The sequence below is a fragment of the Paenibacillus sp. Soil522 genome, assembly GCF_001428245.1.
Lineage (GTDB): Bacteria > Bacillota > Bacilli > Paenibacillales > Paenibacillaceae > Pristimantibacillus.
The window spans coordinates 115,343-170,973 of record NZ_LMRV01000024.1 but is presented as its reverse complement, the minus strand read 5'-3'; the positions used below and the strand labels follow the sequence as shown (position 1 = coordinate 170,973).

General features: G+C 49.8%; 63 protein-coding genes and 2 riboswitches (1 of these 65 cut by a window edge). Of the genes, 15 read left to right on the top strand and 48 right to left on the bottom strand.

Annotation, left to right across the window (positions count from 1 at the left end; translation table 11 throughout):
* The 3 genes from ASG81_RS04675 to ASG81_RS04665 all read right to left on the bottom strand — a co-directional run.
* Positions 1-514, bottom strand: partial view of a helix-turn-helix transcriptional regulator gene (locus ASG81_RS04675; protein ID WP_235548732.1) — the 5' portion only. 143 nt of this gene lie to the left of the window's left edge; the window shows 514 of its 657 coding nt (coding positions 1-514); the start codon lies at positions 512-514; its stop codon lies beyond the left edge, outside the window.
* A gap of 135 nt (positions 515-649) precedes the next feature.
* Positions 650-1,069: a DUF86 domain-containing protein gene (locus ASG81_RS04670; RefSeq protein WP_056629705.1), complete on the bottom strand. Its 420-nt coding sequence runs from the start codon at positions 1,067-1,069 to the stop codon at positions 650-652.
* Between the two features lie 152 nt (positions 1,070-1,221).
* Positions 1,222-1,509, bottom strand: a complete 288-nt coding sequence (locus ASG81_RS04665) for a Dabb family protein (protein WP_056629703.1) — start codon at positions 1,507-1,509, stop codon at positions 1,222-1,224.
* Between the two features lie 107 nt (positions 1,510-1,616).
* Here ASG81_RS04665 and ASG81_RS04660 point away from each other — a divergent pair, with 107 nt between their 5' ends.
* Positions 1,617-1,883, top strand: a complete 267-nt coding sequence (locus ASG81_RS04660; protein ID WP_056629701.1) for a hypothetical protein — start codon at positions 1,617-1,619, stop codon at positions 1,881-1,883.
* Positions 1,884-1,953: 70 nt separating this feature from the next.
* On the opposite strand, the gene ASG81_RS04655 is transcribed toward ASG81_RS04660, so the two are convergent.
* From ASG81_RS04655 to ASG81_RS04645, 3 genes are all read right to left on the bottom strand, one after another.
* Positions 1,954-2,343, bottom strand: a complete 390-nt coding sequence (locus ASG81_RS04655) for a cytochrome c oxidase subunit II (protein ID WP_056629699.1) — start codon at positions 2,341-2,343, stop codon at positions 1,954-1,956.
* A gap of 135 nt (positions 2,344-2,478) precedes the next feature.
* Positions 2,479-2,880 (bottom strand): hypothetical protein, encoded by a 402-nt coding sequence (locus ASG81_RS04650; RefSeq protein ID WP_056629697.1) that lies wholly within the window; start codon positions 2,878-2,880, stop codon positions 2,479-2,481.
* Between the two features lie 85 nt (positions 2,881-2,965).
* Positions 2,966-3,358 (bottom strand): phage holin family protein, encoded by a 393-nt coding sequence (locus ASG81_RS04645; protein WP_056629695.1) that lies wholly within the window; start codon positions 3,356-3,358, stop codon positions 2,966-2,968.
* A 191-nt stretch (positions 3,359-3,549) separates the two neighbouring features.
* Here ASG81_RS04645 and ASG81_RS04640 point away from each other — a divergent pair, with 191 nt between their 5' ends.
* The 5 genes from ASG81_RS04640 (at position 3,550) to ASG81_RS04620 (ending at position 7,231) form a co-directional block, all read left to right on the top strand.
* A complete protein-coding gene (locus ASG81_RS04640; RefSeq protein ID WP_056629693.1) occupies positions 3,550-4,569 on the top strand; it encodes a potassium channel protein in 1,020 nt (339 codons plus the stop codon).
* A gap of 5 nt (positions 4,570-4,574) precedes the next feature.
* Positions 4,575-5,057 carry a hypothetical protein gene (locus ASG81_RS04635; protein WP_056629691.1) on the top strand — a complete coding sequence of 161 codons (483 nt, stop codon included), beginning with the start codon at positions 4,575-4,577 and terminating at the stop codon, positions 5,055-5,057.
* The gene (locus tag ASG81_RS04630) at positions 5,058-5,393 is read left to right on the top strand and encodes a hypothetical protein (protein ID WP_235548728.1); all 336 of its coding nucleotides are present in this window, start codon (positions 5,058-5,060) and stop codon (positions 5,391-5,393) included.
* A gap of 4 nt (positions 5,394-5,397) precedes the next feature.
* Positions 5,398-6,711 (top strand): glutathionylspermidine synthase family protein, encoded by a 1,314-nt coding sequence (locus ASG81_RS04625; RefSeq protein ID WP_056629689.1) that lies wholly within the window; start codon positions 5,398-5,400, stop codon positions 6,709-6,711.
* Positions 6,712-6,826: 115 nt separating this feature from the next.
* Positions 6,827-7,231, top strand: coding sequence for a DUF350 domain-containing protein (locus tag ASG81_RS04620; protein WP_056629687.1), 405 nt, complete (start codon positions 6,827-6,829; stop codon positions 7,229-7,231).
* Positions 7,232-7,682: 451 nt separating this feature from the next.
* Here ASG81_RS04620 and ASG81_RS04615 read toward each other — a convergent pair whose 3' ends face one another.
* Positions 7,683-8,261 carry a GNAT family N-acetyltransferase gene (locus ASG81_RS04615; protein WP_056629685.1) on the bottom strand — a complete coding sequence of 193 codons (579 nt, stop codon included), beginning with the start codon at positions 8,259-8,261 and terminating at the stop codon, positions 7,683-7,685.
* 22 nt (positions 8,262-8,283) lie between these two features.
* On the bottom strand, positions 8,284-8,616 hold the full coding sequence (locus ASG81_RS04610; RefSeq protein ID WP_056629683.1) for an ArsR/SmtB family transcription factor: 333 nt from the start codon (positions 8,614-8,616) through the stop codon (positions 8,284-8,286).
* Positions 8,617-8,737: 121 nt separating this feature from the next.
* Here ASG81_RS04610 and ASG81_RS04605 point away from each other — a divergent pair, with 121 nt between their 5' ends.
* Positions 8,738-10,132: an MFS transporter gene (locus ASG81_RS04605; RefSeq protein ID WP_056629681.1), complete on the top strand. Its 1,395-nt coding sequence runs from the start codon at positions 8,738-8,740 to the stop codon at positions 10,130-10,132.
* A gap of 1 nt (position 10,133) precedes the next feature.
* Here the strand turns inward: ASG81_RS04605 and ASG81_RS04600 are convergent, their stop codons facing one another.
* The 15 genes from ASG81_RS04600 to ASG81_RS04535 all read right to left on the bottom strand — a co-directional run bounded on the left by ASG81_RS04600 (position 10,134) and on the right by ASG81_RS04535 (position 21,437).
* Entirely contained in the window at positions 10,134-10,802 is a 669-nt protein-coding gene (locus ASG81_RS04600; protein ID WP_056629679.1) for a DNA alkylation repair protein, read from the bottom strand.
* A 119-nt stretch (positions 10,803-10,921) separates the two neighbouring features.
* Positions 10,922-11,440 (bottom strand): GyrI-like domain-containing protein, encoded by a 519-nt coding sequence (locus ASG81_RS04595; protein ID WP_056629678.1) that lies wholly within the window; start codon positions 11,438-11,440, stop codon positions 10,922-10,924.
* 93 nt (positions 11,441-11,533) lie between these two features.
* Complete coding sequence (locus tag ASG81_RS04590) at positions 11,534-12,043, bottom strand: GyrI-like domain-containing protein (protein ID WP_056629676.1); 510 nt, start codon at positions 12,041-12,043, stop codon at positions 11,534-11,536.
* A 176-nt stretch (positions 12,044-12,219) separates the two neighbouring features.
* Entirely contained in the window at positions 12,220-12,372 is a 153-nt protein-coding gene (locus ASG81_RS31830; protein ID WP_200961425.1) for a hypothetical protein, read from the bottom strand.
* Between the two features lie 71 nt (positions 12,373-12,443).
* On the bottom strand, positions 12,444-12,671 hold the full coding sequence (locus tag ASG81_RS04585; RefSeq protein WP_056629674.1) for a hypothetical protein: 228 nt from the start codon (positions 12,669-12,671) through the stop codon (positions 12,444-12,446).
* A 216-nt stretch (positions 12,672-12,887) separates the two neighbouring features.
* Entirely contained in the window at positions 12,888-13,091 is a 204-nt protein-coding gene (locus ASG81_RS04580; protein ID WP_056629672.1) for a hypothetical protein, read from the bottom strand.
* Positions 13,092-13,178: 87 nt separating this feature from the next.
* Positions 13,179-13,859, bottom strand: a complete 681-nt coding sequence (locus ASG81_RS04575; RefSeq protein WP_056629670.1) for a class I SAM-dependent methyltransferase — start codon at positions 13,857-13,859, stop codon at positions 13,179-13,181.
* Positions 13,860-14,035: 176 nt separating this feature from the next.
* Positions 14,036-14,899 (bottom strand): malonyl-ACP O-methyltransferase BioC, encoded by an 864-nt coding sequence (gene bioC, locus ASG81_RS04570; protein ID WP_056629668.1) that lies wholly within the window; start codon positions 14,897-14,899, stop codon positions 14,036-14,038.
* On the bottom strand, positions 14,862-15,677 hold the full coding sequence (locus ASG81_RS04565) for an alpha/beta fold hydrolase (RefSeq protein WP_056629665.1): 816 nt from the start codon (positions 15,675-15,677) through the stop codon (positions 14,862-14,864). The genes bioC and ASG81_RS04565 overlap by 38 nt, the downstream gene beginning before the upstream one ends.
* The gene (gene bioF / locus ASG81_RS04560; RefSeq protein WP_056629664.1) at positions 15,674-16,852 is read right to left on the bottom strand and encodes an 8-amino-7-oxononanoate synthase; all 1,179 of its coding nucleotides are present in this window, start codon (positions 16,850-16,852) and stop codon (positions 15,674-15,676) included. Before bioF ends, ASG81_RS04565 begins: the two co-directional genes overlap by 4 nt.
* 15 nt (positions 16,853-16,867) lie before the next feature.
* Positions 16,868-17,866 (bottom strand): biotin synthase BioB, encoded by a 999-nt coding sequence (bioB, locus tag ASG81_RS04555; protein ID WP_056629736.1) that lies wholly within the window; start codon positions 17,864-17,866, stop codon positions 16,868-16,870.
* A 14-nt stretch (positions 17,867-17,880) separates the two neighbouring features.
* On the bottom strand, positions 17,881-18,603 hold the full coding sequence (gene bioD, locus ASG81_RS04550) for a dethiobiotin synthase (protein ID WP_056629662.1): 723 nt from the start codon (positions 18,601-18,603) through the stop codon (positions 17,881-17,883).
* Positions 18,600-19,961 (bottom strand): adenosylmethionine--8-amino-7-oxononanoate transaminase, encoded by a 1,362-nt coding sequence (bioA, locus tag ASG81_RS04545; RefSeq protein ID WP_056629660.1) that lies wholly within the window; start codon positions 19,959-19,961, stop codon positions 18,600-18,602. Before bioA ends, bioD begins: the two co-directional genes overlap by 4 nt.
* Positions 19,962-20,092: 131 nt before the next feature.
* A complete protein-coding gene (locus ASG81_RS04540; protein WP_056629658.1) occupies positions 20,093-20,698 on the bottom strand; it encodes a DUF2087 domain-containing protein in 606 nt (201 codons plus the stop codon).
* 181 nt (positions 20,699-20,879) lie between these two features.
* On the bottom strand, positions 20,880-21,437 hold the full coding sequence (locus tag ASG81_RS04535; protein ID WP_056629656.1) for a DUF1273 domain-containing protein: 558 nt from the start codon (positions 21,435-21,437) through the stop codon (positions 20,880-20,882).
* A gap of 87 nt (positions 21,438-21,524) precedes the next feature.
* Positions 21,525-21,631: riboswitch (TPP riboswitch) on the top strand.
* Between the two features lie 117 nt (positions 21,632-21,748).
* Between ASG81_RS04535 and thiD the strand changes: the two genes are divergently transcribed.
* A complete protein-coding gene (gene thiD, locus ASG81_RS04530; RefSeq protein ID WP_056629653.1) occupies positions 21,749-22,567 on the top strand; it encodes a bifunctional hydroxymethylpyrimidine kinase/phosphomethylpyrimidine kinase in 819 nt (272 codons plus the stop codon).
* Positions 22,568-22,729: 162 nt separating this feature from the next.
* On the opposite strand, the gene queF is transcribed toward thiD, so the two are convergent.
* From queF to ASG81_RS04500, 6 genes are all read right to left on the bottom strand, one after another.
* Entirely contained in the window at positions 22,730-23,227 is a 498-nt protein-coding gene (gene queF, locus ASG81_RS04525) for a preQ(1) synthase (protein ID WP_056629651.1), read from the bottom strand.
* A gap of 30 nt (positions 23,228-23,257) precedes the next feature.
* The gene (gene queE, locus ASG81_RS04520; protein WP_056629649.1) at positions 23,258-23,989 is read right to left on the bottom strand and encodes a 7-carboxy-7-deazaguanine synthase QueE; all 732 of its coding nucleotides are present in this window, start codon (positions 23,987-23,989) and stop codon (positions 23,258-23,260) included.
* Positions 23,979-24,431, bottom strand: a complete 453-nt coding sequence (gene queD / locus ASG81_RS04515; protein WP_056629647.1) for a 6-carboxytetrahydropterin synthase QueD — start codon at positions 24,429-24,431, stop codon at positions 23,979-23,981. The genes queE and queD overlap by 11 nt, the downstream gene beginning before the upstream one ends.
* Positions 24,431-25,096, bottom strand: a complete 666-nt coding sequence (queC, locus tag ASG81_RS04510) for a 7-cyano-7-deazaguanine synthase QueC (RefSeq protein ID WP_056629645.1) — start codon at positions 25,094-25,096, stop codon at positions 24,431-24,433. Before queC ends, queD begins: the two co-directional genes overlap by 1 nt.
* A 145-nt stretch (positions 25,097-25,241) precedes the next feature.
* A riboswitch (PreQ1 riboswitch) is annotated at positions 25,242-25,285 on the bottom strand.
* A gap of 129 nt (positions 25,286-25,414) precedes the next feature.
* Entirely contained in the window at positions 25,415-25,936 is a 522-nt protein-coding gene (locus ASG81_RS04505) for a hypothetical protein (protein WP_056629643.1), read from the bottom strand.
* A 216-nt stretch (positions 25,937-26,152) separates the two neighbouring features.
* Positions 26,153-27,262: a rhamnogalacturonan acetylesterase gene (locus tag ASG81_RS04500; protein ID WP_056629641.1), complete on the bottom strand. Its 1,110-nt coding sequence runs from the start codon at positions 27,260-27,262 to the stop codon at positions 26,153-26,155.
* Positions 27,263-27,586: 324 nt separating this feature from the next.
* On the opposite strand from ASG81_RS04500, the gene ASG81_RS04495 reads away from it, so the two are divergent.
* Positions 27,587-28,489 carry a J domain-containing protein gene (locus tag ASG81_RS04495; RefSeq protein ID WP_155971209.1) on the top strand — a complete coding sequence of 301 codons (903 nt, stop codon included), beginning with the start codon at positions 27,587-27,589 and terminating at the stop codon, positions 28,487-28,489.
* Between the two features lie 75 nt (positions 28,490-28,564).
* Here ASG81_RS04495 and ASG81_RS04490 read toward each other — a convergent pair whose 3' ends face one another.
* The 10 genes from ASG81_RS04490 to ASG81_RS04445 form a co-directional block, all read right to left on the bottom strand.
* A complete protein-coding gene (locus tag ASG81_RS04490) occupies positions 28,565-29,290 on the bottom strand; it encodes a FadR/GntR family transcriptional regulator (protein ID WP_056629637.1) in 726 nt (241 codons plus the stop codon).
* Between the two features lie 74 nt (positions 29,291-29,364).
* Positions 29,365-30,096: a LutC/YkgG family protein gene (locus ASG81_RS04485; protein WP_056629635.1), complete on the bottom strand. Its 732-nt coding sequence runs from the start codon at positions 30,094-30,096 to the stop codon at positions 29,365-29,367.
* Positions 30,089-31,618 carry a LutB/LldF family L-lactate oxidation iron-sulfur protein gene (locus ASG81_RS04480; RefSeq protein WP_056629633.1) on the bottom strand — a complete coding sequence of 510 codons (1,530 nt, stop codon included), beginning with the start codon at positions 31,616-31,618 and terminating at the stop codon, positions 30,089-30,091. Before ASG81_RS04480 ends, ASG81_RS04485 begins: the two co-directional genes overlap by 8 nt.
* Position 31,619: 1 nt before the next feature.
* Positions 31,620-32,342: a (Fe-S)-binding protein gene (locus ASG81_RS04475; RefSeq protein WP_056629631.1), complete on the bottom strand. Its 723-nt coding sequence runs from the start codon at positions 32,340-32,342 to the stop codon at positions 31,620-31,622.
* A gap of 105 nt (positions 32,343-32,447) precedes the next feature.
* Positions 32,448-33,206, bottom strand: a complete 759-nt coding sequence (locus tag ASG81_RS04470; protein ID WP_056629630.1) for a DeoR/GlpR family DNA-binding transcription regulator — start codon at positions 33,204-33,206, stop codon at positions 32,448-32,450.
* Between the two features lie 37 nt (positions 33,207-33,243).
* Positions 33,244-34,713, bottom strand: coding sequence for a rhamnulokinase (locus ASG81_RS04465; RefSeq protein WP_056629628.1), 1,470 nt, complete (start codon positions 34,711-34,713; stop codon positions 33,244-33,246).
* Positions 34,710-35,930, bottom strand: coding sequence for an L-rhamnose isomerase (gene rhaI / locus ASG81_RS04460; protein ID WP_056629626.1), 1,221 nt, complete (start codon positions 35,928-35,930; stop codon positions 34,710-34,712). Before rhaI ends, ASG81_RS04465 begins: the two co-directional genes overlap by 4 nt.
* Before the next feature lie 29 nt (positions 35,931-35,959).
* Positions 35,960-36,331 carry a sensory rhodopsin transducer gene (locus tag ASG81_RS04455; RefSeq protein ID WP_056629624.1) on the bottom strand — a complete coding sequence of 124 codons (372 nt, stop codon included), beginning with the start codon at positions 36,329-36,331 and terminating at the stop codon, positions 35,960-35,962.
* A 15-nt stretch (positions 36,332-36,346) separates the two neighbouring features.
* The gene (locus ASG81_RS04450; RefSeq protein ID WP_056629622.1) at positions 36,347-38,416 is read right to left on the bottom strand and encodes a bifunctional rhamnulose-1-phosphate aldolase/short-chain dehydrogenase; all 2,070 of its coding nucleotides are present in this window, start codon (positions 38,414-38,416) and stop codon (positions 36,347-36,349) included.
* A gap of 296 nt (positions 38,417-38,712) precedes the next feature.
* Positions 38,713-39,618: an ArsR/SmtB family transcription factor gene (locus tag ASG81_RS04445; protein WP_056629620.1), complete on the bottom strand. Its 906-nt coding sequence runs from the start codon at positions 39,616-39,618 to the stop codon at positions 38,713-38,715.
* A gap of 186 nt (positions 39,619-39,804) precedes the next feature.
* Between ASG81_RS04445 and ASG81_RS04440 the strand changes: the two genes are divergently transcribed.
* Entirely contained in the window at positions 39,805-40,971 is a 1,167-nt protein-coding gene (locus ASG81_RS04440; protein WP_056629618.1) for an iron-containing alcohol dehydrogenase, read from the top strand.
* 17 nt (positions 40,972-40,988) lie between these two features.
* A complete protein-coding gene (locus ASG81_RS04435) occupies positions 40,989-41,816 on the top strand; it encodes an aldo/keto reductase (protein WP_056629616.1) in 828 nt (275 codons plus the stop codon).
* Positions 41,817-41,895: 79 nt separating this feature from the next.
* Here ASG81_RS04435 and ASG81_RS04430 read toward each other — a convergent pair whose 3' ends face one another.
* The 3 genes from ASG81_RS04430 to ASG81_RS04420 all read right to left on the bottom strand — a co-directional run bounded on the left by ASG81_RS04430 (position 41,896) and on the right by ASG81_RS04420 (position 45,223).
* Positions 41,896-43,056 (bottom strand): sn-glycerol-1-phosphate dehydrogenase, encoded by a 1,161-nt coding sequence (locus tag ASG81_RS04430; protein ID WP_056629613.1) that lies wholly within the window; start codon positions 43,054-43,056, stop codon positions 41,896-41,898.
* Between the two features lie 194 nt (positions 43,057-43,250).
* On the bottom strand, positions 43,251-44,303 hold the full coding sequence (locus ASG81_RS04425; RefSeq protein WP_056629612.1) for a Gfo/Idh/MocA family protein: 1,053 nt from the start codon (positions 44,301-44,303) through the stop codon (positions 43,251-43,253).
* Positions 44,304-44,335: 32 nt separating this feature from the next.
* Entirely contained in the window at positions 44,336-45,223 is an 888-nt protein-coding gene (locus tag ASG81_RS04420; RefSeq protein ID WP_056629610.1) for a sugar phosphate isomerase/epimerase family protein, read from the bottom strand.
* Positions 45,224-45,349: 126 nt separating this feature from the next.
* On the opposite strand from ASG81_RS04420, the gene ASG81_RS04415 reads away from it, so the two are divergent.
* On the top strand, positions 45,350-46,237 hold the full coding sequence (locus ASG81_RS04415; protein WP_056629608.1) for a helix-turn-helix transcriptional regulator: 888 nt from the start codon (positions 45,350-45,352) through the stop codon (positions 46,235-46,237).
* 234 nt (positions 46,238-46,471) lie between these two features.
* Positions 46,472-47,017 carry a GNAT family N-acetyltransferase gene (locus ASG81_RS04410; RefSeq protein WP_235548727.1) on the top strand — a complete coding sequence of 182 codons (546 nt, stop codon included), beginning with the start codon at positions 46,472-46,474 and terminating at the stop codon, positions 47,015-47,017.
* 162 nt (positions 47,018-47,179) lie between these two features.
* Here ASG81_RS04410 and fucU read toward each other — a convergent pair whose 3' ends face one another.
* The 4 genes from fucU to ASG81_RS04390 all read right to left on the bottom strand — a co-directional run bounded on the left by fucU (position 47,180) and on the right by ASG81_RS04390 (position 51,685).
* Positions 47,180-47,614, bottom strand: coding sequence for an L-fucose mutarotase (gene fucU / locus ASG81_RS04405; protein WP_056629606.1), 435 nt, complete (start codon positions 47,612-47,614; stop codon positions 47,180-47,182).
* Between the two features lie 62 nt (positions 47,615-47,676).
* On the bottom strand, positions 47,677-49,167 hold the full coding sequence (locus ASG81_RS04400) for a rhamnulokinase (RefSeq protein WP_056629604.1): 1,491 nt from the start codon (positions 49,165-49,167) through the stop codon (positions 47,677-47,679).
* Positions 49,168-49,219: 52 nt separating this feature from the next.
* Entirely contained in the window at positions 49,220-49,879 is a 660-nt protein-coding gene (locus ASG81_RS04395) for a class II aldolase/adducin family protein (protein ID WP_056629602.1), read from the bottom strand.
* A gap of 15 nt (positions 49,880-49,894) precedes the next feature.
* Positions 49,895-51,685: an L-fucose isomerase gene (locus tag ASG81_RS04390; protein WP_056629599.1), complete on the bottom strand. Its 1,791-nt coding sequence runs from the start codon at positions 51,683-51,685 to the stop codon at positions 49,895-49,897.
* Between the two features lie 127 nt (positions 51,686-51,812).
* On the opposite strand from ASG81_RS04390, the gene ASG81_RS04385 reads away from it, so the two are divergent.
* The gene (locus tag ASG81_RS04385) at positions 51,813-52,832 is read left to right on the top strand and encodes a LacI family DNA-binding transcriptional regulator (RefSeq protein WP_056629598.1); all 1,020 of its coding nucleotides are present in this window, start codon (positions 51,813-51,815) and stop codon (positions 52,830-52,832) included.
* A gap of 214 nt (positions 52,833-53,046) precedes the next feature.
* Here ASG81_RS04385 and ASG81_RS04380 read toward each other — a convergent pair whose 3' ends face one another.
* Entirely contained in the window at positions 53,047-54,471 is a 1,425-nt protein-coding gene (locus ASG81_RS04380; RefSeq protein WP_081417129.1) for an FMN-binding glutamate synthase family protein, read from the bottom strand.
* Complete coding sequence (locus tag ASG81_RS04375; RefSeq protein ID WP_056629595.1) at positions 54,458-54,733, bottom strand: hypothetical protein; 276 nt, start codon at positions 54,731-54,733, stop codon at positions 54,458-54,460. The genes ASG81_RS04380 and ASG81_RS04375 overlap by 14 nt, the downstream gene beginning before the upstream one ends.
* Before the next feature lie 259 nt (positions 54,734-54,992).
* On the opposite strand from ASG81_RS04375, the gene ASG81_RS04370 reads away from it, so the two are divergent.
* Positions 54,993-55,622: a spore coat protein gene (locus ASG81_RS04370; RefSeq protein WP_081417128.1), complete on the top strand. Its 630-nt coding sequence runs from the start codon at positions 54,993-54,995 to the stop codon at positions 55,620-55,622.
* Positions 55,623-55,631: the final 9 nt, after the last annotated feature.

Below are 55,631 nucleotides of genomic sequence, written 5' to 3'. Positions count from 1 at the left end.
AATTATACTCGAATAGCATATAGCTGCCATCGCTTTTTGTTTTAACTTCAGTCATGTAGCCCCCAGCATTCTGAATAGCAGCAAGCTCGCTTACCTTCTGCTCCAAGCTCTTGCCCGCCATACGCGGCTCATACCGTTCGAGCAGCTTCTTCTTACGGCCTTCAAACATCCGGTCAATAAGCGCTGCAGTATCCGGGTCATCCGCCAGCTCGCCGAGCAAATCGAGTGCAAGCAAATGATAATTTTTTGGAAAAAGCTCATCTGCCTGAGCCGTCAGCTCGTAAGCATGGAGCGGTCTGCCCATTGCCTGACGCACAGATATGACGTTGACGCTGCCTTCGCTCTCCAGCGTATACATATGCCGCCGAATTGCCATTTCCGTTAATTCGAGCTCACTCGCTATGTCGCCGGCGTTCATTCTGCCGCCTGTTTTCAGCAGCATCAATATACGCTCGCGCGTAGAGCTATCTTTTCTAGACTCTGCCGTCATGCCGGCAGCACCTGCCGCTTTCATCCGCTTCAACCCTTCACCACCTTTGCAGGCTTGATAGCGTCATTGTATCGTATTTTGACTTTTTCGTAAATCAAGCTAAACAAAGCTTACTTAGCAAGAACCTCTATTTGACAGCAAAAGCTCTTTTGCCCAGCTCTACAGCTCGCGTTCCAAATAGTCTTCAACCGATTGCTTGAAGGCTGGCAGCAGTGTGGATAGCGTGTGGGAAAGCGGATGAAGCTCCGTTCTCTTCCATACATAATAGTCCTGGACTAACGGCTTGCGCAGCTTTACAAGCTCGATCAGCGTTTTCTCCATGTCGCCCGGAAATGCGCCTGCTTCACCCGTAATTTCGATGATGTCCTCATAGCTGCTCGCATCCCGCAAAATAAACCCGTCGATGAGGAAGCTCCCGACATCCGTTACTGTTTCAACGGCAAGATGCAGCGCTCTCTCCTGTGCCAAACCTTCAAGCAACGTACCCTGCCAATTTGCGGCAAGAAACTGCAGCGCTGATGCGATTTCGGCAATCGATTGGAGCCGTACGGCAATTTGTTCGCGATTTACATAATACATCAATCAGTCGCCCGCTTTCAGCCTTGCTTCTTTTTTTTCGCCTTGCGTTTAAGCCAAACTACCATAATAATGCTGCTAAAAATAATGACCAGCAAATACGTCATCACTTCATAAACGTCTCTCATATCGCTCATAAAACGTTAACCTGCCTCTCAGCTTTCGAAGTCAACGCTGACGGAAGCTTCGCGAACTTGCGCCATATGCTCGATTATTTTTTTATGTACAGGGTGCACCTGATAAACCTCGAGCGCTTCCAATGATTCGAATTTCGTAATAAGCGCGATATCGTAAGAGCGTTCCGAATGCAGAACATCTATGCCCACTTCGATCGACCTCAATACTTCAATCTTGCCTTCCATATCTCTAAGTACCTGTGCGGTACGCGCTACGCTCTCATCACTGCCATCTTTAAGTTTAAAAAAAACGATATGAGTAATCATTTTTGTTTCCTCCTCTGATTTCGTTGCATGACTTTCGTCCTTTTGTCACATAATAACCTATGCAGTCGCATTACGGCAATCTTTAACGCGAAGGAGATCGGTACGTTATGCGCTATCCGGTTACAATTGTTGCTACATTAATTGGACTCGCAATCTGCTTGTTTAATTACACGGGCTATGACCCGCACAATTTTGTTTTTTTCATGTTCAGCATTCCCTCATGGGTCGTTGATTTATTTATTGACGTGCATGAGGTAAGCGTCCTGCTCATGTATGCACTTACAGTAATTACGTGGGCGCTGCTCGGCTTTATCGCCGACGTGCTCATCGCACGCGGCCGGGAAAGCGAGCGTCATCCCCGTTCGGCGCGATAGCTGTTCATTTCAACAAAAAGGAGCCTTTCGGCTCCTTTCGCATTTTTACAATCCGTAAATCGCTATAGCTTTAGGCTGCTTCAACGATTAGAGTGGAATGCATCGTTGTGTGTCCTTGCCCGCATGGAATAGAGCAATAGATCTTATATGTGCCTGGCTTCGTAAATTCCAAATCCGTTTCCGGGTGGTCGTTATCCAGGGCTACTTGAAGCTCGTCAATATGTACCCCGTGAATACCGCTTTTATTCGAAAGCTTGAGTCTGACTTTGTCTCCAACCTTAACTTTGTACTCTTCTTGATCAAATACGAAATCATTGGATGCTACTACCTTCAGTAAAGTCATACCCTCTGGCAGCGAGGCTGACTCGTCAACCGGCTTAGCAGGCAAGGCGAATGTGAGCAAATATAAGCCCAGCAACGACGCCGCTGCAAATAAAGTAAACATAATCCACTTATGCATTGCTATGTGCTCCCCTTTGCGATCATAATGTCTACCTCTTATATTACATAAGATCGTCCGAAGTTCTCAACCTTAAACTTCGGAAAGGGGAAAAGTTTTTTTGTTATTTTGACAAAACCATGAACAAATTCAAAATCAGCTGGACAAATACTGTTTTAATACGCGTTCGGACTCCGCCTTCACAAAACCCCACAGCATAAAAAAACGATGATGGTAGCCCCGGCAAACGTACTCGGCGTGCAAGCCGTCCGTTTCGCGCTTCTCCTCGTACACTTTAATGCCCGTCTCTCGAAACTGCTTTCTGATGGCAGCGAGCTCAAGCAGCACCCGGTCCTGCAAGCCGCGCAGCATGGATTCATAAAACCGCGGCAGCTTAATGGCTGAAGTGCCGATCACACGAATATCATGGTCCAAAATACGCATTACGATTCCAAGCAGCACGTAACGCTTCACCAGCACGAGCTCTTCCTCGGTCTGTATCGGCGGATGCGCAGCCGTTCTGACTCTGCCGCGAATTTCTTCCTCATTAGCGGCCATTGCCACCCCTCCAAACAAGAACATCTGTTCTTATTATAGCCAGCAACGACGATTTCATGCAAGTTAAATTGCGTATATCCAAAAGTTACTTCTTATCCTTAAGCACTTCGATTATTTTGCGGAGCCGCTCAGGAAGCGGCAGACCGATCCGGCCATAATTTTCCGTAATGGAAATCAGCTCGTTGGCGATATAGAAATAGATGGCGGCGCCCATCGTCACATTGCTCGTCTCAAGCAATATATCGATTCGATGAGCGAGCAAAATAACGAGCAGCATTAATCCTTTTCGAGTCAAGCCCCATGCTCCAAAAACGCTGTTCAAGCCTCTTCCTTCTTTGATCGATGCCGCGACCCCCGTAACATAATCGATGCCCATCGCAACTACTAATAAGGTAAGAGACTCCACCCAACTGCCGAAAGCAAATGTAATGACTGAACCAATCAGACCGAAAACGGAACATAGCCAAATTAAGGGCATTATTCATCACACCTCCTTCATTTAAATGTACAATATTATATGCATAAGAGGCGGTGGTTGTCCGTCTTCCCGCAAGCTGGCAGGCCGTATTCTATGAAGCAGATTTTTGACTTCAAATATTTTCATATTGGAAAATGCTAGGAAAGATAGTATGGTTTATAAAGCAATCATTTTGAGCGAGGGTGACAGGCATGCAAATATTTTTGAAACTTACGGTTAAGCTGCTTCGTCTAAACAATTACTTTGTCGTCTTGCTTACTTTATTGCTCGTATTAATCAGCTCTACGATTGCTTTCCTGCTTGAACCGGATACCTTTAGCAATTGGTTTAATTCGTTCTGGTGGGTCATGACGACGGTCGCGACAGTCGGATATGGCGATTTTTTCCCAAAGACGGTGCCCGGCAAAGTGCTCGCCATGCTGCTATACGTGTTCGGAATCGGTCTGCTCAGCCTGTTAATCGGAAAAATTATCGATTCGATCGCTGATCTTCAGCGCAGAAGAGAAGGTGGAAAATTGAAATTTCAAGGTCGGGACCATATTATCGTCATTAATTGGAGCAAAAAAGCGCAGCTGGCGGTTGAGGATTTGCTGGAGTCGGATGCTAAGGTGACCATTGTTATTATCGATAACAGCGATAAGCATCCATTTGATCAACAACGGGTCCATTTCGTAAGCGGCGATCCAACATCGGCTGACGTGCTTGAGCAGGCTAACATTCATTCGGCCCGTTCAGCGATAATTTTTGCCGATCCGCGTATTGATGATACCTCGCTCATCGACGGCAAATCGCTGCTGATCGCATCAAGCATTGAACAGGCGGCTCCCGCTGTCCATACGACGGTTGAAATTATACTGGAGAAGCATATTCTCAATTTCCGGCACGTACAAGTAAATGATTTTATTTTATCGCATGATGCCGTTTCCAGATTGGCCGTACGATCTGCACTAAAGGAAGGTAATGTAGATATTTTCATGCAGCTGCTCAGCAGAAAATATGGCGAGGACGTATTCGAGGTTGCCGTAGATCCGGGCTGGTCCACGTATGACGATGCTTTCCAAGCGCTGCTGCGCAAAGGCGCCACCCTTATCGCGGATCGCGCCGACATGGGCATTAACCGCAAGCTTGACGCGCTTATACCGGCCGCTGCCCGCTTATTCGTTATTTCTAATGACGAAACCATCACGAAGATTAGATCAGAGAGGCGGTAGTAACGATGAATAGCACGCTGACCTACTTTAAATGGTCGGAGGAAGAACAACGCGTAGAGCGAACCATTACGGAAGTCGATGTAACGCGTGACGACATTTTTGTTCGCAAGCTCGTAAATGCAACCGTATTCCGCAATAGCATGTTTGAGCATACGGCTAACGAATGCGAGGACGGCAAGCGCCATCATATTTATGCTAAGCCGTATAATGAATCCGGCGATATCGTATACGGGCAGGCGATTCGCGCCGCCCTTCACGAATACGTCACCATCTCCCCTTATATGGAAGTCGAATATTTGCTATGGAACGGCTACCGCTTTAATCCTTGTACGCTTGCGCAGCAAGCCCCGGCAAGCCCGCTGGCATTCGCTCAGCTTCTGCTTGACCATTATATTGTGAGTGATCAGAGAACCTATGAAACGATCTATACCATCTATGATATGGATCGCAGCAAGATCGTCGTTTTTTTGAAAGGGGTGAACTTATAGATGGGTGATGAGCAGGCACAGCAGCGGGCAGCCGGCAGAGCTTCAAAAGAGGCTGTTGCGGCAGCCGGAGCTAAATTTAAAGCGAACAGCCAGAAAGCGCTCGCTTTCGCCTTGATGCTAACCGTACCCGTCGCTCTCAGCGGCTGCAATACGGCTAATACTACAGATTGTGCGGACTACGACAATAACGGCTACTGCGATGATAACAGCGGCGGCAGGGGCGGCACTTATATTTCAAACGGCAAAAATTATAAAAAATCATCCAGCTACCAATCCGGCTCCAGCTCTTCAAAAGGCTTCGGCAGCTCCGGCATTAGCAGCAGTAGCGGAGGTTAAGCACGTGCAGCGCGTCATTCCGCTTTCACTGTCCCATGGCGAGCTGTTTCAAGGCGAGCTTGCCCGGCGAATTCCATACCATCGCATGTATGGAAAGCAATACTGCCTTCCAGCCGTAACGCTGTACACACTGGCTGAATTCGAGGAGCTTCAAGCCGCCTCAGAGCAAATCGACCGGATCTACACAAAATCGCTGCGGTTTGCGCAGCAGCATTTGCCTGATGCTTTTCTAATCGAACAATTAGGCATTCATCCCTCTCTGATCCCGGCGGCGCGTATGGAAACGCCTTCCCACGGGGTATCCCGGCAGGACTGGATCGTAACGGCGCAGGGGCTTAAATGTATCGAAAATAATACCGACACCCCAACCGGCATTCCGGAGACCGCTTTTCTAGGAAATGCAATCGTCAGCCGTTACACCGCTCATCGCTCCGCTTCAGAGAAAATGCGCGATGCGCTTAAGGACGCGTTCAAGAAGCTTATCGCCCATTACCGAAGCGAAGGCTTAACGGGAACGATCGCTTGCACCTGCTACGATTGGCATATTGAAGATAAATGCAATACGGAATATGTGATGGACGTGATTCGCGAGCTCGGCTATTCCGTCCTATTCGTACCGCTCGACCAGCTTGTTATCGTAGAGGGCGACGGCTTGTACGGCGACGGCGAACGCATCGATATTTTGTACCGCCTCTATCCGCTTGAATATTTGATTCATGATACAGGGGCGGACACCGGCCTGCCGATCGGTGAAGCGCTCATGGAGCTCGCCTTGCTCGGCCGGCTTGCGCTCATAAATCCGCCGCAGAGCATCATTACGCAAAGCAAAGGCTTCATGGCGCTCATCTGGGCGTTATATGAACGAAACGAGCACTCGCCGGACGTACTCGGCCATCCGCTTTTTGATGAAACGGAGCTTGAGGTCATTCGCACCTACCTTCTCCCCACTTATTTTGAGAATACGGTATTCATTCAGCAGCATATTCCTTATGTCGCCAAAAGCTACTGGGGGCGCGAAGGCAAGGGAACGGCTCTCTATTCAGATGACGGTACGCTGGAGTCTGAGGAATGGGGCCATCAGGATTATGGGGAAGAAGCGGATGAAACGAAAATGTATTACAGCGAGCAGCCAAAAATCTATCAGCAGCGCTTTACGATGGAAGAAACCGACGTAGATACCGACGAGGGTAAGTTCCATGGCTGCTTATTAACCGGCGTTTATGTAATCGGCGGCACCTTCGCCGGCCTGCTCCCTAGAGTCGGCGCCAAAATTACCGGCGATATGGCTTATTACTGCCCCGCCGCCATTAGAGACTAACCGCGGCATACGGAATAAGTTTTGCTTCACAAAACTTAGAGCCGATACTTCACAAAACTTTAAGTCGATGCTTACGAAGCAAGTTTTGCTTCACAAAACTTTGAGGAGGATCAATATGAATGAATTTTGGCAAAATGCCGCTAATGTTGGGATCGGCCTAGTTCTCCTGCTCATCATTTTAGGCGTGGGCGCTTTCGTATTCAGTAAATTAACCCGTTATAACGATTCCGAGGAAATTAACAAAGGCAATCAAGCAGCAGGAATGTATATGGGCAGCAAGCTGCTGGGATTGTGTATCATAGTCGCAATGGTTTCGTACAGCTCCCATTCATGGGTGTCCATGCTTATCTGGTCCGCCATCGGCATCACCATTCTGTGCTTGGTCTATCTTATATTCGATTTTCTTACGCCGCGCTTTAAAGTATGTGATCAGATTAAGCAGGGCAATCTTGCCGTTGCCCAGCTTCTCCGCTCCGTCATCATCGGCGTCTCCATCGTAATCGGTACGTTTCTGATGTAGCAGCGTCTGGCGCAATCAAAAGAAGGGCAACCATCCAGCAGCAATGTCTGCCGGGCGGTTGCCCTTCTTTGCTTCCTCTTATAAATGCAAAAGGAACCATCGCTATAGCTCGCGTGATTCCTTCGGTGTTTCTTATTCAGCTTTGCTTGCTTCTCCTGTAAAGTAGGTGTACGTTTGATAGTTGGATTGACGCCCTGCCAGCTGCCTCGCATAACATCCGGCGTCACGCGCCCTTGCTGCGCCAGCTTATGTCTTGCTTTTTTCGCTTTGCTAATGGACATAATTGTTGTCCTCCTATAAAGCAAAACTTACTTCGTAAGCATATGCTCGGTTTTGTGAAGCAAAACTTACTTCGTAAGCATATGCTCGGTTTTGTGAAGCAAAACTTACTTCGTAAGCTTTCACTCTCTTCCTTCTATTATACGTTGTAAGCGACATTTGCGATAGGTGCTTACAGCAGATGCAAAACAGAAAATTCCTTGCGAAGCATGGAAAAGACAAGGAGCTCTATGAAGTTCCCTTCCTCGATTTCGTATTCCCTTAATTCGCCGGCTTGCTTGAAACCGAGCTTAGTCAACAGCCCGATCGATGCAACGTTTGCAGGATCTACCTTCGCTTCGATGCGATTTAAATTCATGCTGTTGAAGCCAAAAGCTAGAATCGGTGCCGCCACTTCGCTCATGATGCCTCTACGCCAGTAGCTTGGAGCCAAATCATAACCTATCTCGGTACGGCCATACTCCTTCAAATAATGCAAAAAGCCGCAGGTACCGATCACTTTGCCTGAGCGCTTCTCCTCGATTAGCCATCTTATGCCTATTTGCTGTGTGAAAATCTCCATATGCCAATTCATTTCATGCCATGCCTCATCCTCGGCCGAGAACGGCAATAGCTGAGTATATTTCAAGACCTCCTCCTCCGAATAAAGCTCGAACAAATCGCGGGTATCCCGTTCCTCCGTTTTACGCAAAATAAATCGATCGGTTTCCATTTGAGGAAACGCATGAAATGAAAACGAAGATACTGACATGAATCCAGCTCCTTTGTTTATTTTAAGCTTCCGGGATGGACGCGTCGCTTATGCAGGCATCGTGCTGGATAATGGCAGCTAATAATCCTGGAAAGCGAATATTCAAATCCTCTGAGCGCAGCGTCAAAAAATGCTGGGTGCCTTGCTTGCGAACATTCAGCACGCCGGCCTCACGCAAGGTACGGACATGATGCGTCATCGTAGACTTCACGACCGGAAAATCAAAGTAGCCGCAGGATTGCTCGCCGCTCTTAGCAATAGCGTTAACAATGCTAAGCCGGATAGGATCACTTAACGCATACAGCACGGAAGTAAGCTCAATATCATCGCGATTGGGATGAAATAAAATTTTCAAGCGCATTCTCTCCTCTACTCTTCATACTTTCATTGCATTATAACACAGCCCATGCTATATTTTCATTGTACGATAATTATCGTACAATGAAAATATGACAAATATCCACTTTGGAGGTTCTATGAGAAACGCTACCGCTATTAACGCGTCCCCCTTAACCGCCGGGGAACGACCCGCCTTTCGAGACGGTCTCGTCATCCCTCTGCTAGGCTTAACCATTATTATTGTCATTATGAATACGATGATGTTCAATCTGGCGCTTCCCCAGGTGACAGCTGAATTCATGCTTTCCTCTTCAGCAGCCTCATGGATCATAACCGGCTATTCCATCGTCTTTGCCATTTCATCCATAACCTACAGCAGGCTCTCCGACTTTGTTCCCATTCGCAGATTGCTGACAATTGGATTAATGGCAATGGGCGGCGCTTCTGTGCTTGGATTTTTTAGCCATCATTATGTGCTGCTGCTCGTTGCGCGGCTCATTCAAGCATCAGGAGCAGGCTCCGTTCTTAGCTTAACGATCATACTAAGCACAAGATTCATTCCGCTCTCCAGGCGCGGCAAATCGATGGCGCTCATTACTTCCGCAGCATCGCTCGGCCTTGGTCTCGGGCCTGTTATCGGCGGCGCGATTACGCAATATCTGGGCTGGAACGATCTGTTCATCGTAACCGGCATCTCGCTGCTTCTAATCCCTCTGTTCCATCGTCTGCTGCCGGATGAAGCTGTAAGTAAAGGCTCCTTCGACATCATGGGCGCGGCATTTATCGGAATCGGATCAACCGGAGTGCTATTGTTTATTACGAATCATTTTTGGATTGCGCTAATTGGCGGAATCACCGCGCTCATTTTATTTTGGATTCGAATTAACCGCGCATTGAATCCGTTTGTTCAGCCTTCATTGTTCCGTAATAAAAGGTATATACGCCTCATTACGCTCGGCATCATATCGTACATTAACAATTTTTCAACGCTGTTCTTGCTGCCGCAGATGCTCATTCACTTATTCAAGCTGACGCCCGGCCAAGCCGGACTCATTATTTTCCCGGGGGCTCTCGTTGCGATGCTGGCCTCCAATCGTATTGGCAAAATAATTGATCGCTACGGCAACAGCATGCTGCTTCGTCTCACCCCGTGGCTTTTGCTGACTGCCGCCATTTCATTCGCCTTATTCGCAGATCGTTCCATCTACGTTGTCATGGTCGTTTATATGCTAATGAGCGTAGCGTTCTCTACCTTAAATTCCAGCGTTTCCAACGAGTTATCGCGAATTTTGCCAGGCGAGCATGTGGGCGCAGGAATGGGCTTGTTCCAGCTATTGCAATTTATTAGCGGTGCTTTCAGTGTCGCGATTAGCGGCATCGTATTATCCGCGCAAAACACGCTTCCGCTTGACCGTTCATTCTCGATTATTTTCTGGGGCATGGGCATCATTGCCGCTTTGGCTATTGTAGTTTCTTGGCTGCACTACGCATCTTCCAGTCCTCAGCAGCTTGGAGACAACCAGCAGCTTTAAGCTACAAAATATGCTTCAGCGCCTCCTTCTTGCTTAGCGGGGAGAGATCCGTTTCTTTAACAAACCGGTGCACAAGGGCTGCATCGGTTTTTGCATATTCCCGAAGCGCCCAGCCGATTGCCTTGCGTATAAAAAACTCGCTCTCGCCCTTCGTACGGCGTATGTAGTCAAATAACCGCTCCGTATCGGTATGCTGCTTATATTTTAACTGAAACAATATAGCGGTCCGGCGCAGCCAAAGATTTTCCGAAACAATCCAGCGCGCCGTATAATCCGCAATTAATTCCGGGTATTTCGACAGCTGGTAACCGACTAAATGCGCTGCCAAAAAATCAACCGTGTCCCACCACGATTGAGTCGTCACCCACCGCTCCAGCACATCGATATGCGGCGGCTTCGCCTCCTTGCCGTATTTCTCAAGCAAACCCATCGCCACATAATGAAATTCACGCTCCATCAGCTGCCACAGCTGCTCTGCGGTTTGAAGCAGCTCCTCGCCCTGCGGCTTTTCGTTCTGTTTCCAAAACTCCCGCAGCAGCTGCTTTCGCTCAGGCGTCTTAATGCCCAGAAATACGAACTGGTTGCGCATATACGCCTCCATCGGCTCAGCAATCTCGGGATTGGCGTGCTCTCTAAATTTTGCTTCCAGCGCATTTGCAATTATATTCATAGGACAGCAGCTCCTTTTCTTTGACCATAGCACAAAGCAGCCCCGGCCATCAATGACGGTCAGAGCTGCTTATCCATTATTATTGCTATTTGATCCGGATTCCAACTGCCGCCTTCACGTCACTCCCCCGACTTCTTGCGTACCCGATACAGCATCGTGAAATCGAATGTCTCGATTGCCGTAAAGGGGATCGTCAACGCGTTCAATGGTTCAAGCGGAACCGTCTCCATGCCGAGCACGCCATCACGTTTATCAAGCTCATATTCCAGCAACTGCTCCAACCACGAGAACATCGTTTCATAAACGCGCCACATATGTGCTTCATCCCCATGCACACGGGCGCTGACACACAGCCCTCCGTTAATCTCCAACGCCTCTACGCCATCCGGGATATTGCCGAACTCCCGAACCATTAGCCCGACCCAGAGCGTGTCGACTTCCTTGTCCCATTGCTGCTGTGGAATAAACACATAAGCCGAAGGCCCTGCCGCTAACCGCGCATCATCAAGCGGAACATGCTCCGTCAGCTTGCTCCACGCCAATCGAGTCCCGCTCTTGTCCGGCGTCATCCCCGTCCGTACTGCCAGCGCCTTGAATGGCGCCACTTCAACCAGCTCAACCGCTATCGTCTCTTGCAAAATAACCCTCTCCCCACATCCCCGCTATTAACAGCGGCGCAATTGGCGTCAGTTCAGAGTTTCCTCTGCACCATCGTCTATACCCTCCTTGGCTTATTTAGCGCGAATAGGAAAATAGATGTCAATTTCGCTATTCGGGTCGTCCGGCTGCGTGTAGCGCTGGTCATAAAACTCAAATTCATATTTGCCGGTACGGGTGCCTCCGTCGTATTCGTAAGGGCTGTTCGGCAGCCAATGCCCCCAAAAATGCCCGAAAACATCGCTAATGCCGTCAAGCGGGCCGCGGGAAGTCAGTACGATATAGCGCGCAGCCGGCACTTCCATTCGTATCATGCCCTCTGGGATGTCTCTGTCCTGATAGATCTGCACAGCGGCTGTATACTCGAATGGCGCGCCGGGCAAGTTATCCGGGTTTTGCAGCATGAGCCCGAAGCTTCGCCAGCCGAGCTGACCCGGAATTTCCGGAATACGCTTGCCGAATCGCTCCCACAGCTTGGCGATGGCGTTTTCAGATGGCGGTAAAGTTGAATCAAATTGAATCGTTTCGGTCATGCCGACGACGCTAAAGGCAGGTTTCTCGATGATTTTGGTTTCAATAATCATAATCGGTCAATCTCTCCTTTTAAGTTACTTAAGAAACGTTTCTTTTATTATTTCCGCATGCTTTTGAACATTCCTGCCCTTGTCTGAGAAAAAGTTCCAATTTACTCCGGCAGCCGTGTGTCTTCAATCTCGGCATATCTAAAAAAGAGCCTTCACCGCTGCAACGGCAAAGACTCTTAATCATTATGATCTACGGATTGTTCTTGTTCTTTATCAAAACAATTGAAGCAAATTAAATGTTTGTCTTCTAATACTACTCCGTTAATAAATCCATCATTGCAAAAAATTTGCTTTTTACATTCCTTGCAGCGGCCAACAAGCTCCTGCAATAGGATTACCTCCCCAGTTGTAAACTAGCTCCTTCACTACTGTTATCGGTTAGATTTCTGAGTCTGCAAGGTTACTTTTTTCCGCTCTTTCGGTTTAGAAACTTGTAGATAATAAAACAAATGATTATCATTGCAACAACAGTCAGCGGCCAGTTCATGTGAGCTACCACAAAGTAATTATCATGATATTGAAAATCTTCCGGAGGATGGGACAAAGCATAAAAAAATGAGATCACATAACCGATTGCCATGATACTTACAGTAGCGAAAGCTGCTATTATAAATACTTTTAACTTCAACAAAATTCCTCCATTTTACGTTGCATATACCCGCAATTCTTTATCAGCAGGAAATATGCGTCTACTTAACTCTGAACCATACTATTCCATCTTATTAGCATATAATCCTGCCAAATTGCCGAAAAGACCTACCGACAGTTCGGCAGGTCTTCTCCTGAAGTATCCTTCGAAGTTTTTCTGGAATTTATCGCCATAAAGAACGTATCTGTAAGTATCCTAATCCATTTTCTCATCATCCGGTTGCTGGTTGTCTCCGAACGTTCGCTGAACGTTATCGACCATCTCCTCTACCGCACCGCTGACCAAATCCAAAGGGCTGGATTTCTCATTGTCCTTGGGCGTGTTGACTCCTGCTACAGTATTGGAGGTTTCGTTATATATTTCCTTATATTCATCATGGTCTGGTGTTTCCTCACTCATATGACTCACCACCTTTATCGTAACGGTATGGCCCTATTTTACCCCAAACTACTGTATTAAAAACGGGCATACTAATTGCTCAAACGATTACGGTTTATTGGCTTTCCATATATATCTGTATTCTTTAATACTTAGTTTACCGTTAATCATGTTCTCTTCAATCTTCATTTCTAATTCCTTACTTAATGAAGGGTCAGTATAGTCTGGATTGCCGGGCATTCCTGAAATAAACTTTGCAAATTCAGTCTCATTTGGAAAATAGATAACAGCGCTATTGAACTCTTCAATTTGAATATTTATAAATCCATTATTATGTAATCTTTCTTTAACGGTTGTCAAAGCTCCGGTGTGTATTCCGAATACCGTGCCACCGGAGCAAAGTATTCGACTATGATTTATAATAGATGTTGGTCCTCGTCTGTCATAAATGAAATCAAATTGCCCGTTACTAAAAGGCAAATCAGCCTTAGTCGTAGCGTATATAAAATCTACATTATTCACTTTACTATCTTGCTTAATTGATTCAGCGATTTTAATCATTTCAATTGAATTGTCAAATCCTATAATCGATTTAGCATGTCGTGACATCTTTATTGTGAAATCCCCATGCCCGCACCCTGCATCTAAAACTGAATCAAATGCAGGCAGCATACCCGCTAGTCTTTCTTCATATATTTGCTCTGCGGACACTCCATCGATTGTAAATACGGCATTGCTTCGATATCCGCCATTTCTTCTAGCGATCATATCGTACCACTCTACTCCCATGAATCAATCCTCCAAATTGTCAACGATCTCTTTTGCAAAGCTCCATAACACAATATCATAATTTGGTTATTGATGGAATGAAAGCAAATACTAGTTTCCAGCCTAATTCTTGCGACCAAAAATAAGAGGAGCTGCGCAAGCGCACTCCTCATTAATCGTTCTACTTCAAACGTAAGCTATACATTTTTTCGGGAGACACCTGCTTGGATAAACAGAAGATCATAAGTGGCGGCGACGCCTCCCGGTATGCTGAACTTATTCTCATACTCCTTATACATGCCGGCGAACAGCTGTCGCGTGCTGAGGCCGCGCAGAACTGCCGCTTCTGAAGTGCTCGCTCCTACCGCTTTTACCGAGTGAAGAAAATCTCTTGCGGTAGCGTATTTTTCCGTTTGAATCGAATTTTCAAATTGGATTGTGGAGAAGCCTGCTTCCTGAAGCAAGCTTTGCCACTCGCCCGATGATTGAAACGACAGCCCGTGCCGCTGAGGTTCAATTCCGCTGGCTCTATAAACCGCATTAAATGCTTCATGAAGCTCACGAAACGTATCTGGACCGAAGGTTGTGAACACCAGTAAGCCTTCAGCACGAAGCAGCCGCCGAAGTTTCCCTAGCGTTTCGCTCGGACGGCTCAGCCATTGAAAGCAAGCGTTAGCGACGATGATATCAAACGATTCTGCCGAAGCATCGGACGCCCACTTCTCAACATCCGCAAGCAAAAAGCGAACCCGGGACGAGCTGCTGCCGCATTCGTTAGATGCCTTGACACGCTGCTCAGCAACCTCTATCATTGCAGGCGCAATGTCAAGCGCAGTAATGGACGCGCCTGGCCAATCGTTAACCAGCATTTCGGTTAACGTCCCCGTACCACAGCCGATCTCAACAATGTTTAGCTTCGTTGTTTCTCCGTGATCCATAGCCTTTAATAATTTTTTTGCAAGATTGTCCGCCATGATGCGCTGCACGTGGGCATGCCTATCATACGAGCCGGCTGCACTCCGGTTAAATTGTCGTCGAATAGCGTTTTTCCTGCTGCTCAAGCCACCATCTCCTCAACGCTTCAGCTATGTACGCTTCCCGTCCTACAAACGGTGCGTGACCGCAGCCGGTTAATGATACCAGCTCCGCATGCGGCAAAAGCGACTCCAGTTCTTCCGCAGCGCCGATAGGACAAATATTATCCTCGGTTCCGTGAATAAGAAGAGCCGGGCACTCCATTTCCGTCAGCAAGGAGAGGCAGTCCTCGCTTCGTAAAATCTGAAGACCGGCGATTAGCGCCGGGGTTGTCCAGCTTCCTGCCGGCGGAAGACTTGCACCGAGGCCAGCTTCCCATTCCGTTTCTGTAATCACGCTCTGCCGAAATTTGGTTTCTGCTTCCTGTCGGTCTTTCATCAGGCTTTTGATCATTTGCCTGACATGGGTATCCGGCCAGCCGCGGTCCTTCTGTTCTTTTGGACGGGTAAACCTGGCAGTCCCCGCGAGCAGCAAAAGACCGTCCGCTCCCGCTTTTTCTGCGAGTCTAAGTGCCAGCAGCGCTCCAAGCGACCAGCCTGCGATCAATAGCGGACCTTTGGAAGTCTCTCCTGCATGCGGCGATAGATCATCTCTTGCAGCCCGTTCGGTCAGCTTTAGCATTTCCTCTGGCGTATCTGCCGTGCCGTAATAATCGACAGTAATATGATGAAATTCCGGTAACAATGAATGAAGCCGGTCGAAGACTGTATTCGGAAAGCTCCATCCGGTTAGCCACAAGATGGTACCGGATTTCTCCTGCTGATTTGTGAAACAATCTCCTGAAAAATGAGCCGATACCGTCATGGACTCACCACTCCCAGCCGAAGCCCGATATGATGAATTCGGACGACAGCATCGTTCAGTTCCTTTTCGGTATGAGCAGCAGATAAGGAGAAGCGAATTCTCGCTGTTCCCTCAGGAACAGTAGGCGGCCGGATGGCCACCGCTGCAATACCTTCGCCTTCGAGCTCTTTACTGAAACGAAGGGCCAAATCGTTATCGCCGATGATCACCGGTACGATAGGAGAGTCCCCGGAACCAACGTCAAAGCCTGCCGCAAATAACGAGGATCGGAACAATTGGCCAGCAGAAAGGAGCCGCTCGCGGCGCCAATGATCGGCTTGTACCAAGGCTAATGACGCTGAAATACCGGCTATAAATGAAGGCGGCAGCGCCGTTGAATAGATGAGCGGCCTTGCCTTGTTGATTAGCCAGCGAATTAATGTTCGGCTGCCGCACACATATGCGCCGTAAACACCGAATGATTTGCTGAACGTTCCCATATGCACATCCACCTCGTTCTGCAGACCAAGCTCATGGCATAATCCCTCGCCCCGTTCACCGTAAATCCCCCCGCTGTGCGCCTCGTCCACCATCAGCATCGCTCCGTACTCATGTTTGAGCGAAACGAGCTCGCGCAGGCGTGCCTGGTCACCGTCCATTGAGAAGATAGCATCCGTGACAATCAGCTTGCGTCGTTTATCACGGTGCTTGTGCAGCAATACCTTCAAATGCTCCATATCGTTATGCCGGTACCTTGCATGCTCTGCGCGGCTAAGTATAATGCCGTCCACAATGCTCGCATGGTTTAGCTGATCGCTGAAAACCACATCGCCTCGACCCGCGAGCGCTTGAATAACACCGGAATTAGCCATATAGCCGTTTGCAAAAACAAGCGCCGCTTCACTATTCTGCCACGCTGCCAGCGCTTCTTCGAGACGGCCATAAGGCGGCCGGTTGCCGGTCACCAGGCGTGAAGCGCCGGAGCCTCCCCCTTCGGTAAGCAGCGTTTCGCGAATCGCTTCAATAATCGCGGGATGCTGCGCAAGCCCAAGGTAGTCATTGGAAGCCAGATTCAGCAGCACTCGCCCTCCGCGCACCGTATAACCAGGACAATCCGGAACCGGGCCACTGTCACACAAGAAGCGTTCCAACGATGCGTCAGCCAATTGCTCAAGTTCTTTTTCCATCCAGTTCATGGTCACTACCGCCTCTTAAAGGGCATTTAATTCAATCTCAAATCCCAAATCTTCGATCATAAGATGATCAGACGAAATGTCTTGGCCCGCAGTCGTTAAATAATCGCCTACAAAAAGTGAATTTGCGGCGTACAGCGACAAAGGCTGCAGCGTACGAAGATTGACCTCGCGGCCGCCCGCGACACGAATCTCTTTAGACGGGCAGATGAACCGGAACAGCGCCAGAACCTTCAATGCTTTCATAGCCGGCGTGCGGCCTGCATTTTCCAAAGGAGTCCCTGGAATCGCATTCAGGAAATTCATCGGAATCGAATCCGCATCGAGCTCACGGAGGGCGAAAGCCATTTCAACGATTTCTTGATTCGTTTCACCCATACCGATAATAACGCCGGAGCAAGGGGACATGCCGTATGTTTTCACCTTCTCCACTGTTTCAACACGCTGGTCGTATGTATGAGTTGTAGTGATAGACGGGTAGTTCGCTTTGCTTGTGTTCAAGTTGTGATTGTAACGGTGTACGCCGGCTTCCGCTAAACGTTCGGCTTGACCGTCCTTCAAGATGCCCAAACAAGCACAAATTTTGAGCGGCATGGTGTCACGGATTTCTTTAACCGCATCCACTACTTGATCCAGCTCCTTCTCAGTCGGGCCTTTCCCGGCCGCTACAATGCAATAAGTCCCTGCTTTGCGTGCCATAGCCTCGCGCGCTCCTGCAAGCAGCGTATCTTTGTCGAGCAAAGTATACTTTTGAACCGGCGCCGTCGATACGATAGATTGCGAGCAGTAGCCGCAGTCTTCGGGGCACAAGCCGCTCTTTGCGTTGATGATCATGTTCAGCTTCACTTTTTTACCGTAAAAATGCTTTCGCACTTGAAAAGCGGCCTGCATCAGCGGAAGCACCTCATCGTTGTCCGCTTCAAGCACGGCAAGCCCTTCTTCAACCGTTAAGCTTTCGCCATTAAGCGCTTTTTGAGAAAGCGCAGACCATTCCAACTTTGCTGCATTTGTACTCATCATCCATCATCCTCCTAAGATTGAACTGCTAATGTCTGTTTGATCGTTGTTAATTGGATCATTTCTCGAACCGTGTCGATCAACGTTTCCGTATTCGTTTCGTCATGCAAGCGCGGAAACCGTCCGAGAAACGTTATGCCGCTATATCGCTCAATCAGCTCTGCGTTCGTTGCGATGCTCGGGTCGTCATGTATTTCGGCCGATTCGCCGTCGTTTAATATAAAGCCTATGATCGGAATGTTGTACTGCCGCAGAAACGACACGGTAAGAAGCGTGTGATTAATCGTGCCGAGTCCAGATCGGGCTACGATCAGAGCCGGTAAACGGAGCTCCGAGATCAAGTCCGCCACAAGGGCATCGTCGGTCAGCGGAACCGCGACGCCCCCTGCCCCTTCGATGAGCAGTGTTTCGTACCGGTTCATTAACGGTTCACCAGCGGTAACAATTTCCTGCATGGTTAAAGTTAACCCCGCCTGCTTGGCGGCGAGCAGCGGAGTAAGAGGAGCGGCAAATGTATATGGAGCCACCGCCTCGGCCCGCTCATTTATTCCGGTGTATTGCAGCAGACGTTCTGCGTCAGAAGCTCCACTGCCAAGAAGCGTGCCGGACTGCACGGGCTTCCAGACGCCGGCATTCAGCCCCTGTGCGCGAAGGGCAGCGGCAAGAGCTGCCGTAACGACGGTTTTCCCGACACCGGTGTCCGTACCTGTCACAAATAATCCGCGTATCTGATTCATTTCATCAAGCCGCCTTCAGTGACGCTAACAATCGATTCCGCCAAAATATCCGTCATGGCATCAAGCTCAGCTTCTGTACTGGCAAGCGGAGGAATGAACACGACGACATTGCCAAGCGGCCTCGTAAGCATGCCAAGCTCCCTCGCCCTTTGGCTCGTGCGTACGCCGATTCGTTCTGCCCAATCGTAAGGCTCGCGCGAAACCTTATCGCGCACGAGCTCGATGCCGATCATCAGCCCCTGCTGCCGGATTTCGCCGACATGCGGACGATCCTTAAGCGCTGCAAGCTTTTGCGCTACAAATGACGCCTTCGCTTGCACTCCTTCAACCATGCTGCGCTCTTCAAACAGCTTCAAGCTGGCCAAAGCTACGGCACAGCCAAGCGGATTGCCCGTAAAGGAATGACCGTGGAAAAATGTTTTCTGCTCGCGGTAATCGGCATAAAACGCGTCGTACACCTCATCCGTCGCAAGCGTTGCTGCCACAGGCAAATAGCCGCCCGTAAGGCCTTTTCCGATTACCATCAGATCAGGTGCAACGTCCTCGAGATCGCAAGCGAACATAGCGCCTGTCCGACCGAAGCCAGTCGCTACCTCGTCAGCGATGAGCAGTACGTTATACTCGCGGCACAGCGCAGCCATCTCGCGTAAACAGCCCTGCGGCATTACAATGATGCCGCTGGCCCCTTGCACAATCGGCTCTACGATGAGTGCAGCGATCTCATCTGACCGCGTCTCAAGAAGATGACGCAATGCCGTTAGTGTTTCTTTCTTCGCTTCAGCGGCACCGCCTTCATGGCGATAAGCATACGGATAAGGAATAACGTGGGATGGAAAAAGCATGGGACGGAACACGTCATGATAGAGCGGAATAGCTCCTACGCTGACCGCACCGATCGTATCCCCATGGTACGCTTGCTTCATTGTGATGAACGTCGTTTTACCTCTTACCCCGCGATTGTGCCAATATTGAAATGCCATTTTGATCGCAATCTCGACGCCGGTTGCTCCGGAATCGGAGTAAAAAACTTTATGTAAGCCTTTTGGAGCGATCCCCGCCAGCTTCTCCGCAAGCTCAATTGCCGGTACATTGGCCATCCCGAGCAAAGTAGTGTGGGCGACCCGTTCCAGCTGGTCCGTTATCGCTTGATTCAACTCCGGCACGTTATGCCCGTGTACATTGAGCCAAACGGATGAGAAGCCGTCATAATAAGCTCTTCCCTGGACGTCATAAAGCCGGACGCCTTCGCCCCGTTCGATGATGAGCGGATCAGCGTCATTATAGTCTTTCATTTGCGTAAAAGGATGCCATAAGTGAGCCTTATTAAGTGCAGCAAGCCGTTCGTATTGCGGTGTCATAAACTATCACCATCCGTTAATCATTTCGATTGTTAACCAAGTTTCTAATGTAATGGTTAACAATTGAATGTAGCCATTCTAGCAGACCAGGCCTAGCGGTGTAAAGAGCCAGCCCGCATCTCACATGTTATTTAAGCCAGCGTCTCCCACTTTGCCCACATTTCCTGAGGATTCAATTCGTAAATGTCATTCTCTCTAAACATGAATTGATGCATAATGAATTCCCGGCGTATCGTGGCAAAGTCGTCATGGAAGCCTCTTATAAACTCGTTTATTTCCTTTTCCGTATACCGCTGGCCTCTCGAAAGCTGCGACACGATATGCTGGAGCGCGATCAGCTTTTTCTTATGCTGAGCCGGCATATGCTTCAACTTTCCTTCTGCCGTAAAGAAATTTTTGATGACAGAATCCTTCAAGCGCTTGCGGCTTTCCTCCATACTTTCCGCCTCCCCGTCTATTCCCGCATTCCGATAAATGAGCTGCTCTGTGGCACTGGCATTGCTTTTAATAAAATAGTGGTTCAGCGAAAAATAAATGGTATTCTTGTCTCTGCGCTCATTAATTAAGCTAGCTTCCCTTAATTTAGTCGCATGATGCGTAATCGTAGCAGGCGTAACGCCTAATTTCTCTGCCAGCACCTGCCCGTTAAGCTCGCCATCAGCCAGCATGATCATTATTTTGATTCTCGTTGTATCTGCTAGCGCCTTGTGATACGCCACAACCTTATCCAACTGCATGCTATTGCCTCCTTCTTCAGAAATTGATTTAAAGTTTATCTAATTAGATGTAAGTTAAATTAGATGATAATGCAGCGCCATCGATTTGTCAATTAATGAAATACCGGAACCATAACTGACAGGCTGATCACCTGTCAGTTATAGACTAATAGCAAAGTACGATGTCTATTTCTATAAATCATTAATTCTCCGAATACAAATTGTCTTCGTCAGCTATGCTTTGAATGTCCTCCGAGCTGATGCTTATGTAGCCGTAGCCGTCTGCCTGCTGCCTCTTTAAAGCCTTCTCTTTGAAAAACCTCGGGCTGCCCTCACCGGCATCCTCGTCGTAAACGAGCAGAATGCCGTCCGTCTTGCGGAACAACAGCTCGTCCCGCGCCGTAAACTGCCAAATCCCGTTATATGGCTGGTTGCTGACCGCGGCATAATAATCGACCCCATTTAACACCTGCTGATAAAATTCCTTTTTATCGTCCTTCCACTTTTCTTCCGGGTTGCTGTAAGCCGTAATAATCGAAAGCTTAAGATGAGGATATATTTCCTTGAGTGCGATGGCGACCTCGCAGGCCCACAGATCAACGCCATACTGGCCTGGGGTAATGATCCATTCGAGTCCGTCTTCTATGAGCGGAATCAGCTTGCCGGTCAACGCTTTTTTAATATAAATGATGCCCTCATGCTTCTGGCTGAAAATATTAAGCTCATGCGCGCGATAGCCTGTAACGAGTAGATTTTTCATTTGTTCAACGCCTTTTCGAATAATTAAGGTTTACATCTCTCCAGTGTATGCTATAGTAGAAAAAATACAATTTTAATAATTACCTAATAATTTCACTAGGGGAGTTTAACGGCTGAGATGGGGCGCATAGATGCTCCGGACCCTTGGAACCTGATCTGGATCATTCCAGCGGAGGGAAGTGGAGCAGAAGCTTTCATTCATGTGCGCAAGCCTTGTTGAACGTTAGACCCTTCATGACCCTTCATTTCCCTTCGGAAATGGGCGGGTCTTTATTTGTTATAACGCAAAATACGATTGAAGGAGATAATGAGATGAAAATATATAAAGCGTTAACGATTGCAGGCTCAGATAGCGGCGGCGGCGCAGGTATTCAAGCCGATCTGAAAACCTTTCAAGAGCTCGGCACATATGGCATGTCCGTCATAACCGCGGTTACTGCCCAGAATACGCTTGGCGTTCAAGGCGTCTATCCCATGGAGGCGGCGGCCATTAGAAGGCAGCTTGAATCGATTGGCGAGGACCTGGAGCCTTCCGCTCTAAAGACGGGCATGCTGTTTAACGGAGAAACCATAGAGATCGTGGCCGCCAAAATAAAACAGTATAAGTGGCAGAACCTGATCATTGATCCTGTCATGGTAGCCAAAGGAGGCTCTTCTCTGCTTCAGCAGGAAGCCATTCAATCGCTCATCAAGCATTTGCTGCCGCTCGCGCTCGTGACTACGCCTAACATTCCGGAGGCAGAGCTGCTCGCGAGGATGCCTATCCGTACGCTCAGCAACCGGGAGGAAGCAGCCAAAATCTTGTATCAAATGGGCTCCCGTTATATCGTCATTAAGGGCGGTCATGATACGGGCAGCGAACGGCTTGTCGACCTCATTTATGATGGGGAGCGATTCGACTATTTAGAAAGCAAGCGCATCGATACCCGCCATACTCATGGTACCGGGTGCACCTTCTCGGCCGCGTTAACTGCCCTAATCGCGCAAGGAAATTCAGTACCGGATGCGATTAGAACGGCCAAAGCCTTCATTCAAGCTGCCATTGAAGATCAGCTCGGGTTCGGCGGCGGCCATGGGCCTACGAATCATTTTGCGTATCAGCGCAGGCTGCGCGGCGGGATCCATGACTAGATCAACATGCCCTCTCCGGTACGATTCCAAAGCTCGTTAACGATGCCGCCATGCTGCAAAGCAGTACGTTAAGCCGGATAGCGGCCTAGACTTTAGACGGGCAAAAAAAGGACACCTGCGGCAGGTGTCCCTTTTTATCATCGATGCAGCTTTGATCGTTATCTAGCGATTATCCACTTTCTCCGGGTAGAGATCATGATTCATGAGGCGATGCTCCGCTATTTGCTCGTATTTGGTGCCCGGCTGCCCCCAGTTGCAATAAGGGTCGATGGAAATGCCGCCGCGAGGCGTGAACTTGCCCCATACTTCAATATATTTCGGGTTCATGAGCGCAATCAAATCATTCATAATGATATTCATGCAATCCTCGTGGAAATCGCCGTGATTTCGGAAGCTGAACAGATACAGCTTAAGCGACTTGCTCTCTACCATTTTCGGACCGGGAATGTAAGAAATATAAATAGTCGCAAAGTCCGGCTGCCCCGTCATCGGACAAAGGCTTGTAAACTCCGGACAATTAAACTTTACGAAATAGTCCCGGTTCGGATGCTTATTATCAAACGCCTCCAAAATTTCCGGCGAATAGTTGAACAAGTATTTCGTTCCTTGATTGCCGAGCAGCGTCACGCCGTTCAGCTCTTCCTTGCTTCTTCCTTCCATGCCTTGTTCGCCCCTCCTGCTATGTTTTTATTAGACACCCTTCTTATTGCCCCATACCCAGGTATGAAGCTGCGGGAGCACGTGAACCCGATTCAATTCAGGATTCGGCATAACCTGCCCGATCAGCCATTCATAGCGCTCCACCAAATACGGAAGCATAAGCCGCGGCTCCGTTTCCTGCAAATTGCCGTTGCCCGCCTGCAAATAAAACGCAACATGCGGATAGCGCTGATGAACACGGGTCGCGTAAACGAGATCCCCGTCATCGAATACGACTGTCTTCAGGCTAAATCGTGTTGCCCGATCGCCCAGCTTGGCTACGATATCGTCGAGTACCGTCCAATCCGTCTCCATCCCGGAGCTTGGCGGCTTAGGCGATAAAGTCAGCTCGTCAATCGACCAAAACCAATCCTGCCAGCGGCTGCCTTGCGTCTCTAGAGCGACGCTTATGCCCCGCACATGAAGCTCTTCAATTAATTCGCCCAGCTGGGGCAGCAGCGCGGGATTGCCGCCGGAAATAGTCACATGCTCAAATGCTTTGCCGCCGATTTCCAGTAATTGCTCTATAATTTCATTCGCCGTCAGCATGCGAATATCTGCTTTGGCGCTGCCGTCCCAAGTAAATGCCGAATCGCACCAGGAGCAGCTGTAGTCGCAGCCTGCGGTACGGACGAACATCGTTTTCCGGCCAATAACCATGCCTTCCCCTTGTACGGTCGGTCCGAACACTTCCATAACGGGAATTCGTTTGTTAGTTTGCATCCAATCCCGCCGCCTTTCGCTTAGGACGGTAGATACAATAACTCGTTGGCGTTTCACGAAGATAAACCTGAACGCATTGCGGACGGTTCACCGTTCCGTCCAAATAGCGCTGAACGATCTCATAGATCGTGCGCGCCACCACTTCCGTCGTGGGGAAACGGTCGGGCTCCGCATCACTGAAGCTCTCCTTGTCGTCATTGAGCAAGGTATGATCGAACCGATCATGAATAAGCTGCTTTATAATGGAAAAATTGACAAGAAAGCCGGCGGTATCGAGCTCATCTCCGGCAATCGTTACGTTCGCATAATACGTATGCCCATGTAGCCGGCGGCATTTGCCGGCTTCCTCCACCGGTACAAAGTGAGCGGCCGCGAACTGAAAATCCTTATTCAGCTCATAGCAATAGTCGTGTACAGCTGACGGATAGATCTGCTGCAGCATTATCGCTTCACTCCCCGGATGCCCTTGGCTAAATAATCGTCCAGCCCCTTTTTGCGAAGCTTACATGCCGGGCATTCTCCGCAGCCATCGGCAATCATGCCGTTATAGCAGGTTAATGTCTTCTCCCGCACAAATTCGAAGGCGCCGAGCGAATCGGCCAGCTCCCATGTCTCCGCTTTGTTCAGCCACATGAGCGGCGTATCGATAACAAACGGATAATCCATTGATAAATTCAAAGTCACGTTCAGCGATTTCACGAATATATCCCGGCAATCCGGATAGCCGCTAAAGTCCGTCTCGCAAACGCCCGTCACGATATGCTTCGCTCCCAGCTGCTTGGCAAGCACGGCAGCGAAGGATAGGAATAATAGATTTCGCCCGTCTACAAAGGTTGAGGGAAGCTCCCCCTCTTTTTGTTCAATTGCAATCTCATCCCTGGTGAGCGCATTAGGCGCCAATTGATTAAGCAGGGACATGTCGAGTATATGATGTTTAATAGTAAGCTCTTTAGCAATATCCGCCGCGCATTCAAGCTCGAGCTTATGCCGCTGTCCATAGTTGAACGTAACGGCTTCAACCTCCGAGAAGCGCTCCATTGCCCAAAACAAGCATGTCGTGCTATCCTGTCCGCCGCTGAATACGACGACCGCTTTTTCTTTTTTCATGCTGCATCTCCCTCTCTGGTTTGAGAAGACAGAGATCGCCTGACATCCTCCATTTGAAGCTAAAAAACCAAAGAAACGGCGCGAAGCAGTAAGAGCCTGTTCGCGCCGAACGCAAAAACGACGATGTCACCTCTCGGGACAATCGTTTCGCATAGTTTTTTATAGAGGGAGTTCGCGAACCTCTCCCGGCCGCCGTTCATGTCATTTGACAAGGCTCCGGAATTTCTTCTTTAGTTACTTATTCTCTAGTACTATAGCACAGCTCCCGCCGATTGGAAACAGACAGTATTTTACGGAAACGCATCTTGCCGGTAATCCTTATTCAGCAGCCTCTTCCAGCTCCGCGAGCGTCTGTAGGACATGCTCGATCAGCACGGGAATGTCCTCCATTTGCTCCTCGTTAATTTTACGGTTAAAGCCCAGCTCAATTCTATTGGAATAGATAGGCGCTTCCGCACCAAATAAGTAGCTGATCGTTTGGGTCGGCGCCAAGTCCGGCTCCCAGATCCGCTTCACGATTTGCTCGACCTGCCCGCATTGCTCGGCGACCTTGTTCACCTGCATATAGAAGCGCAGCCGCAGCGCGCAAGCCGGCGCTTCCCCCTTCAGCTCCAATATTTCAGCCGCCAAGTCCTTCAGCGACGCGGCGAGCTGTATTTCTGCGGAAACCTTCGAGCGTCCGGCCAGCGTGAATTGAAGCGCAAACTCGCGGGACATAACAGCAAGCTCCAATCGGTCAATCCGATTAATAATATCCAGCCTCCGGTCGAGCGTATCCAAATCATAAAGCTGATTCTCAAATGCTACCTTCAAGTTTTCAAAAACGGTTGGATCAAACATGCGGTTTCCCTCGCTTTAGTTGCTATGTAAGTTGAATGAAAAACAGAATAGGTGCCATCCTCAACATCCCATATGATAACATAATCATGGCTATCTTAGTTATTCATCATTTACGCTAAGATGACTAATGCATCGATTATAGAAAGAGACCAGCCTTCATTCCGGCTAGTCTCTCTATTTCAAACCAAATCAGCTGGCGGGCTTTTGTTTTTTTAACTAAAGCCCTTTTAAATACAATAGAAGCGGCGACAATCCGAGCTCGCGCACCCCTTCTGCAACCAAACCGGCCATTTGGATGCCGCCCAGCTCTTGAAAGTGCGTATCATCCTGAGCGCCATCCGGAAAATGAATAAACTCGCCGGGGTATGCCCACATGAACAACGCCTTCGAGGGCTCGTCGCCCAATTGCTCGTACAACGCTTTGCTCTTTGCCGCCAAATCGATAAGCGGTACGTCCAGCTCCGCTGCCAGCTGCTTCATGCCCAGCAAATAATCGCCATGCGTATCGATAATCCGCCCTTGTCCGTCAAACTTGCGGCGGTGCATCGGCGTGATGAGTACAGGCCGTGCTCCGCGTGCCCGGGCTTCCTCCACATAAACGGCCAGCTTCTCCTTATAGCTTCCGAATGGCTCCGTAGCCCGTTCCGCGTCCGGTTTCTCGTCATTATGCCCGAATTGGATCCACAAATAGTCGTTCGGCTTAATTTGCTCCAATATGGCTGCGAGCCTGCCTTCATCGATGAAGCTTCTCGAGCTTCTGCCCGACATCGCATGATTATCAATTGCCACATCCGTCTTAAAATATAAAGGCAGCATTTGTCCCCAGCCCGCATACGGAAACGTTTCCTGATCAGTCACCGTCGAGTCTCCAGCCAAATAAATGGTCGTCGCTTGATTCGCCTCGTCAATTTGAAGCGAATTAATACGCGGGGCGATGCCTGAGAAGGCAAGCCGCAAACGCCCATCCGTCACTTTGACCGTAAAGCTGTGCACCGCGTACTGTCCCTCCGAGGTAACCGCCTTATGAAGAACCATGCGGCCTGCGCCATATTTTAATGTCGTAGCAGTCGGAGCAATCGCATCGCCAATCGTCGCTGTTACCGTATAACAGCCATTTGGCAGATCGACCGTAAACACAGCATCCAGCGGTATGCAGAATGCGCCGCGCAGACGATCGGTCTCATCGCGATTGCGCGAGCTGACGCGCTCATTTGACTCGAAGCCGTAGCCCGGCACCTCGCTGTAAACCGTGCCGGGCAGCACTTGTATATAAGGAGAAGGCGGCGCACTGCCGATTCCAAAATCGAACTTGAACGAAACAGTCATGAAAACACCATCCTATACGTGATTTGTCCTATTCGTAGAATAACAAATTACGGCAGGATAGGAAGTTAATAATTCGGCTATTTTGTTCAATTTTCCGACCTGCTGCGCTTCACTGATCAAAGTGCCGCATGCCTCAGCTTCATCCGTTCGCCAACCTTTGCAAACAGCGCGGCATTGCCGCTCGTCTACCTTCGCAAGTGGCAGCGCGTAACAGGAAATGACAAATGACCTCTTAGATCTGTCAAAGTTTGCGTTAACCGTGGAATTCCGTATACTAATAGATAGGAATCATGCAGGAGCTACTTACTAATTGAGGTGACAGAAGTGGACGAATTGAAACAAGCCTATGAAACATTAGGGCTGCCAGAGCTTGCGGCCAAAGAGGAAGTGGAGAAGCGCTATACGACGCTTATGCGTCAAGCCCGCTCCAGAGCGCAGCAGAAGAAGGCCGACGCGGGGAATGCGGAGGATTCATTTGCGAAGATTACGCAAGCGTACCGGCTTATTTTAGAGTATGAGGATCGTAAGCTGACGGATGCATTCAACGAACAGGAATACGGCAAGTACAAGAAGATGGCCGGACAAGCTCAAAAAATGGACCATTTCTGGCGCTATTACAGGTTCCACACGCTCGGCGCCATTGCAGCAGTAGCACTTATCATTTATGGGGTTATCAGCTTTATGAACTACCGCGAAGAGCAGGAGCGGCTCGCAAACCTGCCGCCGGTCGACTTGAGCGTTTCCTTTATGGGAAATTACATGCTGAAGGAAGACGCGCCTAAGGAAGAGCCGATTGAAAAAGCACTTTTGACAGCGTTTCCCGAATGGAAAAGATTCACCTCCATGTTGACCTTCGTTCCTGCAGACCAGCAAGCGCAATATGCTTATATGCAAAAAGCCGTGCTCATCCTAGCAACCGAGCATCCGGATGTTTACATTATGGACCGGAGTATTTTTGAGTGGGTTGGCACGCAAGGCGTCCTAATGAACCTCGACAGTGACGTGAACGGAGAGCTTAAGCCGCTGATGAAGGACGGGCTTGCGCAGAAGCTGAAGACCGATGAAGATACGGAAGAGCATGTGTACGGCATCGACCTAAGCAGCAGCGCCCTCGTTGATCAAGTTCCGCTTTACAAGGAGAGCATGATCATCGGGATCCGCCTTGACAGCAAAAACCCGGAAAAAGCAAAGGAATTTATTAAAAAATATTTAGCGACAATTAAGTAGCTATATTCAAATAAGCCCGATTTCCGCAGCCATCTAGTTGATGAATGCGGGAATCGGGCTTTTTTTATTGTTAAGCTAGCTCTCGCCCAAATGCTTCCGGACAATGCTTTCAATATGCTGCAAATGCTGCTTCATTCGGTCGGCCGCAAGCTCGGAGTCCTGCTCCGCTATCGCCTCGAATATCGCGGAATGCTCTCTATAGAGACGCTCCGCCACAGCTTCGTTTGCGTATAGCTCAACCCGCCTGATATCATGGATCGCCGTTTCGATGTGATTCATAATCGACTCGAATAAGCGCACCATGATGGAGTTGTGAGTAGCTTTGGCAAGCGTCAAATGAAACTGGAGATCTAATCTCTCGCCTTCGGCCTCGTCGTGAGCAGTATGCTTCATCTCTTCGATTAGATCACCTAACCGCTTCAGATCCTCATCCGTACGCTTTACAGCTGCTATTGCGGCGTTCGACACTTCCAGCGATTCGCGAGCCTCCAAAAGTTCGAGCACCGTTTTGCGGTTCAGGCGGAGAGATGCCAGCTCAGGAATCTCCATATCGACCGGCGCATTGCGAATGACGCGGCAGCCACCGCCCTGCCGGATGTCGATTAGCCCCATCGCTTTAAGAGCGCTTAAAGCCTCTCGTGTCGTCGAGCGCCCGACGCCAAATTGCTCGGACATCTGCTTCGTAGAGGGCAGCTTATCTCCCACCTTCAGCTTGCCGTCCATAATGAGCCGCTTCACCTGTTCGGTAATCTCCTCGTAATGATTGCGCTTCGACAGCTTCTCTATTTCTAATGACGGCATGCCCTGTCACCTCCCAAGCGTAAACGGCGCCCGCCGTCCTGCAACGGCGTAGCCCCATTCCTATATTAATTAATTTAATGCTGCCCGACTATCAGTGCATATACGATACCCGGCCCATGTACGCCGATGGTCAGATCATTCTCAATATCGGAGGAACGGCTTGGCCCGGAAATAAAGTGAATACCGGCCGGCAGCTGCTCTCGTCCCGCGTCATCGAATGTTTCGAGCACCTCTCCGAGTCTCGTTTTCAACCGTTCGATCGGGATAATAATAAAGAGCACCGTCGGCAGCAGACTGACGGAGCGGCCTTTATTCGAAGCCGACAATACCGTAACCGAGCCTGTATAGGCGACGGCATGATCCGCGATCACGATTCCAAAATCCGCTTCAGCTGCGCGCGCGCGCCAGTATTGCTCGGCATCCGTATTCCATACCGACACCTGTACGTCCGTAAGCGAGCCTTCAAGATCGAGTGCATCCAGCTCTGGCTCGTTTTGACGAACGACGTATTTGGCGCTCATTTCACCAGCTTTCTGTACGATAAAGGACTTCACTTCATCCATCGTTTGAAGACGGGCTACGTGGCCGCCTACGGAGAGGAAATTGTCGCTGAACGCCTGAGTCCGCTCCTCTTCCGTCCATTCGAAAGCCTTCCAGAAGTCAGGCGCGCCCCGGAACGGATGCTGCGGCTTATGGGTCATTCTCGGATGTCTCAGCTTGGCAGCGATATCGTTCATAAAATGCTCCTGCTTCACGCGCGACTCCGCCTCAAGCTTCTCCAGCCACTCCTTATGCGTATCAGCCATGACCGTGTCCTCCTTTACCCTGCTTCTCTTCAAGCTCGCGCATGCGCACCAGCTCCTCCATCCGATTTTGCATCGACGGCTCCATCTGCTTGAGGCCCTGCTTCAGCTCCTGATCAAGCGTATTCCAACGCTCGCGGAACGACTCCTTCGGCAGGCTGGGCGTAACGCGGTACGTATTCCAGCCTTTGAGCGGGCCGAGCTTCGTCTTGATGACCCCGCTGCGGACGACAAGCTTCTGCCCTAGCTTACCTAGCCGAAGCACGCCGCCCAGGCGCGAGGAATTACCCATGACGGTAGCGAAGCCTTGCATGCCAATAGATTCGATTTTGCTGCCGTTCCCGCTCTCCACCTTGCGCCGTCGTAAATAAACGAGCATATCATGAAGCGGTATTTTGACCGGACAAGCCTCGTAGCATGCGCCGCATAAGCTTGAGGCGTTCGCGATATCATCCCATTCGGCGATATTTTTGTTCAAGGAAGGCGTTAGCACGGCTCCAATCGGACCGCTGTAGGTGCTGCCGTATGCATGGCCGCCGATGTGACGGTAAACAGGACATGCATTTAAGCAGGCGCCGCAGCGAATACAATTGAGCAGCTCTTGAAACTCAGGATCGCCCAGCTGCAGCGAGCGGCCGTTGTCGATAATGATGATATGCATTTCGTCCGGACCATCCGCATCCTCGGTGCGGCGCGGTCCGGTAATGCCGGACATATACATCGTCAGCTTCTGCCCGGTTGCCGAGCGCGGCAGAAGTGTAGCCATAACCTCCAGATCAGACCACGATGGAATAATACGCTCCATGCCCATCAGCGTAATTTGCGTCTTGGGAACGGTAGTCACCATGCGGGCATTGCCTTCGTTTTCAAAAAGCACCATCGACCCCGTCTCCGCAATCGCAAAGTTGCAGCCCGTCATTCCGATCTCCGCTTCCAGAAACTTCTCGCGCAGCTTTTTGCGAACGAAGCCTGCAAGCGCCGTTGTATCTGGAGGCAGTGTATATCCCGCTTCCTTGGACAATAAATCAGCAATTTGATAGCGGTTTTTATGAATGGCCGGAATCACGATATGGGACGGCATTTCGCCTGCGAGCTGAATAATGTATTCGCCCAAATCGGTTTCTACTGCTTCTATGCCGATGGATTCAAGCGCATGATTGAGATGCAGCTCCTCCGATACCATCGATTTCGATTTGACGACTGACTTCGCATTCGCATGCTCCGCAATATCAAGCGTGAGCTTAACGGCCTCCTCGGCTGTATTCGCAAAATGCACATGAACGCCGTTCGCCCGGGCATTGTTCACAAACAAGTTCAAATAATAATCCAGATGCGCGATCGTATGCAAACGGATTTGCTTGCCGCGCTCCCGCCACTCTTCCCAATTCCCGTGCTCGTCCGTCGCTTTTTTCTTCCCGTTACGCAGCCGCTCCGTCGTAAATCGCACCGCTTTGCGCAAAAATTCGTCATTGAGGGCAAGATCCGCTCTTGCTTTTACGGTTGCCTCGCTCTTTGATCCAGCCATCTTATTTCACCCCTTCGTATAGAAGCTCCGCCAAATGCATGACACGAACGGGCTCGTTGCGATAGCGCAGGTTGCCGGCAATATTGAGCAGGCACGCCATATCGAGTCCAACTAACACTTCCGCTTCCGTTTCCAGCACATGATCGACCTTCTCCGTCACCATCGCCCCTGATATATCAGCCATTTTGACCGCGAACGTTCCGCCAAAGCCGCAGCAATCCTCCGCGAATGGCAGCGGCACCAGCTCGAGTCCCTTTACGTTCTGAATAAGCGCGAGCGGCTCGTCCTTGACGCCGAGAATTCTGCTGCCATGACAGGATGGATGGTACGTCACCTTGTGAGGAAACGCCGCGCCGACATCCGTAACGCCGAGCACCTGCACCAGAAACTGAGTAAATTCATACGATTTGCTCTGCAGCCTATTCGCGCGCTTCAGCATAACCGGATCATCCTCAAACAGCTTCGGATAGTGGTGAATCATTCCCGTACAGGAGCCTGACGGTGAAATAACGAAGTCGCTGTCTTCAAAAGCATCCAAAATCGTTTTCGCCGACTCCCTCGCTTCCTTCCAATAACCGCTGTTAAAAGCGGGCTGTCCGCAGCAGGTTTGCACCGCCGGAAACTGCAATGATACGCCATACTTTGCCAGCAAACGCACCATGGCTTCACCGACCCTTGGATACAGTGCATCGCTTAAGCAAGTAATAAATAATGAAACCTTCATTCCCGCACCCCTTCCGTCACTCATACAACTATTTTATCAGGTTATCAGACAAGTTTGTTAAAAAAAAGGCGCTGCGCTTCTGCTGAAGCCAGCGCCAACTATCCTCTATACCGTTTTGATGAAAATTTGCTTTTCCTTTAGCTGCAGCAGCAGCTCCGGGGATAGACGCCCATCGGTAATAATGGTATCGACATCGCTCATATCAGCCACATGCGTAAACGCTTGGACACCAAATTTGCTGAAGTCGGCGAGCAGAATCACCTGATCCGCCATGCCTACCATTTTGTGCTTGATGCGTGCTTGCAGCTCATTCGACTCGCTTATGCCGCGCTCCAAATGAACGCCCTTGCACGAGAAAAACGCTTTATCTACATGATACGCATCGAGGGAACGCTCTGCCAGCGGACCGACATAGGACAAGGAACGCGAGGCCAGAATGCCGCCGGTCGAGATGACCTCAATCTTTTCCTTGCTGCTTAGCTCCATCGCAACTTTAATGGAATTGGTAAGCACCGTAAGCGGAATATCCGGCATGCTTGCCGCCATATACCAAGCGGTCGAGCTGGCATCGAGCAAAATGCGATCCTTCGGCTGAATCATTTTAACCGCTTCCTCCGCAATCCGCTTCTTCTCGTCCGCATGCGTAATCTCCCGCTCAAAGTACGGAATTTCCGGCTGCTGATCCTTCACGCTAACCGCACCGCCATGGGAGCGGCGCAACCGTCCGGCTTGCTCCAAACGGTCAAGGTCCCGCCGGATTGTTTCCTCGGTCACCTGACATAGCTCGCTCAGCTCCGTTACCCGGATGCTGCCTCTCTCATTAACCAGCTGTACAATTTTGTCGTATCGTTCCTGGACCAGCATAGCGTACCTCTTTCTAACTTATATTTGAATTCGCCGTTTAAACGATTCCCGTCTTTTGTTTAAATAAACCGTATGCGTTCTCCCAAGCTTCACGCTGCTCCGGCTCGTACACATCAACCGGGAATGACTCCCGGATGACCTTGCGCGCTTCCCAAATATCCGCAAGCTTGCCGCTGGCAATCCACTGCACGATCATGTTGCCGATCGCGCTTCCTTCCACAGGACCTGCCCATACCGGTTTGCCGATCGCATTCGCGGTCCATTTGCACAGCAGCGTATTCTGAATACCGCCTCCAACCATATGAAGACCGCCGAAAGTCTTGCCCGACAATTGCTCCGTAAGCTCAAGCACGCTGCGGTACTTCAAGGCTAAGCTCTCCAAAATGCAGCGAACAATAGCTCCTGCGTCCTCGGGTGCCGTCTGGCCCGTACGCACGCAATATTCTGCAATTCGAGCCGGCATATCGCCAGGATGAAGAAATAAAGGATCATCAGGATCAATAAACACAGTGAACGGCTTCACCTCATCGGCCAACTTAACTAATTCGGGAAAGGTGTAGGAAATTCCTGCCCGCTCCCACGAACGTCTGCATTCCTGCAAAATCCATAGACCCATAATGTTTTTCAGCAAGCGAAAGGTATGATAAGCGCCGCCTTCATTCGTAAAATTCAACTGCTGCGCCAGTTCGTTAATGACCGGCTCTTCAACCTCGGTTCCCATGAGCGACCAAGTGCCGCAGCTTAAGTATGCAAACGACCGGTCAAGCGCAGGTACAGCCGCAACCGCTGAGCCTGTATCATGCTCCGCTACCGCATAGACAGGAACGGAATCGATGCTTAGCTCCTCACAGAGGGACGGGCGCAGGCTGCCAGCCTTTGCTCCCGGCTGGACAACCTTGCCGAACAGGTCCGGCGAGATGCCGATCGCGCGAATCAGCTCTTCATCCCAGCTGCCCGTTACCGGATTATAAAGCTGAGTCGTCGTTGCATTGGAAAATTCATTAAACATTTCGCCGGTCAAAAAATACCGGAGCAAATCGGGAATCATCAGAAAATGCTTCGCATCCCGCAACAGCGGCGAATCAGCTTTCTTCAAGGCCGCCAGCTGATAAATCGTATTAAACGGTAAAAACTGAATGCCGGTCCGCTCGAATATGCGTAGTGAAGCCAGCTTTTCCACTACCTCTTCCATGACGCCGTCCGTATGATGATCGCGGTAATGGTAAGGATTTCCAAGCAACTCTCCATTGCTCCCGATTAAGCCGAAATCGACTGCCCAAGAATCAATAGCTATGCTGTCCAGCTTGATGCCGCGGTGCTTCACCTTAAGCAGCCCTTGCTTCAGCTCATGAAGCAGCCGTAAAATGTCCCACTGCAGCCGGTCGCAGGCCAGCACCGGATCATTCGGGAACCGGTGCAGCTCCTCGACCTCGATTTTGCCGTCATTCAGTCGGCCGAGCAGCGCCCTTCCGCTGCTCGCCCCGAGATCGTAAGCGAGGATGGTCACCAGCTGGCACCGCCCTTGCCTCTCACCAATATGTCTTTGCCGTAGCTGCTGCTCAAATAAGCTTTCATCGGATCAAGCGACAAGCCCTGCTCTTCGCGGATCGCGTGCAGCAATGGCGTTACATCAAATTCGAATGCGCGGCGGACAGCATCCTCGGCGCCTAGAACGTCATTGCGCTCAGCAGCCTCGTTTACTTCGTCATGGTTAATGAGCAGCGCCTTCGCGTATTGCGTTTGCACGTTCAGAACGGAACGCAGCATGGCCGGAATTTTATGCTCAATATTGTGCGATTGGTCGATCATATAAGCGATGTTCTCAACATTAGTGCGAATGGCGGAATCCGAGTCGCCTGCAGCGCTTAGAATTTGATAGAAAATCAAGAACAGCTCATACGGATTAACGGAACCGACGATCAGATCGTCATCCGCATATTTACGGCTATTGAAATGGAAGCCTCCGAGACGCTTCTCGTCAATTAAGTAAGCAACGATATGCTCGATGTTTGCGCCCGGCAGGTGATGGCCTGTATCTACAAGCACCTCCGCTTGCGGTCCAAGCTTTTGCGCCAGGTTGTAAGCCATGCCCCAATCCGCGAGATCGGTATGATAAAAAGCAGGCTCGAAGCATTTGTATTCAATAAGCATCCGCATTTCCGGCGTCAATGCATTGTACATTTCGGTTAAAGCCTCTTGCATCCAAGCTTTGCGCTTACGGATATGGCCTTGACCCGGATAGTTCGTGCCGTCAGCGAACCACAAGCTAAGATCGCGCGAGCCGGTCTCCTTGGCGATATCCACGCATTCCACTAAATGAGCTGTTGCTTTCCGGCGTATCGCTGCATCCGAATTCGTTACGCTGCCGAGCATGTAGTCGTCATCCTGGAACAGGTTCGGATTGACCGCTCCAATAGACAGTCCGAGACTTTCCGCATGGCTTCTTAACTTGCCGTAATTCTCTACTTTGTCCCAAGGAATATGAATAGCTACCGAAGGAGCAAGTCCAGTCAGGCTATGCACCTGCGCTGCATCCTCAAATTTCTCGAACGGATTGCGGGGAACGCCTTCCTTCTGAAACACTTTGAAGCGAGTGCCGGAATCGCCATAGCCCCATGATGGCGTCTCGATTTTGAGCGCTTTCAATCTCGACTTCACTTCATCTATATTAATGCCTCTTGCTTGCTGCTGCTCTTCAAAAAACGCATATGCGCGGTCGGACATTACGGACACCCTTTCACATGTTTGATTAATTATTTCAATGGATATGCCATCGTTGACATCAGCGTGTTCTCCGCTTGCGTCGAGTCTAGACGGCTATATTGTACGATTATCGGAATATCGCTCAGCAGCTCGATGGCATAAGGAACGCCGATTGGAATCGGCGCCCCTTCCTTCATCAACGAACTGGTGCGTATATGCTTCGTGCGTCTGCCCTTTACGACAACCATAATATCTTCCATCGGCTCGCGATCCTCGAAAAATATCGTAAAGCGGATAAGCGCTTCTTCCGAGGAGCAATTCAGCACGCATACCGATTCATGGCTGGTGAGCGCTCCCGTGCTATCCGGCGGAATAAAACCGTCGGGTATATACCACTGCTTTTCGCCACGCGCTAGAAACATATTGTTCACCGCCTCCTAACGAGTGAACGCTGCAGGCACGCCGCCGTCAATCGTCAGCATGCAGCCTGTCGTTTTGTCCGCCTTGGAGGATGCGAAGAATGCAATGCCTTCAGCAATGTCGCGCGGATAAATGTTAACAAGCAGCGTCGTGCGTTTACGGTAGTATTCTTCCAGCTGATCCGGTTCAATACCGTAAGCCGCAGCACGCTCATTGCGCCAGCTGCCGTTCCAAATCGCCGAGCCCTGCAAAATCGCATCCGGCAAAATCGTATTCACGCGGATGCCGAACTCGCCGCCCTCAGCTGCAATGCAGCGTGCCAAGTGTGCTTCAAGCGCTTTTGCAGCGCTGTATGCAGAAGCATTTTTCCCAGCGTACACCGAGTTTTTCGAGCCGATGAATACCATGTTACCGCCGATGCTTTGCTGCTTCATCAATTTAAATGCTTCGCGTGCCACGAGGAAATAACCCGTTCCGAGCACGTTCATGTTCAAGTTCCATTCCTTAAGCGATGTTTCATCGAATGGGCTGGATGTCGCAAGACCTGCGTTGTTGACGATAATGTCTACTCCGCCGTATGCAAGCGCACACTCCGCATAAGCTGCAACAACCTGCTCCTCGCTCGTTACATCCATTTTAACAGCTGTCGCACGGTGATCACCGTATTTCTCGTTAATTTCAGCGGCAACCTTTTGCGCGCCTTCAAGGTTGAGGTCTGCCAGCACGACATGCGCGCCTTCCGATACTAAGCGGCGTGCCGTTTCGCTGCCGATACCGCCAGCGCCGCCGGTAATGAAGGCAACCTTGCGGGAAAATTCCGTTTCAGCAGGAGCAAGCGACAATTTGTAAAGCTCAAGCGGCCAGTACTCCACGTTGTATGACTCGTTCTCGCTGAGCGATACGAAATCGCCGAGTGCTGTTGCGCCGCGCATTACCGCGATCGCACGGTGATAAAGCGCGCCGCTCACTTGTGCCATTGCCCAGCTCTTGCCTGTATTGATCATGCCGATGCCCGGGATAAGAATAACGCGGGGCGCTGCTTCGAACATAACGTCGCCTTCGTTTTTATTGTAGTCAAAGTAAGCTTTATATTGTTCCTTATAAGCCGCGATTCCTTCCGTCAGCTTCGCTTTCAAGCCATCGATGTCCTCTGCATCAGGCGTCCAGTCAATGAACAATGGAACGACTTTCGTATGCACCAGATGATCCGGGCAAGCAGCGCCCACCTGGGACAATTGCGGTGAATGCTGTCCGCTTACGAACGCAAGGACATCCGCCTCATCATCAAAGGTCAAAATCATTTTTTTCGCATCGCTGACTGCGCCGCGAATCGTCGGCATAACTTGTGCTGCCACGCTTCTGCGAACATCCGCTTCCAGCACCCCGTGCTTCACGCCGCCGAACAACGATGCTTCGTCAAAGCGGGATTCAATGAACGCTTCTGCTTCGGAAATAATTTTGATCGTTTGTGCGTAGCATTCCTCGCTCGTCTCGCCCCAAGTCACAAGACCATGCTTCTCCATAAGCACAAGCTCCGCATTCGGGTTTGCGAGAACGCCTTCCGCTATCATTTTCGACAGGTTAAAGCCGGGACGAACATAAGGAACCCATACGAAGCGGTCGCCGAAAATTTCTCTCGCAAGCGCTTTGCCGTTATCCGCGCAGCACAAGCTAATAATGGAATCCGGGTGTGTATGATCCACATGTTTAAATGGAAGGAAAGCATGCAGCAGCGTTTCTATGGATGCACGCGGGTGCTTCGAATCGATCATACAGTTGACCAAGTAGGCAACCATTTCTTCGTCCGGCATTTCGGAGCGTTCGAACAATGGACGAATATCATCCATACGCAAACCGGTAAAGTTGCCTGCCTTCATCGAAGCCAAATCCGAGCCGCTGCCCTTTACATACATGACCTCAACGTCACGGCCGCGGAAGTCCTTCACAGTTGTTTTGCTGGACGTGTTGCCGCCGCCGTAATTGCAAACCCGGCGATCTGCGCCAATAATGTTGGAGCGATAAACAAGCTCTGCCAGTCCGCCTTCAAGCTGTGCTGCTTTTTCGTTTTCCCATAAACTTTGTACCATGGATATACCTCCGAATTTTGTTTTGTTTTTGTTTGAATCGATCATAACATATTTGTTTATTTTTGAATATATATTTTTCAAACACAAACGGAAATGAAATCGTGAGTAAATTGCTTTTACAAAAGCAAAACAAATAAATACAAGGATTTTCTTCCGCTAAAATGTTGTAAACATAAAATCAGATCGTTTCTAATCGATTGTGTTCTTGGGTTTTTTTGCAAAAAAAAGATGCCTCACAAGGTCAATGAGACCTAATGAGGCACCCTTTTTACAGCTCGAACATAAAGCTGCCATTATTATAGACAGCGCAGCGTCACTTCAATATCTTGATTGTAGTTTCCGAAGCCTTTGCCGAACAGCGTGACTCCGCCGCAGTTTTTCGCTGTGGCGCTGCATGAAATCCGAAACAAAATTTCTTTGTCGTAGGCCAGCATTAGCTGATCAATAGTAATGTCCGACACTTGAATGCCATCTATGAAGGAGCCTTGCTTGTTGACGCGAATCGTCTTTATTAAGCCGTGATGAATGTTTTTGTACCACCATTCCGGCGTATATGTGCCTCTCGTGCTGCCAAAATCACCCGGATAGGTCCATGTGCCGATACAGGCGCCGTTTACCATAAAAGAGATGTCGGATGGCAAATGGCTGACGCTGCAAGGTGTTTCCGAGCAAATCTCCATTGAAATTTCAAGCGATTCCGGCGTTTCATTATTAACCATGTAATTGGGAATCCGATATTCTACGTAGCCGGAGCCAAACCACAGCACCTTTGCGCTCACATGCTCCGGATCGGCAAAATACCGCGGATCATCGCACATGCCGATCATTTGGGTATCAGACGCAAGTCCGCAGGTCGGCTTGATCTGGTACGACGAATAATGACCTACCGGGAGCGAAACGGTATAGCGCTTCGACTCGTCCATGGCCGGTACACTTTTGAATATAAGCATAGCTTGTGTTAGCTGCAAATAACAAATCTTTTGCATGCCGCGCTTGCCCGCCACACTCTCGCAGCGTACAATTCCTGCTTCCTCCAGCATATGAATATGCCTCGTTACAATAGGAGACTTTATATCTAGCGCTTGCGACAGGCTTTTAATATTCATCGGTTGAACGCTAAGCAATTCGATCATTTTTACCCGGGTTTGTGATGAAAAGCATTCTAGAAACTTCATATTTCGGCTGCTTACTTCCACTTCCATTGCTGCTGCCCCTTTACCTCTATCTAATTGCCACTCATTATATAACTAATAAGTTATCCTTTCAATGCTTGTCTTTCATTTCTCTTGACATTTATATTTGATTTCACTAAAATAAACGGCGTATACATAACTTACAAGATATTTAGTTACTTTTTTAGTTATCTAATTATCCTTAGGAGGTAAAAGATGAACTCATTCCAGTTTGTAAACCCGACTCATATCGTTTTTGGCGAGGGCACCGCCAGTCAAGTGGGCCAATTAGCCTCAAAGTACGGTAAAACCATTCTTCTCGTTTACGGCTCAGGCAGCATTAAAAAAACAGGCCTGTACGATAAAACGGTCGGCCTTCTTCATGAAGCCGGCATCAAGGTACATGAGCTTCCCAATATCGAACCAAACCCGCGCCTATCCACAGTAAATAAAGGGATAGACATTTGCCGCACAGAAGGCGTTGATTTCATTCTAGCCGTTGGCGGCGGAAGCGTCATCGACGCAGCCAAAGCGATTGCCGCAGGCGTCCTCTATGAGGGCGACGTATGGGATTTCTTCACAGGCAAAGCAGTGATCGGGAAGGCGCTTCCGCTCGGAACGATTCTGACGCTGGCTGCAACCGGGTCAGAAATGAACGGCAACTCCGTCATAACGAACTGGGAGGAGAACCTAAAGCGCGCTTTCGGCAGCCCTTATACGTATCCGAAATTTTCGATACTTGATCCAACGCTTACATATACCGTGCCCCGCAATCATACCGTTAACGGCGCCGTCGATATTATGTCGCATGTCTTCGAGCAATATTTCAGCTTAACCGAAAATACGCCGCTGCAGGAGCGCTTCTGCGAATCCATCCTGCAAACGGTCATCGAAAATGTAGAGATTGCGCTTGAGCAGCCGGAGGATGCCGCTGCCCGCGCTAACCTCATGTGGTGCGGCACGATGGCATTGAATGGCGGACTCATCAGCGTCGGCATGACCAATGATTGGGCTTCGCATGGCATTGAGCATGAAGTAAGCGCGATCTACGATATTCCGCACGGTGCAGGGCTTGCTGTTATTTTCCCTAACTGGATGAAATACGTGCATGAGGAGCGGATTGACCGCTTCGTTCAATTTGCGACTCGCGTATGGGGCGTGAATGCGGAAGGCAAAACGGACAATGAAATTGCTCTTGAAGGTATTCAAGCGACACGGGACTTCTTCACGCGAATCGGCGCCGAGTCACGTCTAGCCGATTTCGGGATCGGAAGCGACAAGCTGGACCGCATGGCTGAGGAAGCCGTCCGTTACGGCGCCATCGGTTCATTCAAGCGTCTAGAGCAACAGGATGTTAAAGCCATTTTAGAATTGTCACTTTAATTGGAGGTCATTTATAAATGACGGTAGCACGAACGGAGTCCACCACATTAAGCAATGGCGTGAAGATGCCATGGCTGGGCCTTGGCGTATGGAAAGTTAAAGATGACGGCGAAGCGGAAAGAACCGTAACCTCTGCTATCGAAGCAGGCTACAGAAGCATTGATACGGCAGCAGCTTATAATAATGAAGCAGGCGTTGGAGCCGGCATCCGCAACAGCGGCATCACGCGTGACGAAATTTTTGTTACGACAAAGATTTGGAATGCGAATCAAGGGTACGAATCCTCGCTTGCGGCATTCGAGGAAAGCAGACGAAAGCTTGGCGTCGACGTCATCGATCTGCTGCTCATTCACTGGCCTGTCAAAGAGAAGTATACCGAAACGTGGCGCGCGCTTGAAAAGCTTTACCGTGACGGCTATGTGCGCGCAATCGGCGTCAGCAACTTCCAAGTTCATCATTTGCAGAATATCATTACGTCCGGCGAGTTTATTCCGATGGTCAATCAAGTGGAATATCATCCTCTGCTTACCCAACAAGAGCTTCGCTCCTTCGCAAAGAGCAGCAACATTCAACTCATGGCTTGGAGCCCGCTTATGCAAGGAAACCTGGATCAGAGCGTCCTGACAGAGATCGGCGCCAAATACGGCAAATCTCCTGCTCAGGTTGTGCTGCGCTGGGATCTTCAGAATGAGGTCGTTACGATTCCAAAATCGATTAATCCGGTTCGCTTGCAGGAGAACGCCGATATTTTCGACTTTGCCTTAACGCCAGAGGAAGTCGCTCAAATTAGCGCACTTAACCGCAATCACCGTTTCGGACCAGACCCGGACAACTTTAATTTCTAATCCTTTCGCCATACAAAATAGGGCAGTCCGCATGTAGTTGATTCTACATGAGGGCTGCCCTTTCCAATCGATAAGGTATTTATTTCGTGTTGTAGGCCCGAAGTAAAGTGTAGCGGTTCAGCCTCACTTGATGAGCTTCCTGCAGGCTGCGCTGAAGCAGCTCCGCATCGACGCCCAGCTCCTCTGTCGTAGACGGTCCGCCGACCTGCTTCAGCCATCCTCGGATCGTCATCTCGTCCGGAAGGGCAGCAATCGCCTCTCGAACCTTTTTCGGGTTAGCCGTGAATGAAAGACCCGACTCCTCTGCTGCAAGACGGTGATAAAGCTTGGAAATTTCCGCGCACGCTACGCCGACCTTCGCGCCATGCAGAAGCTGCCTTTTGCCAAGACGAATATATTCCATTTCCCAGAAATGCGAAAGATGATGCTCTGCGCCCGACGCCGAATGCGACTGGCCGAACAGCAGCATAGCCAGGCCGGACTCTATTAGCGCTTCTATTAGAATTCGAATGCCTTCCTGGTCGCGGCTTGCAATTTGCGGGGCATGCTCCACGCATTTATTAAGCGCAATCCGCGTAATTTCAGCTACCTCTGCGGAATAGGGCTCACCGCCCTCCGACGCGCCAAAGCTCCAATCAAGCAGTGAAGTATATTTGCCGAGCATATCGCCAAAGCCTGCCGCTACCATCGCAGCAGGAGCATTCGCAAGTATTTCCAAGTCTGCAAATATCGCATCGGGGCCAATGGCGGCAATCGTCTTCTTCTCGCCGCGAATAATGATCGGAGCGCCCTTGGAATTAAAGCCGTCCACGGACGGCGCTGTCGGTACGGATACGAATGGAATGCCCGCTGTGTAAGCGGCATACCTGGAAATATCATGGATCGTTCCCGAGCCGGCCGCAATGACGACCTCTGCTCTATTTTGCTGAATATCAAGCAGAAGCTGCACGATCGACGCTTCGTCGGCAATGACATCGCCTTGCCGGTCAGGCTTTATAAGTGTGACGTGTAAGGAAATGCCAAGCGCTGCTATTGCTTCTTCCAGCTTTTTCCCTGTGATTTCGTAAGTAATCGCGTCCGCCGCGACAATGACCCGGCTGTAACGCTGCTCCTTCAAATAAGGAGCAACCGCTCGGACGGCACCCGCTTCAACCAGCAGCGGATTAATTTCAATCGAACGTAATGTTTCTTCATCGAATCCTACGGCAAGCTGCTTGACTCTATCCATTAGTAATGACAATAATTACGCCTCATTTCGTTATAGATATGCTTTATTTTGCTCTTGCGATGCGCTGCTTGTCAACCATCGTTATGCTGCCGCCTTCCTCACGCAATCAATATTCTCTAAGTGATCCTCCACCCGATTTTCATGCATGTCTGTGCAAAGCAAAGAAGGTGCATTAGCAGCCTGCGCTACTAATACACCCCCTACAGCTATTTGGCCGCTGCCTCCTTCATAAAGTCGGCGATCAGCACCTTTTGGCCGGTTTTAGCGCTTTCGAGAGCGGCGAGAACCATTGCCATGCTGTAAATATTGTCGCTGCAATCCGTTTCCGGCTTACGGCCTTCCTCAAGCGACGCGAACATATCATCCAGGCAGCCCTTATGAAAGGTGTTCGCCATTTCAGGAAGCTGCGTTTCTACCCGCTCGTAATCACGGATGAATTTGCCGGTCTGATCGCCGGCAGCCACGATCTCCGCATACGGATTCCCATGACCGTCCCAAATCGCGGTGCCATGCTCACCGGTTACACGCCAAGCTGCCTCCCATGAAGTAGGCGCGCCCTCCGCGCACCACGAACCGCGATAATTAAATACAGAGCCGTCGGACATTTCATAGATGCAAATCGCCATCGCATTTCCTGCATACCATGAGCCGGGAGGATTAAACTCCAGGCAATAAACGGATACCGGATTAGCGCCTGCGATATATCGCGCCTGGTCGAAGGTATGAATCGCCATGTCCAGCAGCAGCGGGCTTTCCATCGCATCGCGGAAGCCGCCAAAATGCGCGCCTAAAAAGAAGTCTGCGCCCACAAATCCCGGCTTGCCGATCGTTCCATCCGCAATCAGCTTGTGAAAGGCGCGTATGCGCGGATCAAACCTGCGATTTTGCATAACGGCATGTGTCCTGCCCGTCTCCTGCGAAAGCTGCACGATAGCATTGCAATCGCTCATCGTCTCGGCAAGCGGCTTCTCACCAAAAACATGGCATCCGAGCTCTATTGCAGCCGTACTGATCGTATAATGGCTCGCCGGAATGGTGACATCAAATACGAGCGTAGCCCCTGTCTCAGCAATTGCTTGCTTAATATCGGTAAAGGTTGGACAATCGAGCCCCTTGCGATCAGCCATTGCCTGCGCAAATTCTTCTTTGATATCGACAAGCCCAACGATTTCTGTATCATCCCTGTCCTTGGCATAGTCCACCCAAGTATTCGCCATGCCTCCGCAGCCGGCGACGACCACCCGATGCTTTATTGTCATGTTTCTCTCTCCTCGCTTCTCGTTTTGTTTCATTAGACTGGATTCGGAACAAAATCGCCGCCACGGCAGCGCTTCAAATAGTTAAGGGCATGCACCTGTCCCGTCATTTCCAGCTCACCCTTGTAAACCGGATCATGCCAGCCTTCAATATCGATCGTTCCCTTGTAGCCATTCTGTCTCAAAATCGTAATAATATCCGACCAGTTGCTGTCGCCGAAGCCAGGCGTCCGATGCCATACAAACTGCTGCTTACTGTGCACGCCATGCTCTTTTACAATATCCCAAGCAATCGTTGCGTCCTTACCGTGTACGTGAAACACCTTGTTTACCCATTTGCGCAGCTGCGGAATCGGATCGATTAAGCTGACCATTTGATGGCACGGCTCCCATTCCAGTCCGATATTGTCTTCCGGCACCGCATTAAACATAAGCTCCCAGGCTGTCGGGTTATGCGCAATATTCCAATCGCCGGCTGCCCATGTGCCGCCCATATCACAGTTTTCAAAAGCGATCCGCACGCCTTTATCCGCTGCTCTGCGCGTCAGCTCGCCGAACACTTCCTTAAACCTTGGAATCGATTCATCGATCGGTTGACCCGTCAGCCGTCCAGTGAAACCGGATACAATATCAGCTCCGAATAAATGCGCATGATCGATAAGGCGCTCCCAGCTGGCAAGCGTATCTGCGTTATTGCCTTCGCCTGTCAGCGGATTTCCGAAAACGCTTACAGCAGGCACTACAAAATCATGCTCGTCCGCAAGCGCTCTTAACCGCTTAGCCATTTCCGCAAGATCCGTGCTGCCTGTCGTTTGCCAAAACGTTAAATTAAACGATTCGAAACCATGCTTCACAATTTGCGGGATGACATGATCTGCGTTTCCTCCGCCTACAAGCGTTCCGATGCGTAATTTGTTTTCCATCCTTGTATATCACTCCAATATTGGCGTATAGTATTGCTAACAACTTCATTATAGCCAGGAGTTTAACACAATTCTCTACACAATCTTGCGTAAAACTAGTCGAATCTTGTGATGGTGGTGCAGAAGATGACATACCCTAAGGAGCTATGGGAAAATACCAGGCTCGAGCATAAATCATATCCGATTCAGCTGTTTCAAAATCGCTGTCATGATGTAAAGCCAAATGATTGCATCCTCTATTTGCATTGGCATGAGCATTTCGAAATCATCGTCATGAGGGAAGGCAGCGCATTATTCCATATCGACAGCCGCCCTTATATCGTTAATACCGGAGATGTCATCATCATACCGGGCGGAGGACTTCATGTCGGCTATGCGCTTCGTTATGAAAATGTCCATTATGATTGCGTCGTCTTAAACGCTTCTCTCTTCAACGACTGGGTCCATGATCCCGTGCACGCTCAGTTCGTCGCTCCTTACCTCGAGGGACGCCTTCATTTTCCCGTCAAGCCGTCGGAACAGGATGAGACCTGCCTCCGCTATTACCCGCTGCTTGACGAAGCGATAGCCGAGCTTGCCGCGAAGCCTCCTGCCTATCAGCTCGTCGTGAAGTCAAAGCTGCATGTCCTGTTTACGCTGCTTTCCCGCACCTTTATGGAGCAGCAGCTTGCAGGTAAACCGGCGGAGCCTTATTTCGTTAATCGCGATCGCTTTAAGACGCTTATTCAGCGCATCGAATCGGATTTTTGCGAAAAAATATCGATCGAGCAAGCGGCCAAGCAGGTCAGCCTAAATCCTTACCATTTCTGCAAGCTGTTCAAAAAACTGACCGGCCGCACCTTTGTCGAATACGTAAACGTAAGCCGCATGAACGAGGCCGAGCGGCTGCTCCGCGAAAGCAATAATACCGTCACCGAAATCGCAGCTCAGGTCGGCTGCGAGAATCCGAACTATTTTACGAAGCTGTACAAGCAGTATAAAAGCATGACGCCTTCGCAAGCGCGGAAGCAATAAGGGAAGCAAAGCAAGCAGGGCAAGCAAGGGAGGTTCGTGTGCTTCCCTTACTCTGCAGGTTCAATAGCTACAGCCGCCCTCTTCCGTCATCCAGATATGAGCAGCAAGCAAACGAGTACGAAGCCAAAAGCGTTCCGCTTGCGGTACCGCGCCAAGTAAGTCTACTAAAGGCTCTTGTAACTTCCAATATTTCCTTTATACTAAATTGAAATTCACGTATTGGAGGAATTTATTGTGACTGTACTGCATACGGAAAGGCTAACTCTTCGACAATTAGAAGCAACTGACGCCGAAGCTCTGGAATTATTAATCAATGACTATGACGTCGCACGTACAACTTTAAATATCCCTTATCCTTATCCCAAAGGCGGGGCTATGGCTTTTATTAATCATCGGGCTATGGTTTCCAAAAAAGGGGAAGGGTACACTTTTGCCATTATAAATAAAGAGAAAGCGGAATTTATGGGAACGATCGGCATGCAGCTTGACCATAAAAATAACAGAGCCGAGCTGGGTTATTGGCTGGGAAAACGCTTCTGGAACCAAGGCTACGTTACAGAAGGTGTCAGACGCATTACTCAATTTGGCTTCGAAGAGCTTAAGCTGCATAAAATTCATGCAGCGGCAATGACAAAGAACCCCGCTTCATCAAGCGTAATGAAAAAGATTGGAATGCAATACGAAGGCACCCTCCGTCAGCATTTTCTGAAATGGGACGCATATGAGGACGTCGATTATTACGGGATTTTGTACGAGGATTATATAAAACTTACTACTTAAAACCATTACCTATTCCGAATTAATTGGACAGTCATCTTGATTATCATAAAGAGAGTTTCCATTTCATCAACATTGCAAACGACAAAAAAAGGCCGCCTCCGGTTATAAACCGTGAAGGCGGCCTTTTAAAACTTTATAAGTAATCTAGTCTAAGAATAATGGCTAGCTATCCTTAATAACGCCCTTCTTCAAAATCAGGTTGGCGTAAAGCGCGCTTTCCCCTGTCGCGATTATCGCATAAGCCTTCTTCGCCCGCTCATAAAAAGCGAAGCGCCCCACCTGCTCGAACGGCTCCGATAGTCCGGTGTGCTCCTCGATAATTGAACGGTACTGCTCCCAAATCGGGGTTTGCACCGTATCTCCCGGAACGACCTGCATGAGCGCAGCCGGCTTCGCAACATATTGATCAAGCGGAAACAGCCGCAAAATGGCGTCAAGCAGCTCGGGCACATTATGTCCGTCAGCACGGATCAGCCGCTCTGCGTGACTTGCCGCCGGAAAGTTGCCGTCCGCCAGCACGATTTCGTCGCTGTGTCCCATTTCACTGAGCACCTTGAGCAGCTCGGGAGAAATCAGTTTCGATATGCCTATTAGCATGATTACCTCTTCCTTTCGTCAATCCAGCTTGAATTAATAAATGGATAAAACCGCTAAACTGCCTAAAGACGCTCAAATCTCTCAAATGCGGCATTCCACTCCTCCGAATGCTCAGGAGCATATTCCTCAATTGGAAACGACCCGGCTACAAGCGTGCGCGCCTCCTGCAGATTGGCGCATTTTCCTAGTGCGACAAGCTGCATCAGCATGTTGCCAATCGCGCTTGCTTCCACGGGTCCTGTCCAGACGGGACGGCCGATGGCGTTCGCAGTTAGCCGGCAGAGCAGCTCGTTCTGAATGCCGCCGCCAACCATATGCAATCCGCTAAACGACTGCCCGGTCAAAGCTTCCATTTGAGCAAGCGCCTGGCGATACCTTAGCGCGAGACTTTCCAATATGCAGCGCGCGATTTCACCAGCCGACTGCGGAACCGGCTGCGACGTTTCCCGGCAAAAGGCTTGAATGCGGCCAATCATGCCGGACGGCGCATAGAAGGACGGATCGTCGGGATGAATAAGACTGCGAAACGGCTCTGCGCTGCCCGCTTGCACGACAATTTCGGCAAATGATATTTCGTGTCTTTGCTCCTCCCATTCCCGCTTGCATTCCTGCAATATCCACAGCCCCATAATGTTTTTGAGCAGCTGATAGGTTCCAAAGGCTCCACCTTCGTTAGAGAAATCTAACGCCTGCGCCTCCGGCGTCACAAGCGGACTCGCAAGCTCCGTACCGATCAGCGACCAAGTACCGCAAACGAGATAAGCAAATGCGGAATCGCCAGCCGCAGGAACTGCCGCCACCGCCGATTCGGTATCATGCGTTCCTACTGCAACAGCAACAATTGGCGGAACATCAAGCTCCGCGCATACCTCATCCGTTAACGGGGCAATCTGCGTACCGGGATGAATCGGCTCAAGAAACAGCCCGCTCGGAATACCGAGCTGCTCCATAAGCTCCTTATTCCACCGCTGTTCCTTTGGCCGGTAAAGCTGCGTAGTCGTTGCCATCGTAAACTCGCACACCTTCTCGCCTGTCAGGAAATACGCAAGCAAATCCGGAGTAAGCAGCAGCGTGCTGGCCGCCGCAAGCTTTGGCGAAGCCGCTTTCTTCATCGCATACAGCTGGTTTATGGTATTGAAGGGCATAAACTGCAAGCCGCCTTGCTCATATAAGCGGTCTTTGCCGATTAGCTCGTTCAGCTCTTCCAATATTCCTTCCGTTTGCGGATCGCGGTAATGATAGGGGTTGCCAAGAAGCTCTCCATTCGCATCCAGCAGCCCGAAATCCACGCCCCAGGTATCAATGCCGAACGTTTGCGGCGCGTAGCCTTCTTGGAAGGCTTTGCGGATGGCAGCCTTCAGCTCCTGCAGCAAGCGTAAAATGTCCCAGTGCAAATGTCCGCCAACTGCAATCGGCTGATTCGGAAAACGATGAATTTCCGTCACCTGCAGCTTATACTGTCCGCTTGCCTCTTCCGGTACCAGCTCGCCGATTAGCGCTCGGCCGCTGCTGGCGCCCAGATCGAATGCGAGCACGGTCGCAAGCTTCGTCATGCTTAGATCCTCCCTTAAGTAAGTGCTGACGCCGACCTAAAGCGACGGTCGATCACTTCATCTTTTGCAGCAATTCAATACGGTATGCTTCGCTTTCAAGCGATGCGATTTCTTCAAATTCTTCCTTCGTCAGCACCTTCGGCTCACGAATCGCCTTGGCGATCAAATAAATTTTCGTGCTTTCTTCCACAACCTCGGTCCGGTAGTAGGCCTCGCGCAAATTGCGTCCAGACGTAACAAGGCCGTGATTGCCGAGCAGCACCGAGCTAGCTGTATTCACCTTGGCCACATAGGCATCGGCAAGCTTATCCGTCGTTGGAAGAACATAAGGAACATACACGGTTTTGCCGACAAGCGCCGCTTGGTCAGGGAACATGATGGGCAGCTCCTGCTCGACTAATGTGAATGCAATACAGTAAGGCGGATGCGTATGAACGATAGCCCCGATATCCGGATTGGCCCGATAAGCATAAAGATGCATCAGCACCTCGGAAGACGGACGAAGACCGATATCCGTCATTTCCCCCGTCTCAATATCCACCTCAACCCACTGATGCGGCTCTATCTCATCCAGCGCGAAGCCGCTTGGCGAAAGATACATTTTGCCTTCGAATTTAGCGCTTATGTTGCCGCCTGGACCGACAACCAGCTTGTTCGTTACCGTCTTGCGCGCATACTTGCAAAGCTCGTTGCGAATGTCCGTGCTGCTCATTGTAAAACCTCCCATTTATTTATAGATCGGCCCGAAATTTTGACAAGCACGGTAATCGGCGCTCTCCGAATTAGCTGTGCCGAACAGTCCCCATGCCCGCGGGCGGAATACGCGCTCCTCTGGAACGTTGTGCATATTGACCGGAATCCGCAGCATCGAAGCGAGCGTAATTAAATCGCCGCCAATGTGTCCATAGCTGATCGAGCCGTGATTCGCGCCCCAATTGTCCATCACTTCATAGACCGAGTGGAAAGCACCCTCGCCGGTTAACGTTGGAGCGAACCAAGTCGTCGGCCACGTCGAATCCGTACGCTTATCGAGCGTATCATGCACATCCTCCGGCAGATCAACCGAATAGCCCTCCGCGATTTGGAGTACGGGTCCGATTCCTTTAACCAGGTTGATACGCGACATTGTCATCGGCATGCCGCCGCGCGTTAAGTAATCGGATGAGTAGCCGCCGCCGCGGAAATATTCAACGGAGGCCGGACGCCATGAGGTCGCATCCAGGCATTGCTGCGCTTCCTGCTCGGAAATTTCCCAGAAAGGCTTCATCGCTGGCTGGCCATCCTTCATTTGCTCACCGGTGCCGTCAAGCGTTGCAGGTCCGGAGTTGATAAGGTGAAGCAAGCCGTTCTCCGCGGCTCCGGTCAGCTTATGACCCGTTACGCGCTCTACCGATTCCGGGCTCCAGTACGTACGGACATCGGCAAAAATTTGCGCCGTATTCGTGAGTAGGTAACCGAACAGCATAACCGCGCCGTTCAGGCTGTCATTTTCCGTCGCCACGATATAAGGCGCTCTAATGCCGTTCCAATCGAAGGAGGAGTTCAGAATCGCTTCCATGAAATCGCCGTTTGGAAAATGGTCCGTCCACTGCCGCTGGCCCTGGAAGCCAGCTGTGATCGCATTATGTCCAAATGCCTCCTCGCCGAAGCCGAGCTCGGCGAGCTGCGGATTGCCGACCATTAAATCGCGCGCAATTTGCGTCATTTGGATAACCGTTTCCCAATCGCTGTCCTTCCGCTCTCTTGACGTTTGGATGCCGGCAGGATTGTTGTCCGGCCCTTCCTTACAGTTTTCTTTCACCCAAGAGAGCGCTTTCTCGAATTCCGCTGTATCATATATTTTCTCGTCCATACGACGGACGAATTCGGTCATATCGATGTATTCAGTGCGCATTCCTAGATATTCTTGGAAGAATGCATCGTTCACGATCGATCCCGCGATACCCATCGATACGGAGCCCATCGACAAGTAGGATTTTCCGCGCATGTATGCGACTGCAAGCGCTGCTTTGGCAAACCCGAGCAGCTTGTCTTTGACGTCGAACGGAATGGAGGTATCGCCTGCATCCTGAACATGCTCGCCGTAGATCCCAAACGCCGGAAGACCTTTTTGCGCATAGCCGGACAAGACGGCAGCCAAATATACAGCGCCAGGGCGCTCTGTTCCGTTAAAGCCCCAAACAGCCTTCGGAATCGAAGGCTCCATATCCATTGTCTCGGTCCCGTAGCACCAGCATGGCGTTACCGTTATCGATACCCCCACTCCGGATTTGGCAAATTTATCAGCGCACGCAGCCGCTTCAGCCACTCCGCCAATGCAGCTGTCCGCAATAACGTATTCGACCGGCTCGCCGTTCGGATATCGCAAATGCTCCGATAAAAGCTGAGCCGTTGCGATTGCCATGTTCATCGTCTGCTCCTCTAACGATTCGCGAACCCCTTTCCGTCTGCCGTCAATGGTTGGACGAATGCCGATCTTAGGAAATCCGGATTGGAAACGCAAGCTAGTGTCCGTCATGAATAAAACCTCCATAAAGTTATATTAATGTTACCGATAACCTCAAAATAACAATAATAAGGCTTGCTGTCAATGCCTACTTTTCTGTATGATAGAAACAATGATTTAGCGATAAGGGGACAAGGATATGGTAACGATATATGATGTAGCGGCCAAGGCAAGCGTATCCGCTATGACCGTCTCCAGAGTTATCAATAACACTGGCAAAATAAGCGAGAAAACAAGAGCAAAGGTAAAGCGCGTCATGGAGGAGCTGAACTATGTGCCGAACCAAACGGCGCGCAGTCTCGTACTCCAACAGACCAAGCTGCTGTTTCTGTTGATAACCGATATTATGAATCCCTTCTATACGACGCTCGCGCGCGGTGCGGAGGATGCCGCCAAAAAATCCGGCTACCGCCTGCTGTTCGGCAACAGCGATGAAAGCCTTGAAAAAGAGTCGGATTATGTGACGACGATATTAACGGCGCGCGTTGACGGCGTTCTGGTCGCTCCGGCCGGCGATCCGTCATTGCCGCATATGGAATCGCTGCGCAAGCATAACGTGCCATTCGTGCTGCTTGACCGTGAAGTGCCCGGCATCGAATGCGACATCGTGCTCGGCGACAGCAAGGAAGGCGCCCGGATGCTCGTCGAGCATCTGGTGTCTCAAGGTCATCGCCGCATTGCGATAGTGAACGGCTCCCCGTCAATCTCCAGCGCTCGTTTAAGGCTGCAGGGCTATCAAGACGGGCTAAAGCTGAATGATATAGCATTTAATGATCGTTATGTATACGAAACGAGCTTCGGCCCATTGAACGATTTAACGGAAATGGAGCATTGGATCGATCAAATGGATCCCCCACCTACCGCTATTGTTGCGGGTAATAACGTGCTTGCGGTTGAAGTCATGAGGCTGCTTCGCGGACGAGGAATAAGCGTGCCCGATGATATGTCTATCGTTTGTTTTGATGATTTGGGTCCTTACTCGGAAATCGAGCCGTTCCTTACTGTTGCTGCTCAGCAGGCTTATCAGTTCGGCTACATGGGCATGAAGATGCTCATTGAGCGCATTCAGGAACGCGAAACAGCGCTGCCGTGGAAAAAAATCGTTTTACCCGCTGACTTAATGATCCGCAGGTCGGTGAAGAAGATCACTCCGCTTTAAACGATCTTGCTTCTTGCTCGCAAAAAAGTGCCTAAAGGCTATCCTCAAGGTACCAAACGGTATCAAGATTCAGATCTAAAGTCTGCTTGTGCGCTTTGAACTTTCCCAGATCGTTTTCCTGCAGCAAGTCATCCGCATCCAGCCATAAAATATACTTAAACAGCCATGCTTTGAGAGTCAAATCATGGCTGTTTTGAATTGTGTGACTTCCGGATCAAATTTCCTTATTATTCTGTTGTTCTATATCACTGATATAGTCAAAAGGCGGTACGAAGAAAGGAATTTCTGCCTGTGCTTCATGCTGCATTTCCGGCGCTATGAAACCCCATTGGATGCCTGTCGCCCTCGCAATTTCAGAGTCTGTCGTGCACAGATCACTTTTTGAGATATCGGATAACGATGTTCGTCCAAGTGACTGTGCAACCATTTCCATTTCTGTCACGCAGGAATTTAAATATCGAACCAAATTCTTGGATGCTGTATCCACATCCAGCTCCGAGGTCATTTTGCCGGTATATACAACCAAGCTTGTAGCTGCTTCGAACGGCGCCGATTTCACAATCTGTTCACCGATCAAGGCTAGCATCGCAGCCGTTCCGATGTAGACGGCATCTGCACCCATCGCCATTGCTTTCAACATGCATCCGGGGGTGACTAACCCTCCCGCAGCAATAATGCTGACTTTGCCGGTTGCCCCTTTACGGGCTAAGAAATGTGAAGCGCGTGATATGGCAAACATAGTTGGCAGTCCTAAATCATCCTGCAATGTTGGAGCTCCACCGTGTGTCCCCCCTTCCGCACCGTCAAGCGTGATGAAATCAACTCCGGCCTCCAAGGCGATTTGCAGTTCTTTTTCCAAGTGATGCGTAGCTGCGATTTTAAGCCCGACCGGAACGCCCGTTTCATGTTTGAGACGCTTTACGAGTTGAATGAAATCTTCCTGGGTATTGACGCCTTGAAGTCTGGAGTGAATGACAGCAGGCTCCCCTTCCTGTAAACCAAACACTTCCCGAAAGTCTTCGCCAATGTTTTTTACTGTCGTTCGCTGAGAAGTCGAACCTTGCGCTCCTTGACCGAGCTGAATTTCAATCGCATCCAGCTGCTTATATTTGTCGGGCGTGTTCATCCATCCGCCCCGATTATATTGACCAATAAAAAGATGTGCCGCGTCCCGCTCTTCCCGCATCAATCCTGCTTCCCCTGAATTCGTGGCCGTTCCAACGAAAGTCGAAGCTTTGGCTAGAGCAATCTTGGCATTTTTACTTAGGGCTCCGCCAAACGACATGGCTGCGATCATGATCGGAATCGAAAGGGTAAGCGGTTTTTGTGCGAGCGGACCAATCGTCACGGAAGTTTGAATTCCGATCTGCTCTGGCGTTGGCATTCTAAACAAATGCACGGGATTAAACAACACTTTTTCCCAAGGAGAAAAATGAATGTAGCTTCCCAGAGGCCGAGAAATCGCCGTACCACTGGAAGAACGCATGAGAGTTTCTATAAAGTTTGGAATACCTACCTTACGTCCAACGGGAATTGTCGCAGCCAGGTTTTCGGTATATTGATCCTTTATCATGCGTGACAAGGCTTTGTCTACCGCTTCATTCATGACGGAACGGATAATATTCTCAATGAATTTCATTACCGGCTCCCCGGTCCAAATGGCGAACCATTCCATCGATTTGTTTGGACATCGACAGACACATTTGTTTTATAGTATCCAACTGCCTCGAAGCACTTTGCTCCTCGATTGCAATGTCGACCAGTTCCTTATGATCGAAATTCGTTAATTTTTGATAATGCTCACGTTCAACACTTGATAATGTACCGGATACCGTTTCGATCCGGGTAATTTCTGATTGCAGATAGTTTAGAACATGTTTTACGTCATTAAATTCTATCATCAGGGTTATCTCCTTTCATTCTCATTCTGTTAAAGTAACCCTTTATTCGGATTTACATACAGATTAAATAATTCGTAAAGGAGATAACTGCAGATGACCACTAAAAAATATAGGTATTTCTGTAGAAAAAAAATGTCTTTTTCCGGGTCAATATGTTCGTAATACTTTGCTAATGTTCCTCTGAATACGAAAAAAAATTGCGGTTATACTATTCCAGGTTAATTTATTCCATTTAAGGAAAATTGAGGAGGTTACTGCAATGGCTGCACACTTAGGCGCGCATGAAACAATGGAAGTGCATGAAATTCTTACTTCTTCCATTAATGGTATCAATCATTTTCAGCTTTACCTTTCCTTTGCGAAAGATCAACGGCTTCAGCAAATGCTGGACCGCCAGCTTCAGTTCATGACGAATGAGTACAATCAAATGATCCAAACCCTGAATCAGCAAGGTTATGGCCAACCAGCGCCGTACCGCGGTGAAAACTTCGGAGCTCCGGTTTATGGTCTGGACAATCCAGCTGCACAAAGCCCGAACGTTTCCATGAATAAATTGGATGATTGGGATGTTGCGAGCAGCATGCTCTCCTGTCACAAAGCCTCTGCATCCAAAAAAATGTTGGCCGCGCTGGAATGCGCTAATCCCCAGATTCGCCGGATGATGCAGCAGGGATCCGTCAACTGCTCCGAACAAGCGTATGAAGTTTGGCAATTCATGAATCACATGGGTTACTACCAGGTGCCAACGATGAAAGAAGAAACAACTAATACGATGCTTCAAAGCTACCGGCCGGCTATGAATCAACAAATGAATCAACAAATGAACCAACAAATGAACCAAGCAATGAACCCGGCAATGAATCAAGCAGCTCCGAATGGAATGCAGTAGCAGCAATAA

What these genes read in the sequence shown, in the direction of transcription:
- ASG81_RS04535 (WP_056629656.1), bottom strand. Translation starts at nt 21,437, where the DNA reads ATGAAAAATCTACTCGTTACAGGCTATCGCGCGCATGAGCTTAATATT.
- ASG81_RS04580 (WP_056629672.1), bottom strand. Translation starts at nt 13,091, where the DNA reads ATGAGTGAGGAAACACCAGACCATGATGAATATAAGGAAATATATAAC.
- ASG81_RS04665 (WP_056629703.1), bottom strand. Translation starts at nt 1,509, where the DNA reads ATGATTACTCATATCGTTTTTTTTAAACTTAAAGATGGCAGTGATGAG.
- ASG81_RS04445 (WP_056629620.1), bottom strand. Translation starts at nt 39,618, where the DNA reads ATGGAAGTGGAAGTAAGCAGCCGAAATATGAAGTTTCTAGAATGCTTT.
- queD (WP_056629647.1), bottom strand. Translation starts at nt 24,431, where the DNA reads ATGCTGCAGCAGATCTATCCGTCAGCTGTACACGACTATTGCTATGAG.
- ASG81_RS04605 (WP_056629681.1), top strand. Translation starts at nt 8,738, where the DNA reads ATGAGAAACGCTACCGCTATTAACGCGTCCCCCTTAACCGCCGGGGAA.
- ASG81_RS04470 (WP_056629630.1), bottom strand. Translation starts at nt 33,206, where the DNA reads ATGCTGGTCCAGGAACGATACGACAAAATTGTACAGCTGGTTAATGAG.
- ASG81_RS04615 (WP_056629685.1), bottom strand. Translation starts at nt 8,261, where the DNA reads ATGTCAGTATCTTCGTTTTCATTTCATGCGTTTCCTCAAATGGAAACC.
- ASG81_RS04635 (WP_056629691.1), top strand. Translation starts at nt 4,575, where the DNA reads ATGAATAGCACGCTGACCTACTTTAAATGGTCGGAGGAAGAACAACGC.
- ASG81_RS04475 (WP_056629631.1), bottom strand. Translation starts at nt 32,342, where the DNA reads ATGAAGGTTTCATTATTTATTACTTGCTTAAGCGATGCACTGTATCCA.
- ASG81_RS04650 (WP_056629697.1), bottom strand. Translation starts at nt 2,880, where the DNA reads ATGGCCGCTAATGAGGAAGAAATTCGCGGCAGAGTCAGAACGGCTGCG.
- ASG81_RS04620 (WP_056629687.1), top strand. Translation starts at nt 6,827, where the DNA reads ATGAATGAATTTTGGCAAAATGCCGCTAATGTTGGGATCGGCCTAGTT.
- ASG81_RS04425 (WP_056629612.1), bottom strand. Translation starts at nt 44,303, where the DNA reads ATGACAATAAAGCATCGGGTGGTCGTCGCCGGCTGCGGAGGCATGGCG.
- ASG81_RS04660 (WP_056629701.1), top strand. Translation starts at nt 1,617, where the DNA reads ATGCGCTATCCGGTTACAATTGTTGCTACATTAATTGGACTCGCAATC.
- ASG81_RS04590 (WP_056629676.1), bottom strand. Translation starts at nt 12,043, where the DNA reads ATGATTATTGAAACCAAAATCATCGAGAAACCTGCCTTTAGCGTCGTC.
- ASG81_RS04385 (WP_056629598.1), top strand. Translation starts at nt 51,813, where the DNA reads ATGGTAACGATATATGATGTAGCGGCCAAGGCAAGCGTATCCGCTATG.
- ASG81_RS04440 (WP_056629618.1), top strand. Translation starts at nt 39,805, where the DNA reads ATGAACTCATTCCAGTTTGTAAACCCGACTCATATCGTTTTTGGCGAG.
- ASG81_RS04375 (WP_056629595.1), bottom strand. Translation starts at nt 54,733, where the DNA reads ATGATAGAATTTAATGACGTAAAACATGTTCTAAACTATCTGCAATCA.
- ASG81_RS04500 (WP_056629641.1), bottom strand. Translation starts at nt 27,262, where the DNA reads ATGACTGTTTCGTTCAAGTTCGATTTTGGAATCGGCAGTGCGCCGCCT.
- bioA (WP_056629660.1), bottom strand. Translation starts at nt 19,961, where the DNA reads ATGACACCGCAATACGAACGGCTTGCTGCACTTAATAAGGCTCACTTA.
- queC (WP_056629645.1), bottom strand. Translation starts at nt 25,096, where the DNA reads ATGAAAAAAGAAAAAGCGGTCGTCGTATTCAGCGGCGGACAGGATAGC.
- ASG81_RS04645 (WP_056629695.1), bottom strand. Translation starts at nt 3,358, where the DNA reads ATGCCCTTAATTTGGCTATGTTCCGTTTTCGGTCTGATTGGTTCAGTC.
- ASG81_RS04485 (WP_056629635.1), bottom strand. Translation starts at nt 30,096, where the DNA reads ATGGCTGATACGCATAAGGAGTGGCTGGAGAAGCTTGAGGCGGAGTCG.
- ASG81_RS04600 (WP_056629679.1), bottom strand. Translation starts at nt 10,802, where the DNA reads ATGAATATAATTGCAAATGCGCTGGAAGCAAAATTTAGAGAGCACGCC.
- queF (WP_056629651.1), bottom strand. Translation starts at nt 23,227, where the DNA reads ATGGAAGGAAGAAGCAAGGAAGAGCTGAACGGCGTGACGCTGCTCGGC.
- ASG81_RS04420 (WP_056629610.1), bottom strand. Translation starts at nt 45,223, where the DNA reads ATGGAAAACAAATTACGCATCGGAACGCTTGTAGGCGGAGGAAACGCA.
- thiD (WP_056629653.1), top strand. Translation starts at nt 21,749, where the DNA reads ATGAAAATATATAAAGCGTTAACGATTGCAGGCTCAGATAGCGGCGGC.
- ASG81_RS04575 (WP_056629670.1), bottom strand. Translation starts at nt 13,859, where the DNA reads ATGGGAGTAGAGTGGTACGATATGATCGCTAGAAGAAATGGCGGATAT.
- ASG81_RS04455 (WP_056629624.1), bottom strand. Translation starts at nt 36,331, where the DNA reads ATGTTTCTAGCGCGTGGCGAAAAGCAGTGGTATATACCCGACGGTTTT.
- ASG81_RS04505 (WP_056629643.1), bottom strand. Translation starts at nt 25,936, where the DNA reads ATGTTTGATCCAACCGTTTTTGAAAACTTGAAGGTAGCATTTGAGAAT.
- ASG81_RS04540 (WP_056629658.1), bottom strand. Translation starts at nt 20,698, where the DNA reads ATGCAGTTGGATAAGGTTGTGGCGTATCACAAGGCGCTAGCAGATACA.
- ASG81_RS04630 (WP_235548728.1), top strand. Translation starts at nt 5,058, where the DNA reads ATGGGTGATGAGCAGGCACAGCAGCGGGCAGCCGGCAGAGCTTCAAAA.
- ASG81_RS04450 (WP_056629622.1), bottom strand. Translation starts at nt 38,416, where the DNA reads ATGGTACAAAGTTTATGGGAAAACGAAAAAGCAGCACAGCTTGAAGGC.
- ASG81_RS04670 (WP_056629705.1), bottom strand. Translation starts at nt 1,069, where the DNA reads ATGTATTATGTAAATCGCGAACAAATTGCCGTACGGCTCCAATCGATT.
- ASG81_RS04400 (WP_056629604.1), bottom strand. Translation starts at nt 49,167, where the DNA reads ATGACGAAGCTTGCGACCGTGCTCGCATTCGATCTGGGCGCCAGCAGC.
- ASG81_RS04490 (WP_056629637.1), bottom strand. Translation starts at nt 29,290, where the DNA reads ATGCCGTCATTAGAAATAGAGAAGCTGTCGAAGCGCAATCATTACGAG.
- queE (WP_056629649.1), bottom strand. Translation starts at nt 23,989, where the DNA reads ATGCAAACTAACAAACGAATTCCCGTTATGGAAGTGTTCGGACCGACC.
- ASG81_RS04480 (WP_056629633.1), bottom strand. Translation starts at nt 31,618, where the DNA reads ATGGCTGGATCAAAGAGCGAGGCAACCGTAAAAGCAAGAGCGGATCTT.
- ASG81_RS04435 (WP_056629616.1), top strand. Translation starts at nt 40,989, where the DNA reads ATGACGGTAGCACGAACGGAGTCCACCACATTAAGCAATGGCGTGAAG.
- ASG81_RS04565 (WP_056629665.1), bottom strand. Translation starts at nt 15,677, where the DNA reads ATGACGGTATCGGCTCATTTTTCAGGAGATTGTTTCACAAATCAGCAG.
- ASG81_RS04390 (WP_056629599.1), bottom strand. Translation starts at nt 51,685, where the DNA reads ATGACGGACACTAGCTTGCGTTTCCAATCCGGATTTCCTAAGATCGGC.
- rhaI (WP_056629626.1), bottom strand. Translation starts at nt 35,930, where the DNA reads ATGTCCGACCGCGCATATGCGTTTTTTGAAGAGCAGCAGCAAGCAAGA.
- ASG81_RS04370 (WP_081417128.1), top strand. Translation starts at nt 54,993, where the DNA reads ATGGCTGCACACTTAGGCGCGCATGAAACAATGGAAGTGCATGAAATT.
- ASG81_RS04655 (WP_056629699.1), bottom strand. Translation starts at nt 2,343, where the DNA reads ATGCATAAGTGGATTATGTTTACTTTATTTGCAGCGGCGTCGTTGCTG.
- bioD (WP_056629662.1), bottom strand. Translation starts at nt 18,603, where the DNA reads ATGAATCAGATACGCGGATTATTTGTGACAGGTACGGACACCGGTGTC.
- ASG81_RS04395 (WP_056629602.1), bottom strand. Translation starts at nt 49,879, where the DNA reads ATGAGCAGCACGGACATTCGCAACGAGCTTTGCAAGTATGCGCGCAAG.
- ASG81_RS04380 (WP_081417129.1), bottom strand. Translation starts at nt 54,471, where the DNA reads ATGAAATTCATTGAGAATATTATCCGTTCCGTCATGAATGAAGCGGTA.
- bioB (WP_056629736.1), bottom strand. Translation starts at nt 17,866, where the DNA reads ATGAGTACAAATGCAGCAAAGTTGGAATGGTCTGCGCTTTCTCAAAAA.
- ASG81_RS04640 (WP_056629693.1), top strand. Translation starts at nt 3,550, where the DNA reads ATGCAAATATTTTTGAAACTTACGGTTAAGCTGCTTCGTCTAAACAAT.
- ASG81_RS04415 (WP_056629608.1), top strand. Translation starts at nt 45,350, where the DNA reads ATGACATACCCTAAGGAGCTATGGGAAAATACCAGGCTCGAGCATAAA.
- bioF (WP_056629664.1), bottom strand. Translation starts at nt 16,852, where the DNA reads ATGAACTGGATGGAAAAAGAACTTGAGCAATTGGCTGACGCATCGTTG.
- fucU (WP_056629606.1), bottom strand. Translation starts at nt 47,614, where the DNA reads ATGCTAATAGGCATATCGAAACTGATTTCTCCCGAGCTGCTCAAGGTG.